This window comes from Marinobacter sp. UBA3607, from assembly GCF_002375525.1.
GTDB lineage: Bacteria > Pseudomonadota > Gammaproteobacteria > Pseudomonadales > Oleiphilaceae > Marinobacter > Marinobacter vinifirmus.
Genome location: NZ_DFLY01000007.1, coordinates 1 through 48,608 on the forward strand (window position 1 = coordinate 1; position 48,608 = coordinate 48,608).

Below are 48,608 nucleotides of genomic sequence, written 5' to 3' on the forward strand. Positions count from 1 at the left end.
AGAGGCATTCCTACCGCAACTAGTGGGCTTGGCCAAGAGGGGTTTTAAGAAGATGCGGGTAAGCTATTGAAAATAATGGTGGGCCCAGCTTCCCCCGAAGTCCGGCTGTAACTGTCTGATAATTCTGCGGGTGGTTGTCTGGGGTGTTCGGAAATACCCCCATAAGTACCCCCAAAAATAACCGGCTACCCCCGGCAGTCTCCGGAACTCATACGGGCAAAATCCAGCGGCGTACCCCCTCGAAAAAAGTTTCCTTATTTCTCCCGCGCAAAAATCTGGCTAGGGCACGCGGTCGAGCCCTTGGGAGCGTCAGGGATTTGACCGCCCCCCGGTATCAACAACAACCGGCCCGGCTCCGGTTCCGTATGTAGCGCGGTTCCGGGCTCTGCGCTACCCACTGCGGCCCTAGTCTGGGAGTACCTTTTCTGTCCAGGCAAACCGGCAGCATCGTCAGCAGTGAATCCAGTAATGGCGCGGGTTTGTGTGCGGTGCTGGTGGCGGCCCAGTGGCCCCGAAAAACTGACAGAAACCGCGTGGTTGCCCCGTCCCGGCGGTTGGCGGTAGGTGCCGGGGGCCCCGGCAATCAGACACCAACAACCGCTATATGCTGTAAAAAACTCTCGAAATCTGCGGTTCTGCGCCCCCGTACAGCTCTGGCCCGCCGGAGTACCTTGGGGTTTGTCCGCCAGCAGGGTGCGGCTGTGTGGTTCGCCACGTTCGCCAGTGCTTCAGGCAGGCAGGGCGGGGCTTTGTGGTCTGTGGTGGTGAAGGCCATGGGCCCCGGATAATTTGCCAGAAAGTGCGGTTCTGCGCCCCCGTGGCGGGTTGCCCGCTTACAGTACCTTGGGGTTATCCGCCAGCAGGGCCCGGCTTGTTGTGGGTGATCCGCTGGCGGTAGCGCTTACCCCTTGGTGTGCCCGGCTTGGGATAGCAGGGCTTGCAGGGTTTCGTGAATGTATCCGGCACACAACCAGGCGTCAGGGTTGGTCATGGGGTCGTGCCAGCAGTCCCGGTGCTCCTCCAGGTCTTGCAGCAGGGCGGCCAATACTTGGCGGGTGGTGGTGTCGATCTGGGGTTGATAGCCGGGCGGTGTCGCCAGCAGCAGCGGGGCGGCCCTCATGTCCTCCATTGAATAGGGGCAGGGGGTAGGCTTGGCCCGGCTGCGTAAGGTTTCTTGTGCGCTCCGTAGCCGGTGGGCAGGGTGTAGCGGGGTTACGTTGGTCATGGTCATTGCTCCGGCTGGTCTGTGTTCTGGTATGCCTGAAGGTAAGCCCGGCGAAGTGCCGCACCGGTGTAACAGTAGCGGCCTTGTGGTGCGTTGCAGGCAGGGCAGGCCATGGCGTGATTCAGAAATGATTCATGCGCGGCCCGCCATGCCTGTTCAAGCTCTTTGCCTTGCCGGGCCTTCTGGCGGTTTCTGGCGGTGCCCTGGCGTACCAGTTGGGTAAGGTGGTGCTCTACGTCGTGTAGGGGCTTGCCGTGGGCCTCCATCAGCCTGAAGTAATCCGCCAGCCGGGCCCGGTCATAACCGGGGCAGTTCTCGGCTATGGCCTGCATATCGTCATCAGACAGAAGGGCCCGCAACATATGGGCGTCAGCCTTCAAGGTTGTGGCTATCTCCATAAGAACGGTATCGGGGTTCTGTCCATTCTTCCCCGCAAGGGTCTGCGGATTTTGCGGATTTGCGGAAAACTCCCGGCAGCCCTTTGTTTCCGGGGGTTCGCTGGCTTTTGGCGTTTGCGGATTTTTGCGGAGAGTTGCGGAAAAAATCCCGGGCCCGCAGTTATCCGCAGTTTTCCGCAAACCTTCCGCAAGCTCTCCGGCCCGTGGTTGTGGGCTTTCCGCAGTTTCCGCAGAATCCGCAAGGGGTGGCGTTTGGGCTTTCCGCCGTTGCCTTATCGCTCCCATCAGATCAAACATTGTCCGGGCCCTCCCTCAGCTTCCAGGCGCGGGGTTTGTTGTTGGGGCCAGTGACGGAAACAAAGGCGTGGCCATAGTCCACCAGAAGGCTCAGCAGCTCCCGTGCTTTGGTGGCTTTTCGGTAGGCAGCCGGTAGTTTCTTGAAGCCATCGGCGCTCAGCTCTCCCCCGTTCTGCCTGATCCAGTCCGCCAGCTCTCGGGCTTCATGCTCGGTCGTGCTGTGTGCGGCTTCCTGCGTTCGCTGGATCATGGTTAGCAGGTAGTACTGCATCAGCTCGGCGGCCCGGTCGATATGCTCCGGGGTTGGTGCTGACCGGGTTTCAACGTAGGACAGGACAGCAGCGATCCGGGCGGCGTTGTCGGCAGCTTTGGCGGCAAACTCCCGTATTACGGACAGCTCCCCATGCGGTGACAGCTGTTCCTCTATGGAATCGTGCACAGTTACCCAGGCATCAAAGGCGGGCCCGGCAATGGACAGGGTTTCCGGCTCCAGCTCCCCGGCTTCATCAGTGGGCAGGGGCTGGCGGATAAGCTCCCCCAGGGCGTCCCAGAAACGGGTAATAGCCGGGTCACTGGCGGCGCTTTCATCGTTGGCGCGGCCTGATAAGAAGCGACTACCCACCAATGACCGGTCACTGCATACCAGGAAGCGGGCAAGAAAGCCTTGCCCCATCATCAGGCGGTCTGACAATACTTTGTCAGCGATAACCGGCTGTATCATCAGGTGGGCAGCCAGGCGGCGGCCTGCCAGTACGCCAGACTCCCCGGCCCCTGCTCTGGTGCGGGTGATGGGCTTCCCGTCCCATAGTTGGGAGAGCATGGTAATAATCCGGCCCTTGGCCTCGTCTGCCATGCCGTGCCCGCTGAAAAATGCCCCGCCTTCATCCGAAAACAGGCCAGCGGTAGCCAAGGCATCAAGGAAGTGTTTATAGATTCCCTCTGCGGTGGGTTCTTCCATCAGGATATGGGGGCGCGGTGGCGGGGTTGGCCGGTTCTTTTCCAGCTCCGCCAGGTCAGCCGATAGGGCTTGCTGCTCGTCATGGGTTAGCGGGCGGGGTTTCTTGCCGCTTCCCTTGTAGCTCCCCACTATGCTCTTGTAGCGCATTTCGTGGGCTTCCAGATCGGCCCGGTATTCCGCCATCAGGGTTTCATATTCTGCCCGGCGCTCTGCCTGATATTCATAGATGGGCTTCATAGCCTGGCTATCGAGAGAACTCTTACGCTCCCCGCTGGCGGCTATGGTCAGACAGTACAAAGTTGTGGGGCTTGTCCCTACGTTGCCCTTCTTTACGTTGGCGTGGCCCTGTACCGCCAGCGAAGTAACCGCCAGGACAGATTGGGCGGCCATGCCTAGCGGGGTTTGAACGTAATAGGCCAGGGCCTTTGCCGCGTTGCCCAGCAGCTCCCCCAGGGCGTCCACGGGGTAGGGTGGCGGCGGGGTTCTTCCTGCCAGTGGAATAGGGGCTGTATCAATACCCGGCAGCGGGGCGCTTAGGTTGGTTCTGGGGTCTGTCGCTGTGATGGGCGGCTGTTTGGTCATTACCGCCCCCCTTGCCAGTTGTGCAGATCATTGAAGTCTGACAAGTGCAGCGGTGCAGCTGGCGGCCATTCCGGCAGGGCGAACCGTGCCCCGGCAGCCAGCGCGGCGGCCCTTGCGGCTGCGGCTCCGGGGTTGCCCGGTGTCTGCCGGTCATCATCTCCGCACACAATCAGGTCAGCATCAGGCCAGCGGTTACGGGCTCCAGTGGTAACGGTCTGAAGGTTGCCGCAATCCACGGCGGCCAGTACCAGGGCGGCGGGGTCTATCTCTGCCAGGGTGCAGCCGGTGGCCCAGCCTTCACAGATCAATACGCGGGCGGGATAGTCGGGGCCATCCACTACGATGAAATTACCGGCCTTCTTACCGCCAGCCATCAGCCGTTTATCCCCGGCCTCGTCTATCGTTTGCAGGCTCCATGCTTTGCCGTTGAAGTCCGCCAGCAGTAACACAAGCTCCCGGCCTAGCTGGCGGGCTCTGTGGGGCTGTATGCCTTTGCGTTGCAGATACGGGTGCAACGGGTCTGCCGGGGTGCAGGAATGCCAGTGGCGGGCGGCTGCGGCTGCTCTGGCTTCCCATTGCCGGGCCTGTTCTTCCTCCCTGGCCCGTTTGGCTTCCGCCATCCGGCGCTTCAGTTCCCGGCGCTCGGCAGGGTTCAGGGTATCCCCGGTTCCGGCTACCCACTTTGTTTCAGCTCCGGTGCTCCAGTCTCCGGCGATAACGACAAAGGGCAGGCCCCGGTCATGGTAGGCAATCAGCCAGCCGTTTTTACTGCGGGGCTTGCTGGCGGTGCCAAACCGTACCGGCTTGCCTTCAGCATCAGCCAGCCGGGACAGCAGGGCGTCAGGGTTGGCCGGTTCTATGCCCGCTTCCAGCAGGGCGGCGCGGATTGAATCCAGGCGCTCGGCATATCCGCCAGCAGTGGCGTTGCTATACTGGGTTTGGGTCTGGTGCCTTGCCCCTTCGGGGGCGGGTGCCGTTTTCATGCCTGGCCCCCTTCCATGCGCTCAGCAATCCAAGCCCTAATTAACGGCTCCGGCCAGGCCACGGCGCGGGCCCCGATTTTTACGTTTTTTGGGAAGGTGCCAGCGGCCATGCCTTCATAGATTGCGCTGCGTCCAAGGCCGGTAATAGCCTCCACTTCCTTACGGCGCAACATGCGGTCAATGTGCTGGCGGGTGGTGTCTACGGTTTGCGGTTGTGCGGTCATGTCGGATTACCCCTTGGTTCCGGTTAGGTTCGGGGCAATCCTCTAATTGCTGGCGGTGCTGAAACAGGTGGAAGGGGTGCAGGGGTTTTGCTCAAAAACTGGCGGGCCGCCAGTAAAATCAGGCGGTTTAAGGGTGTAGGGGTTCTATTTTCTTCCTCCTTTTCGGGCCCAGTCCGGGGTAATCATGGTGGCCCCGGCGTCTGCTAACTTACCGCTCATCCCGTGGCCCTCCAGCCATGCCACAACCTGGCCCCGGTCTGGTCTGGTGCTTCGATCCCTTGGGGTGGCGTTTGTCCAAAACAAGCGCCAGGCATCAAGCAACAAGCCTATATCCTCCGGGGTGTTGTCAGGGAATGCGGGCATAGGTTCGCCAGCGTGTTCAGCGGCGTTGCCGGGTAGCAGGGCCTCTAATTGCTCGGCGGTAATGCCTAACAAAGCATCATTCGGCAGGGCGGCAAGAGGGGTTCTAAAAAAATACTCACGTTCTTCATGGGTTTCTACAAAGTAAATCCAGCGGGCCATTAATTGGGGTTCGTCAGATTTTGCAGCGGCTATAAGTTGCGAGGGGTCGAAGGTGTCCGCCTTCAGCGATAACCGCCACCAAAACCGGAATAGGGCCCGGTTTGTAACCATGTAAGACAATGTCGATTGTCCGCTTTCGACTATTACGCGTTCTCCGGGTTGCCAGGCCAGGAAGGGCGGCCCATTGTCATTCAGGGGGCATACCCGCAATTTACGGCCCCGGCTTTCTTCGGCATCGTAAAATTCAACGCGTGCCCCGGCGGGCGCAAGTTCCGGGGCGGTAGGCGACGGGAAATCGTGGGCGTAGGCAACAAGTTCGCCGGTTTCTCCGGGGGTATCGGCAAACGTTTGAAGGGTTAGGGTAACGGCTCCTTCTTCAGCCATTTGCAGCAGATTGGCAACGGATACCGGGCGGCGGCCCTTTGTGCCTTCGGTAAGGTAGTCGGCAGCTTCCGTCAGGGTGTACCAGGATTTTCTAATCAGTGGTTTCATTGCGCCCCCTTCAGCGCCCCTATGTGGGAAGGCCGCGCCAGGCGGGTAGGGTGCCCGCTTTTCTCCTGGCCGGGATAGGCGCGGCCCAAACTGGTTTTATGCTGCGGCTGTAATGGCTGCGTAGTGCTGGCGGATTGAAGCGGCGGCGGCTTCCGGTGTGCTGGCGATATGCTCCCCGGCTACCGGGAAAGCTCCGCCCCCATCGGTAACGGCTGCATACTGTCCGCCAGCCCGGCGAACCACGGTAAAGCATGGGCCCGGCAGATCCGCCAGCGCGGCCCAGGCATCAGGGGCGGTCACTGTCCTGCGCTCTCCGGTGGTGAAGCTTTCGACTGTGTAACGCTGCGTTGTGGTCATTGCTGGCGGGCCTCTGTCAGTGCTTTCAGGGTGGCGGTGGTCTCTGTGATTCCGTCCTGAAGGTCTCCCATGTTGATTTGGGCTTGCCAGACTAAGGCGGCCACCTTATCAGCGGTTATACCGTCTATGCCTTCACCTTGGGCGGTTTCCAGGTATAGCGACAAGGCGTCAAGAATGGCGGTTGTTCGGGTGTGTGCGCTGGTCATCATATCTATGCCGGTGGTGTCGAGCATGGTGGTTCCCCCTTGGTTTATTTGCTGGCGGTCTGGTGGATCGGTGTCACGTTGTTGTCTGGCTTCTTCAGGTTGTCCAGGTAATCGGCCCATTGCTGCATCATGGCCTGGCGTTCAGGTAGCCAGGTTGTCCGGTTGTAGGCTCTGCCGTGTACGTCCCTTACCCGGTGGGCCATCTGCATTTCTATGATTTCCGTTCGGAAGCCCAGGCGCTCGGTAAGTACCGTTTTCGCCATGGCCCGGAAGCCGTGGGCAGACATGATGCCCTGAAGCTCCAGCCGGTTAAGGGCCCCTGTAATGGCGTTCTCACTCATGGGGCGGCCCTTGCCTGCTCCGCTCGGGAATACCCATTCACGCTTGCCGTTAAGCTCTTGTAGCTCTTTCAGCAGGGTGATTGCCTGGCGGGCCAGTGGAACAACCAAGGGTTCCCCGTTTTTCGTGGTGTCCGTTGTCCAGGTGGCGGCGGGCCAGTCGATTTCATCCCAGCGCATTTGGCGAAGGTTGCCGGGCCTCAGAAACAGGTACGGTGATAACTTCAGGGCCAGGCATACCGTAGGGCTCCCCCAGTAGGTATCAATCTTTTTGAGCATGTCCGCGATTTCGTCAGGGGTGGTCACTGCGGCGTGGTGCTTTACGTTTGGCGCGGGAAGAATGCCCCGAAGGTCTGCGGTAACGTCCCGCGTTGCCCGGCCTGTACTCACGGCGTAACGGAAAACCTGGCCTATCAGGGTTTTCAGCCGGTGGGCGTTGTCTACGTGGCCCTTGCCTTCAATCTCTCGGAGTATCGCCAGAACGTCCGGCGGCTCAATCTCAGCCATGGGGCGGCGGCCTAGTTTGGGGTAGGCGTACATTTCAAGGCGGCGTTTGTTTTTGGGGTATGTGGTGGCCCCTACGTTTTTCTTGTGTACGTGCTCCAGCCATTCCAGGGCAATGCCCTTGAAGGTGGTAACGGTTGCCTCTACCCGTTCGGCTTTCTCTCGCTGGCGGTGGGTCACTGGGTCGATATTGTCCGCCAGCAGGCGCTTTGCCTCGTCGCGTTTGGCGCGGGCTTCCTTCAGGGAAACGTCAGGATATACCCCCAGGGCTAACAGCTTTTCTTTTCCGCCATAGCGGTATTTCAGCCGCCAGTACCGGCCCGCTTTCTGAATGTCCAGATACAGCCCGGCCCCGTCCGCCAGCTTGGTGCGCTTGCCGTATTTGCTGAATGTGGCGTGTTTTACAGCCGTTTCCGTCAGCTTGTTGGCCGCTCTGGTCATGGGTTTGGCCTCCATGTTGGGGGTATTTTTGGGGTCAAAATCCGGGGCCCGGCCCAGATACCCCCAACGATACCCCCACCTATCGGCGGTTTCTAGCGGTAGTCTGTGGAACAATTCAGAACAAAGGGCGGGGCTTTGTGGCTGGCCTTTCAGGCTGTAGGCCAGTAACGGCGGGGCTTTGCGGGGTGTTTTGTGTTCCGGTGAAGTCCGGTAAAAGCGGGGTAAAGATTACAGAAATTTAAGAAATGGTGGGCCCAGCTGGACTCGAACCAGCGACCAAGGGATTATGAGTCCCCTGCTCTAACCAACTGAGCTATAGGCCCGGAAAGCAAAACGGGCGCCATTATACCCGCGAGGGGTGGCGCCCGCTACTGTGTTGCGGATTAACCGTTGCCCTGATCGTCAATAAAGCCGCGCAGGTGATCGGAGCGGGAAGGATGGCGCAGTTTGCGCAGGGCCTTGGCTTCGATCTGACGGATACGCTCACGGGTTACGTCGAACTGCTTGCCGACTTCTTCCAGGGTGTGGTCGGTGTTCATTTCGATACCGAAGCGCATGCGCAGCACCTTGGATTCGCGAGCGGTCAGGCCGGCCAGCACGGAGCGGGTCGCTTCGCGCAGACCTTCGGCGGTGGCGGAATCCACCGGCGACAGGGCCTGGATATCTTCGATGAAATCGCCCAGATGGCTGTCTTCATCGTCACCGATTGGCGTTTCCATGGAGATCGGCTCTTTGGCGATCTTCAGTACCTTGCGGATCTTGTCTTCCGGCATTTCCATGCGCTCGCCAAGCTCTTCCGGTGTGGGCTCGCGGCCCATTTCCTGCAGCATCTGGCGGGAAATACGGTTCAGCTTGTTGATCGTCTCGATCATGTGCACCGGAATCCGGATAGTGCGGGCCTGGTCCGCGATAGAGCGGGTGATGGCCTGACGGATCCACCAGGTGGCGTAGGTAGAAAACTTGTAGCCACGACGGTATTCAAACTTGTCGACGGCCTTCATCAGGCCGATGTTGCCTTCCTGAATCAGGTCCAGGAACTGAAGGCCACGGTTGGTGTACTTCTTGGCAATGGAGATAACCAGACGCAGGTTGGCCTCGACCATTTCTTTCTTGGCACGGCGGGCCTTGGCTTCGCCGATAGAAACGCGACGGTTGATTTCCTTGATGTCGACCACGTCCAGGTCCACTTCGGTCTGCACGTTCTGGATGCGTTTCTGCAGGCGTACGATTTCGTCAATGCGCTCGCCGATGGCAGCGGCGTATGGCTTCTTGGTGGCGGCGATTTCTTTCGCCCACTCAAGGTCGATTTCGTTGCCCGGGAACCACTTGATGAAGTCTTTGCGGGGCATTTTGCAGTCGCGTACGCAGATCTGCATGATCGCCCGCTCGTTCTCGCGCACCAGGTCGTTGGTGGAGCGAACCACGTTCACCAGCTCGTCAAACGCCTTGTTGGCCAGTTTGAACGGGGCGAAAACCTGGCCCAGTTCGTTCAGGGCTTCCTGGGTTTTCTTGTGGCCGCGGCCGTGCTTGTCCAGGGCCTTGTTGGCGGCGTCGAGCTTTTCTTTCAGCAGTTCGAAGCGCAGGCGGGTCTCTTCCGGATCCGGGCCGTTGTCGTTGTCGTCATCGCTGGAGGTGTCGTCGTCATCGTCATCGCTGTCGGAATCGTCCGAAGAGGTATCTTCGGTGGTTTCTTCGCCCATGAACGGCTCGGCGTCGTCCGGGTCAAGGAAGCCGGTTACGATGTCGCTGATGCGGCCTTCGTTCTCGATGATGCGGTCGTAGGCCTGGATTACGGTGCCAGCTGTGCCCGGGAAGTGGGCAACGGCGGCCATGACGTCGCGGATGCCTTCTTCGATGCGCTTGGCGATAACGATTTCGCCTTCGCGGGTCAGCAGTTCAACAGTACCCATTTCGCGCATGTACATGCGCACCGGGTCGGTGGTGCGGCCGGCGTCGGTTTCCACGGCGGCAAGGGCTGCGGCGGCTTCTGCGGCAGCGGCTTCGTCTGCGGTGGAATCGCCTTCGGTCATCAGCAGGGTATCGGCGTCCGGTGTTTCTTCGCACACCTGGATACCCATGTCGTTGATCATCCGAATAATATCTTCAACCTGGTCCGGGTCTGCGATATCTTCCGGCAGGTGGTCGTTTACCTCGGCGTAAGTCAGGTAACCTTGTTCCTTGCCTCGTGCGATGAGGTCTTTCAAACGTGATTTCTGCGAATTGCCTGACATAGACACCCTGTGAACTCGCTTTTAAAAAGGAAAAAAGTTAAACAGCCATTATAGCTGTCGCTTGGTTTTGCTGCCACCAACCGGTTAGATGGTGATCAATTGCGATAGTTTCAAGTTTTACTCCCCGGCTTTCGGGTTTAACGTGCCCGCGCTGAGGGTTCTCAGCTCTTCCCGCTGTTCCGGGGTGAGCGTTGCCAGGTTCCGGAGCAGGGTTGCCAGTCTTTGCTGGCGCGCGGCTTCTTCGTTCGGGCTTAACAGCTCTCTGGCAGCAGCCAGTGTGCTTTCCCGTGCCGGTATGTGCTCCAGTCCGTCGAACAGGTTGTAGAACCTGTCGCGGGCCTGCTTATCGGTTGCCAGTCCCGCTACCAGTGCTTTGCGGGTCTGGATGTTGTTTTCCAGCAGCCAGCGGGCCAGTCGGCCGGCCTGCTCCAGTTGCCTTGTGCGGTCGGCCAGGGCTTTCACTTCCGTGGCCAGTTCCGGCGCCTCCAGCAGGGCCAGGCACAAGGTGCTGTCTTTGCTGAGCTTTACGTCAATGCGTTCTTCTGAAGGCCGGTTCTGGCCTTCGTTGCGCCAGCCCTGGGCCTTGTGGTTCTGGCCTTGCTGGCGGTTCTGCCACTGGTTGCGGCCGCCGCACAGTCGCAGCATTTCGTGCCACATGGCGTCCCGCAGCGTGCTGCGGGGCATTTTGTTCAGTAGCGGCTCGGCCCGGGCTCTCAGTTCGCCCCGGTGTTCCGGCAGTTGCAGGTCGAGCCCTTCGCTCTGGCGGTCAAACAGGTAGCGCGAGAGCGGAGTGGCGCCGTCTATGCGTTTCTGGAAGGCCTTGGCACCCTCTTTTCGGATCAGGGTGTCCGGGTCTTCGCCTTGCGGCAGCATCAGGAACTGCAGATGCAGGCCGTCTGCCATCAGTTCCAGGGCATTTTCCATGGCCCGGTCGGCAGCACGGAAGCCGGCCTGGTCGCCGTCAAAGCAGAATACGATGTGTCTTACCTGCCGCAGCAGGGCGTTTAGGCTGTCCTGGTTGGTCGCTGTGCCCAGGGTAGCAACGGCGTAGTGAATGCCGTGCTGGGCCAGGGCGATCACGTCCATATAGCCTTCCACCACCAGCAGTTTGTCCAGCTGGCGGATGGCTTGCCGGGCCTCGAACAGGCCGTAGATTTCACGGCTCTTGTGGAATACGTCCGATTCCGGCGAATTGATGTACTTGGCTTTGTCGTCGCCCAGTGTGCGACCACCGAAAGCGACGGTTTTGCCCCGGGTGTTCCGGATCGGGAACATTACCCGGTTGCGAAACAGGTCTCTGGGGCGGCCGTATTGATCGGAAACCGTCCGGGTTTCAATCAGCGGGCCCTTCAGATCTTTCGGGGCTGCGTCGTAAAGGGCGGTGCCTGTGCCCGGGGCGAAGCCGATCTGGTATTGCTGGATAATCGAATTATCCAGTCCGCGCTGTGTCAGGTAGTCCCTGGCGTAGGCGCCTTGCTGGCCGGCCAGGGCCGACTGGTAAAAGCGATTGGCAAAGTCCAGCGCGTCGGTCAGCGTCCGGGCTTGCTGCATTTCCTGCCTGGCGGCCTTGTCGTAAGGCACTTCAAGCCCTGCGCGCCTGGCCAGTTCTTCCACTGCTTCGGTAAACCCGAGGCCCTCGAACTCACGAACGAAGCTGATGGCATCGCCGTGGGCGCCGCATCCGAAACAGTGATAGAAGCCTTTGTCTGGCCGAACGTTGAACGAAGGTGTTTTTTCGTCGTGGAACGGGCAGCAGGCTTTGTAATTTGCGCCGGCTTTTTTCAGGGTAATGCGGGAACCGATCAGCTCCGCCAGGTCGATACGATCCAGCAGGTCTTCAACAAATCGTTGAGGGATCAGTCCGCTCATGGTGGCTCCACTTCAGCCTGGGTGCCGGGGTAAAACGCTATTCACCATAGCCAAAAATGCCGCCGAAGCCAGGCCTCGGCGGCATTTTCAGTTTGCCGGGTAGGGCGAAACGCCGTTCCGGCAATCAGTCTTGCTGTCGATGCGTTCTGAACTCAGTACAGACGCTCGAACTTACGCTGCTCACGCTGAAGCTTCTTGAGATGACGCTTAACGGCGGCAGCTGCTTTGCGCTTACGTACAGCGGTCGGCTTCTCGTAGTGCTCACGACGACGTACTTCAGACAGTACACCGGCCTTTTCGCAGGAACGCTTGAAGCGACGCAGTGCTACATCAAACGGCTCATTCTCTTTCACTTTAACAGCTGGCATTCGAAAATCACCTACCTGATAGATTCGGTTTCAATTGGTTCCGCCGGCCTTTGCCATGCGGGCTCGATCCCTGGTCAGATTGGCTAAAACTCGACCAGTGCTAATTTAGGGCGGCAATGATAACGGCTGGGCCTGCCGAGGTCAATCATTGTTCAACGAAACTGCCGGAGGCTTTCGGGTTTCTGCTAAAATGCCGCCAGCTTTCATTTCTCCTCCTGCGGATACGGCCTGACTATGCTGATTCTTGGTATTGAAACCTCCTGCGACGAAACCGGCGTTGCCCTGTTTGATGACGAGCAGGGGCTGCTGGCCCACGCCCTGTTCAGCCAGATTGACATGCACGCCGACTACGGCGGGGTAGTGCCGGAGCTGGCCTCGCGGGATCACGTGCGCAAATTGTTGCCCCTGTGCGACCAGGTGCTGGCCGAGGCCGGCAAAACCCGCAAGGATCTCGAGGGCATTGCCTACACCGCCGGCCCGGGCCTGATCGGCGCGTTGATGGTGGGCGGCTCGGTGGCCCACGCCCTGGGTTTTGCGCTGGATATTCCGGTACTGGGTGTGCACCACATGGAAGGCCATTTGCTGGCGCCCATGCTGGAAGAAAATCCCCCGGAATTTCCGTTTGTGGCGCTGCTGGTATCCGGCGGCCACACCCAGCTGGTGCGGGTAGACGGCATTGGCGAGTATGAAATGCTGGGCGAATCGGTAGACGACGCCGCCGGTGAGGCTTTCGATAAAACCGCCAAGATGCTGGGCCTGGATTACCCCGGCGGCCCCCGGGTGGCGGCGCTGGCCGAAAAGGGCCGCGATGGCATCTACCGGTTTCCGCGCCCGATGACCGATCGCCCCGGCCTGGACTTCAGTTTCAGTGGCCTGAAAACCTTTACCCTGAATACCGTGAATGCTGCCCGGGATAACGGCAACCTGGACGAGCAGGTAAAAGCCGATATCGCCCTGGCCTTCGAAGCGGCGGTGGTGGACACGCTGACCATCAAATGCAAGCGGGCACTGGAGCAAACCGGCTGCAAGCGGCTGGTGATTGCCGGTGGCGTGAGTGCCAACAAGCGGCTGCGGGCCGGGCTGGAGAAGATGGCCGCCAGGCTGCGCGGCTCAGTGTTCTATGCCCGCCCGGAATTCTGTACCGATAACGGGGCCATGATTGCCTACGCCGGTGCCCAGCGGCTGAGGGCCGGGCAACGTGACGGTGAGCGGATTGTGTCGGTGCCGCGCTGGCCGATGAACACCCTGCCGGCGGTGAATGAGCCCCGGGCTAACGGCCTTGTAGACTGAGTATTACAAACCGGTTTCCCGGCCCTGGGCCAGGCGGATCAGGTTATTGCGGTGGCGCACCACAATCAGCAGGGTAAGCAGGCCAAACAAGGGCAGGGTGTCCGGCTCCAGCAGGGCGCTGATGACCGGCCCGCTGGCAATGGCAATCAATGAAGCCAGCGCAGAGATACGCCAGCGCCACATGATCACCAGCCAGATGCCGGCCATGATCAGGGTTGTGACCGGTGCCAGCGCAAGGCCGGCCCCGAGGGCTGTTGCCACGCCCTTGCCGCCCTTGAACCGGTAGAACAGCGGAATCATATGGCCGGTTACCGCGCACAGGGCCACCATGGCCTGCACCAGGATGGACAGTCCCGCCAGGTGCGCCAGCCACACCGGTAGCCAGCCCTTGAAGGCATCCAGCGCTAGGGTGATCAGCGCCGGTTTCCAGCCGCCGGCCCGGTACACGTTGGTGGCTCCGGGGTTGCCGGAACCCAGCGCGCGCGGATCGGGCAACTGCCATGCGCGGCATACGGGCACGGCAAACAGCACCGAGCCGGCCAGGTAGGCGCCGAAGCAGAGCAGTACAATCACAATCGGGTTGCTGGTTACATCCATGGCTGCATCGCAGGTGCGCAGACGGCACCGGGTGTTCTGTGAGAAAATGCCGGCCCTTAAATCCGGCAGACAGGCGAACAGCCACAGTATCGCTTGCCTGTGCATTATTCAATCAGCCTTGAGTGGAACATCCTGGAGTCCGGTTTGGCAGATGCTTCAACAGACATCGTCTTCATCGAAGGCCTGGCGGTAGAGACCGTTATCGGCGTGTACGACTGGGAACGCGACGTCACCCAGCGGCTGCTGGTAGACCTTGAAATGGCATGGGACAACCGTCGCCCGGGTGCCAGTGACGATGTGGCCGATGCCCTGGACTATGCTGCGGTGAGCGAGCGGGTAACTGCCGTGCTGCAGGCGCTGCAGCCAAAGTTGCTGGAGCGGGCGGCGGAAGAGCTGGCCGGGGTGCTGCAGAATGAGTTCGGGGTACGCTGGTTGCGATTAACCCTGCGAAAGCCTGGCGCCGTGCCGGCGGCCAGGGCGGTGGGTGTAAAAATTGAAAGGGGAGAGCGGTGATGGCCAGGGTATATATCAGTATCGGCAGTAACATCGACCGCTACCGGCACGTAACGGCAGCACTGGATGCCTTGCAAGACTGGTTTGGTGAGCTGGTGATCTCGCCGGTTTACGAGAGCGAGTCTGTGGGCTTTGACGGTTCGGACTTTCTGAACCTGGTGGTGGGGGTGGAGACCGACTTGCCGGTTGGCGAGCTGTCTGCCCGTTTCAAGCAGCTGGAGCGGGAAAACGGGCGCAAGCCGGATGCTCCCAAGTTCAGCCCGCGAACCCTGGACCTGGATATCCTGACCTGGGGCAATGTTACCGGCGTAACCGATGGCGTTGAATTGCCCCGGGCCGAGATTCTGAAGAATGCCTTTGTGCTGCGTCCACTGGCGGATATCGCACCTGAAGATGTACATCCGGTGTGTAGCGAAAGCTATGGACGACTGTGGCAGGCCTATAGCACCGACCAGAAACTCTGGCCGGTGGATTTCACCTGGCAGGGGCGCCAGATTTCACAGGCCGTTGGCTGACCGGAACCGCTCAATCAGGTGATCGGTGGCGCTGTCGCCTGCCGTGCCGTCACTCTTTTCGCCCAGCAGGCGCGGCAGGATTTCGTTGCCAATCTGCTTGCCCAGCTCCACGCCCCACTGATCAAAGCAGTCCACGTCCCAGATAACGCTCTGCACGAAGGTGCGGTGCTCATACAGCGCAACCAGCGCACCCAGTGTCTCCGGGGTTAGCTGTTCCATCATCAGGATGTTGCTGGGCTGGTTGCCGGGGATTACCTTGTGCGGGGCCAGCGTCTGCGCTGCAGCCTCAGCCATGCCGCTATCCCGCAGCTCCTGAACGGCTTCCTCCCGGGTTTTCCCCGCCATCATGGCCCGTGCCTGGCTCAGGCAATTGGCAAACAGGGTGGCGTGGTGGTGTTCCACGGGGTTGTGGGACTTCAGCGGAATCACAAAGTCGGCGGGAATCAGCCGGGTGCCCTGGTGGATCAGCTGGTGATAGGCGTGCTGGCCGTTGGCGCCCACACCGCCCCAGAGAATCGGGCCGGTTGTGGAGTCCACGGGGGTGCCGTGCTGGGTTACCCGCTTGCCGTTACTTTCCATATCCAGCTGTTGCAGGTGTTCCGGCAGGTGTTTCAGGTACTCGTCGTAGGGCAGCACCGCGTGGCTACCAGCCCCCCAGAAGTTGTTGTACCACACGCTCAGCATGCCCATCACCACCGGCAGGTTTCGCTCGGCCGGGGTGTTGCGGAAATGGTAGTCCATGGCATGGGCGCCGGCCAGCAGGGAACGGAAGTGATCCATGCCCAGCGTCAGCGCGATGGGCAGGCCAATGGCCGACCACAGGGAATAACGGCCGCCCACCCAGTCCCACATGGGGAAGATGTTGTCAGCGGCAATGCCAAAGTCGGTGGCTGCTTCGATGTTGGTGGTGACCGCCATAAAGTGGCTGGCGATAGCCGTATCGGAGCCGCCATTGGCCAGGAACCATTGCCGGGCCACCAGGCTGTTATCGAGGGTTTCCTGGGTGCGGAAGGATTTGGACTGCACCAGGAACAGGGTGGTTTCCGGGTTGAGGGCCTTCAGGGTTTCGGAGATGTCGGTGCCGTCGATGTTGGCAACAAAGTGGCAGTTCAGGCCGCCCTGCCAGTAAGGCTTCAGGGCCTCAACCACCAGTTTCGGGCCCAGGAAGGAGCCGCCGATGCCAATGCTCACCACATCGGTCAAGCGTTTGCCGGTGTGGCCACGATGCTGGCCCCTGTGTATCGCTTCAACCAGCTGCTCCATGCGGGCCAGTGTGCTGTGCACTTCCGGCATGATGTTGCAGCCATCTACCTGTACGTCGGTATCGGCCGGCTGGCGCAGTGCCGTGTGCAGGGCCGGCCGGTTTTCGGTGATGTTGACGATGCCGCCGGTAAACAGGGCTTCTGTGCGCTGCTCCAGGCCACAGGCCCGGGCCAGGTCGGCCAGTGCGCTGAGGGTATCATCGGTCAGCCGGTTGCGGGAGAAGTCCAGGGTCAGGCCCGCAGCTTCGATCAGGTAGCGGGTGGCTCGCGTGGGATCGTCCCGGAACAGGTCTCGCATCGGGGTTTCGGCAAGCTTTTCTTGGTGCCGGATCAGCGCCTGCCACTCGGGCTTTTGGGTCAGTGCTGCCGTGTTGTCTGGCATCAGAGTGTCCTTTCTGTCTGCCGCCTTCCCCGTTCGGGCAGGCGGCAGTTCCGGGTTCAGCGGGTTACGGAAATATTGTCGATCAGCCTTGTGGTGCCCAGGAAGGCGGCGACCAGCAGGGTGAGCTCGCGGTCGGCTTCCGCTGCGGGTTTGAGGCTCAGGCTGTTCACGATATTAAAGTAATCCGGGCGCAGCCCGGCACCGGCCAGTGCCTCTTTGGCTTCCTGCTCCAGCGTGTTGAAGTCCGAACGGCCCTGCTCCAGCTGGCTGGCGACGCTGGTGAGTGTTTTGTACACCACCGGAGCGATGGCTCGCTCCTGGTCAGACAGGTAACCGTTGCGGGAGCTCTTGGCCAGGCCGTCGTCTTCGCGGATGGTCGGGGCGCCAATAATTTCGATGGGCATCATCAGGTCTCGCGCCATCTTGCGGATCACCGCCAGTTGCTGGAAATCCTTCTCGCCGAAGATGGCGATGTCAGGCTGTACCATGTTGAACAGCATGGTCACCACCGTGGCTACGCCTTCGAAATGCCCGGGGCGGCTGGCGCCGCAGTGGCCTTCGCTGACTTCCGGCACCAAAACCTTGGTCTGGTTGGCCAGGCCTTCCGGATAGATCTCGTCAACCGTGGGCGCAAACACCAGGGTGTTGCCGGCAGCTTCCAGCTGGGCCTGGTCTTCTGCCAGGGTGCGAGGGTACTTGTCCAGGTCTTCGCTGGCACCGAACTGCATCGGGTTCACGAAAATACTGGTGACCACGATATCAGCGGCTTCTGTGGCCTTGCGCACCAGGGAAATGTGGCCCTCATGCAGGTTGCCCATGGTGGGCACCAGCGCAATGGTTTTGTCCTGCTGACGGAACGCCTTCAGGATGCTGCGCAGTTCTTTCAGTGAATGTACGGTTCTCATGCCTTGAACGTATGCTCCTCGGCCGGGAATGAGCGGTCTTTAACGGCTTTTGCGTAGGCGGCAATGGCTTCCGGAATGGAGTCGGTCTCTGCCAGGAAGTTTTTCACAAAGCGCGGCTTACGGCCAGTGGTGACGCCGAGCATGTCGTGCAGCACCAGCACCTGACCGTCGGTGCCGTTGCCGGCGCCGATGCCGATGACCGGGGCTTTGACCGTCTGGGTGATGCGGGCAGCCAGCGGTGCGGGCACACATTCCAGCAGGATAACGTCGGCGCCAGCGGCTTCCAGTTCGCAGGCGTGTTCGATCATCGCCTCGGCGGCTTTGTCGTCACGGCCCTGTACCTTGTAGCCGCCGAACTTGTTGACGAACTGGGGGGTAAGGCCCAGGTGAGCACAGACCGGCACACCGCGTTCGCTCAGGGCCTCGATGGTGTCGCGCATCCAGTCGGTGCCTTCGAGTTTCACCATGTGGGCGCCGGCACGCATCAGTTCTGCGGCGTTGTTCAGGGCGTCGGCCACGGTGCCGTAAGACATGAAGGGCATGTCCGCCATGATCAGTGCGCCACGGTTGCCCCTGGCAACGCAGCTGGTGTGGTAGCCCATGTGCTCCATGGTTACCGGCAGGGTGCTGTCATTGCCCTGAAGAACCATGCCGAGCGAGTCACCAATCAGGATCACGTCTACGCCCGCTTCACTGACCACCTGTGCAAAGGTGGCGTCATAGGAGGTGAGGGCAGAAAAGGCTTCGCCCTTTTGCTTGTATTCCCGCAGGGTGTTGATGGTAACTGCCATAGAATCCTTGCCTTTGAATAGATGAATGCCGGGGTATACCTGTTACAAGAGTAGCACGGAGTTGCCAGCTGTTAATCAGTTGCTTCCGCCTGTGGGTGGCAGTTTGCGCAGCTGATTGTCCGGACACTCGGACCGCAGCTGGTCGACGCGGCGGCCATCGGGCAGGCTCAGTTCCGGGTTCAGGTCCAGCAGGGGTTGCAGCACGAAGTCCCGGTTTGCCAGCTCGGCGTGGGGTATCGTCAGCCGCTCATCTGCCAGCTGTTGGTCGCCATACAGAAGCAGGTCAAGATCCAGGGTGCGTGGCCCCCAGTGGCGCAGCCGCTCCCGGCCGTGGGCCTGTTCGATAGTTTGCAGGTGGTCCAGCAGCTGGTGTGGCGGCAGGGCCGTGCGCAGTTCGACAGCGCCATTCACAAAATCCGGTTGATCTTGCGGGCCCACGGGGCGGCTGGCGTAGAACGGCGACTGCGCCATCAGTGTGGTGTCCGGCAGGCTGGCCAGCTCGGCGACGGCGCGAGCAAGCTGGGCAGCGGGGTCCTGCAGGTTGCTGCCCAGGCCGACGTAAGCCAGCACCGTCATGACTGAGGCGGCCGTTTCACCGGGCTGCGCTTGCGCCGGCGTTTGCGGGGCGCCGTGGCCGAGCCAAGCTGGGACAGCATTCTTTCCTGGCCGCGCTCGTCCACTCTCTGGAATTCGGTCCACCACTGGCCGAGGCCGGGTTCAATCTCACCAGCAGATTCCCGTACTAACAGGAAGTCGTAGGCAGCCCGGAAGCGGGGGTGGGTGAGCGTGGCAAAGGCCCGCTTGCCCTGGCGCCGGGGCAGGCGCATCTGCATTTCCCAGATTTCTTTCATGGGGCCGGAGAAACGCTTGGGAATGGATGTGGCCTGAACCTGGCGGCCGATAACCTTGCCGATAGCACCGTGCAGCGCCGGTTGCACCGGGTCGCCGTTGTCCTGGCGGCGGCGCCATTCCACCTGCAGGGCAGGCCACAGCATGGCGGCAAACAGGAAATACGGTGTTACCGATTTGCCCTGAGCGATGCGGGCATCGGTGTTGCGCAGGGCCTGGAGGATCAGTTCGTCGGGTTCGCCGGCTTCAATAGCACGGGCGGTCTCCGGGAACAGCGGCTCCAGCAGGTTGTATTGCTGCAGCAGGTTATAGGTGGCTTCGCCATGGCCGGCGGAGAACAGTTTCAGCACTTCATCAAACAACCGGGCCGGCGGAATGTGGCTCAGCAGGGGCGCCAGCTCCCGGATCGGGGCCTCGGTTTCCGGTTCGATCTCGAACCCGAGCTTGGCGGCAAAGCGGATGGCCCGCAGCATGCGCACAGGGTCTTCCCGGTAGCGGGTTTCCGGATCACCGATCAGACGGATCTGGTGGTTTTTCAGGTCTTCCACGCCATTGGCGAAGTCGATAATGCTGAAGTCGCGGATGCAGTAGTACAGCGCGTTGATGGTGAAGTCGCGGCGCAGGGCGTCTTCTTCCTGGTTGCCGTATACGTTGTCCCGCAGCAGCAGGCCGTGCTCACTGGTGCGGTGCTCGTCGTCGGCAACATCGTCTTCTGCATCCCGGGCATTGCCCCGGAAGGTGGTGACTTCAATAACTTCGCGGCCAAACACCACGTGCACAATACGGAACCGGCGGCCGATCAGGCGGGAGTTCCGGAACAGGTCGTGGACCTCTTCAGGGGTGGCATTGGTGGCGATGTCGAAGTCTTTGGGTTTGCCGCCGAGCAGGATATCCCGCACGCCGCCACCCACTAGGTAGGCTTCGTAGCCAGCTTTGTTCAGGCGGTGCAGCACTTTCTTGGCCGGCTCGCTGATCATCGAGCGGGACACGTTGTGCTGATCCCTCGGGATCTCTTGCCGCTGGTAGTGTCTGGCTTTCTTTTTCCCGTTGCCGGGCATGAAAGAGCGGAGTTTTTCTACTAGTCGTCTAGGCATGGAATTCCGTGTTTGCGAGCCGCAAAAACGGGGATTTTAACGGTTTGCGCAGGAATTGCACACGTTTGGCGGGAATCGCTGGCAATAAAGTCGTTTCAGGGGGTGTTTCGGGAAGGTGTTCGGCTTTTGTGGAAGCCAGATAATCAAAAGGCGGGTTCGCGATTACGAACCCGCCCTGAAAGCGTTGACGATCTGCATTGTTCTTGTTGTTGTCGGGATTCTTTTTGATTTTTCTACCCCACCGTGTTGCCCCAAAGTCAGGGCTTATAAGCAACGCAAACGGAAAGCTTTGAATACATGAGCAGTCAGAAACATGGCGCGGGCTTTACAGCAGTTGCGGTGTCGCCTGGAAGACGATTCTTCTCCACTTCTACAACTCGCGCATGTTGTGGGACCACTAAAAAAGCAAAGTACCCAAAACACTCAGTTCGCTCGCGTCCTGTTTTTGTTTTTGTTACCGGACGCTCTTGCAGCTTTTTGTTTTTGTTTTGACGCCGCGTTGTCACTCTTGTTTTTGTTGTTGTGCGCTTAATAGGTTGCAGGGGGCGTGCCAGTTTTTGAAAAGTGTTTATTAACAGCGGGTTACGAAAAATGCAGATATAAGTGTTACCCCGTACCCGCTGGAAGTGTTACCTGTGTCACGTTATCTGGGGAGGGAGTGTTACCGTGAGGAACAGGGAGGTAACAAATGAACAGGGGCTCATTTGTTACCTTTCGGATGGTTAGCTGCCGGCGCCTTTTTTACGGGGGATGCCCAGCCGCTGGCGGCGTTCCCACAGCGATTTACGGCTGATGCCGAGTTTCTGGGCCAGCTCGGTTTCACTCATACGATCTTGATTTTCAAGCACAAAGTGCTGGAAGTAATCTTCCAGAGACAAGTCATTGGCAGAATCTGCGTCGCGGGTGGGCGTTTGTTCGTTGTCGCCTTCCACCAGGGTTTCCGGGATGTATTCGTCGCCGTAATCACTGTCCAGATCCAGCACAGAGGGGGTGATGACGTCGGTATCGGTCAGGATTGACGCCCGCTCGATGGCATTTTCCAGTTCCCGCACGTTACCAGGCCAGCGGTAACGCTCCAGGGCTTGCATGGCTTCCGGGCTCAGGCTGAGGTCCGGGCGTCCGAGTTTCTCTGCTTGCCGTTTCAGGAACCGGCTGGTCAGGCCCAGCACATCGCCCCGGCGTTCCCGCAGTGGCGGAATACGGATCTGCATCACGTTCAGGCGGTAATAAAGGTCTTCCCGGAACTCGCCGGTGCGGGTCATCGCTTTCAGGTTGCGGTGGGTAGCGGCGATCATCCGCACGTTTACTTTCTGGCTTTGGGTAGAGCCTACCCGGCGTATTTCGCTTTCCTGCAGTACCCGCAACAGGCGGGCCTGGGCTTCGGCGGGCAATTCGCCGATTTCGTCCAGGAACAGGCTGCCACCGTCGGCAGCTTCGATCAGGCCGGTACGGGCTGAAACCGCACCGGTAAAGGCGCCTTTTTCGTGGCCGAACAGTTCCGATTCAATCAGGCTCTCGGGGATGGCGGCGCAGTTTACCGAAATCAGGGGCTTGTTGGCCCGGGGGCTGAGCAGGTGCAGGGCCCGGGCGGCCAGTTCCTTACCGGTACCGGATTCGCCCTGGATAAGCACCGTGGTTTCTGTGGGGGCTACCTTGCGGATCAGGGTGAATACCCGCTGCATAGGCTCGCAGGTGCCAAACATGACGGTCGATGGATCACCCGATGGGGTGTCTGCGGTTCGGGCTGGGTCTTCATCGGCCCGGCTGCTGGCGGGCTCGTGGCCGCGGGCCAGGATGTTCTCCACGGCAGCCAGCATTTCGTCATGGTCGAAGGGCTTGGCAATGTAGTCCACAGCGCCCATTTTCATGGAGTCCACGGCGGAGCGCAGGCTGGCATAGCTGGTCATGATCAGCACCGGGGTGTCCGGCGCCCGGGTGATCATTTCGGTGCCGGGCGCGCCGGGCAGGCGCAGATCGGTGATGATCAGGTCAAAGCTGTCGGGGTCCAGCCCTTCGGCTTCTTCTACAGAGACGGCATCGGCCACTTCGTAGCCGGCGTGCTGCAGCAGTTTGCGGACTGCCGAGCGGATAATGTCTTCGTCTTCAACTATCAGAATACGGGGCATATTGCGTTCACGACCTTTCGTTCGGGCTGCTGTTGCCGGTATCGGTTTCTGGCTCGTAGGCGGGCAGGCGCAGCCTCATGCAGGTGCCGCGGCCGGCGGCTTTGTCGGCCGGGCTTTCTACCTGGATGTTGCCATAGTGTTCTTCAACAATACTGTACACCAGGGATAACCCCAGGCCCGTGCCTTTGTTGGGGGCCTTGGTGGTGTAAAAGGGCTCGAATATGTGGTCCAGCTGATCTGCCGGTATACCGGAGCCTTCATCAATCACCTCGATGATAGCGGAGTAGCCGTCGCCCTTACCATTGACCGTTATGGTACCTCCGTCTGGCGAGGCGTCCCTGGCGTTGGCCAACAGGTTAACAAATACCTGAACCAGCCGCTGCTCGTCGCCCAGCACCTGCATGGAGGGCGGGCAGTCGTTAACAAAGCGGATGCCCATGCCCCGTTCGCTGAGTGACAGCAGGTTGATGGATTCTTCCACGCAGCGGTGAATGTTGACCGGCTCATAGCGGTTTGCGTGGGCATGGTTGCCGGTACGGGCGAAGTTCATCAGGGATTGGAGGATGGCGGAAATGCGCCGGGTCTGCTGCTGTATCTGGTCTGCGGTTTCCAGGATGCCAGGGTCGTCGGTTTCCAGCTTCAGGTTCTGGGCCAGGGAGGAAATGCCGGTGACCGGGTTGCCGATTTCATGGGCCACGCCAGCGGCCAGGCGGCCAACAGAGGCCAGCCGTTCGCTGTGCATCAGTTCGTCTTCCAGCAGGCGGGTTTCGGTCTGGTCTTCCACCAGGATAATGGAACCGCCTTCGGTGTGGTCCGGGCCGCTCAGGGCCGCTTTGTGCAGGTTCAGCCAATGGGGCTTGCCCCGCAGGTCCAGCCGGTGCTTGTAGCGGTGTAGCTCCGAGCCACGGTTAAAGTCATCCAGCAGGGTGTGCCAGTGCTCGGGAAGGGCCATCAGCCGGGCGCCCACCACTTCGTCAGCGGAAATGCCGGTGAGTGCTTCGATGGCGTGGTTCCACATCAGGATTTCGCCGTCCTCGCCCACCGAGCAGGCCGGGATTGGCAGGTTCTGCAGGGTTTGCCGGTAATGCCGGCGCAGGTTGTCCAGTTCCCCGGCCAGGCCGGTCAGCTGGTTCTGGTAATCCCCCAGCGCCCGCTCCACATAGCGGATATCCTGGCCGGTGACGCCGTGGGTCAGAGGCTTGAAGCCCAGGTGCCGCTTTACAATATCCCGGGCCACCGAGGGCCCCAGCAGGCCGGACAGGTTGATTTCTATCTGGTCCCGCAGCCGGCGCAGCTGGTACGGCCGGAACTCCACATTGGGCAGTTTCAGCTGGGCCAGGGCCCGCTCCACTTCCCGCCGTGCCACGCTCTGGCCCAGCGGATCCGCCAGTTGCTGGATGAATTCCTTGGAGGATGCTGCCAGCAGTTCCCGGCGCTGGGGCCGGGACAGTGCGCCCATGGAACAGGCCTGGGCAGCGCTGGTTTCTTCCGCCGACGCGGGGCTGATGATCGAGACCAGGGCAAAGACCGAGATATTCGCCGTCAGGCTGATAAAGGTAAAGATGTGCCAGTTGTCGTAGCCCGGGTTGATGGGCAGGTCGAGCCAGTACAGCAGATCCGTGGCAGACGAGAACGGCAGTACCAGGGTAAACAGCCAGATGGTCAGGCCGGTAACCAGACCCGCGACCAGCCCCCGGCGATTGCCTTCCGGCCAGTAGATGACTCCGAGCGCGCCGGGCAGCAGTTGCAGGGTACCGGACAGGGAAATCGCGCCCAGAATGGACAGGTCCAGCTTCTGGCCGATGGTTTCGTGGAACAGCAGGGCCAGGAACAGGATAACGGCGATCAGCAGGCGCTTGACCCACTGCAGCCAGCGGTAGATGTCGCCCTGATCCCTCGGGGTTTTCAGGGGCAGCACAACGTGGTTCAGCACCATGCCGGCCAGGGCAAGGGTGCTGACAATCATCAGGCCGCTGGCGGCAGACAAACCGGCAATGTACATCAGCATGGTCAGGGCCGGGCTGCCCAGCGCCTGGGCAACGCCGATACTGAAGAAGGCGGGCGGCGAGGTGACGTCCAGTGCCTGTGCCCCCCAGACAATCAACGGAACCGGCAGGCCCACCAGCAGCAGGTAAAGCGGCAGGCCCCAGCTGGCCTTGGCCAGCGCCCGGGGTGACGGGTTTTCGCTGAAGGTCATGTGGTACATGTGTGGCAGCACAAGGGCGGCGGCGAAGGACATCAGCAGCAGGGCGCGCCAACTGCCGTCGTTGATCGCCATGGTCATGGCTGCTTCCGGGTGGGAATTCTGCGCCAGCCAGTCGTCCAGCCCGCGGGTGCCATCGAAGACACCGAACAGGATGACGCCGCCAAGCACCAGCAGGGCGATGACCTTCACCAGCGAGTCGAAGGCAATGGCCAGTACCAGGCCCTGATGGTTGCCGGAACTCTGATGCCGTCGTGCCCCGAACAGCATGGTGAACAACACCACGATCAGGGCAAACATCACGCTGATGGCTTCCGGTGAGGTGGCCGGCGCCAGCAGGCTGGCAGATACGGTAACCGCCTGTATCTGCATGCTCAGCAAGGACAGGATAGCGGCGGCGGAACAGAGGGTTACCAGGGTGCCCGCCCACTGGCTGCGATACCGGTAGGCGAACAGGTCGGCCAGGGATGTGAGCTGGTAGGCCCGGGCAATTCTCAGAATGGGGTTAAGCAGCACCGGTGCCAGCAAAAACGCACCACTGATGCCCAGGTAATAGGCCAGAAAGCCGTAGCCGGACTCCGCTGCCATGCCAATGGCGCCATACACGGCCCAGATGCCGGCATAGACCCCGAGGCTGAGGGTATACACCAGGGGGTGACGCACCCAGCGGCGCATCATTGTGCCCTGTTCGGTGCCCCAGGCAATACCGAACAGCAGGACAAGGTAAAGAAGGCTGGCCAGTAACAGGCCGGTGGCACTAAAACTCATTGGGATCCCGTCGCCATTCCAGCCAGACGCCGATGGCTATCAGCCCGCCCCAGGTCACATAGGGGCTGTACCAGACGTTATCCGGCGACGTCCACCAATCCAGGATGTTCGGGGAAAAAATATAGATGGCCAGTACCAGCAGAAAAACCAGACGGTAAATGTACATCGGCTCAGTGGTCCGAACGGGTGTGTGTACCGGGGGTTATACCACGGGCCTGCCGGGATGTCAGGGGAATAGCCTGTCGCTGCCAGTTTGCCCGGCCCCAGTCCAGTATCGCGTCCACACCGTGAGCGGCCAGTTCCGGTGGCGGATTTTGTCCCAGCGCCTGCAGTGCCTGTACCAGGTTCTCTGCCGGGCGGGTATCGTCCAGCGCCGGGGCATGGGTCTGTTTGCTCAGTTTCTGGCCCTGGTCGTTCAGGATCACCGGAATATGCAGCCAGTGGGGCGGCTGTGTGCCCAGCGCCCGGTAGATCTGTTGCTGCTGGGCGGTCATGTCCAGCAGGTCTGAGCCACGAACAATGTGGGTGATGCCCTGGTCGATGTCGTCCACCACCACCGCCAGCTGGTAGGCGTAGAAGCCTTCCTTGCGCAGGATGACCGGGTCGTCGAGTTCGGCATGTACCTGCTGTTGCCGCGGGCCCAGCAGCTGGTCATGCCAGTGGCTGGTTTCGTCATGCAGGGCAAAGCGGATGGCGAAAGGCTCGTTGCCGACACCGGCAGTGCCGTTGCGACAGTGGTTCGGGTGCCGGCCACCATGGGCTTGCAGTTGTTTGCGGGAACAGCGGCAGCGATAAGCCTTGCCGGATTCCAGCAGCTGGGCGATGGCGGCCTGGTAGGCGCCATGGCGCTTTGACTGAAAGCGTATCGGTTCGTCCGGGAACAGGCCGTGGCAGTCCAGGGAATGGAGGATTTGTCCGGTGGCTTCGGGTGGTTCCCGCAGGGGGTCCAGATCTTCGATTCGTACCAGCCAGTCACCGCCAGCGGTTCGGGCTTCCAGCCAGCTGGCCAGGGCCGTAACCAGTGAGCCGAAGTGCAGGGGGCCGGTTGGGGAAGGCGCAAAGCGCCCGCGGTAGCGGGGTTGCTTCATAGGGAGTCATCTGGCCGGCAGCGGGTGCTGCCGGCCATTGAGGCGTGATCAGATGCCAGTCTGGCGCTCGCGGATTTCTGCCAGGGTTTTACAGTCGATGCAGAGCGTGGCTGTCGGGCGGGCCTCCAGCCGGCGAATACCGATTTCCACACCGCACTGGTCGCAAAAACCGTAGTCGTCTTTGTCGATGCGGTCGATGGTCTGGTCAATCTTCTTGATCAGTTTACGCTCACGGTCCCGTGTGCGCAGTTCCAGGCTGAACTCTTCTTCCTGGGTTGCGCGATCGCTGGGATCCGCGTAGTTTGCGGCGTCTTCCTGCATATGGTGCATGGTGCGGTCCACTTCTTCCATCAGCTCCTGTTTCCATTGCAGGAGCAGATCTTTGAAGTGCTGCAGCATGTCAGCACTCATATACTCTTCACCCTTCTTCATTTCATAAGGGGTGAAGTTGGTAAAACGTTCGCGTGGTTGTTCTGCAGTGTTTGCCATTGAACCCGGCCTCTTGTTTGTACTTCACAAGAACGCTTTGCTTCCGCCGCGCCAGCGTGGCTGCGCGGTTTAACCCTGGATAAAGCATTCGTCCTGAATCGGGAGTTTGCGGAAAATAGCAGATAAGTTACGGGGGTGCCAGCCCTGTAACGCCGACTTTATGGGGAGATCACGTGAAGTTTCCTGAACCTTTGGTGGAAGGGCGCCTGATCCGGCGCTACAAACGCTTTCTGGCGGATGTCCGCCTGCCCGGTGGCGAGGAGGTAACCGCTCACTGTCCCAACACCGGTTCCATGCTGGGGTGCCAGCCGGAGAACGCCAGGGTGTGGCTCAGCCGCAGCGACAACCCCAAGCGCAAGCTGCAATACACCTGGGAGTTGGTGGAAACCTCACCCGGGGTGCTGGCCTGTGTGAATACGGCGCGGCCCAATGCCCAGGCCCGGCATGCCATTGAAAGCGGCGTGGTAGAGGAGTTGGCCGGGTACAGTACGGTCCGTAGCGAAGTGCGGTACGGTGAGGAAAAAAGCCGGATTGACCTGCTGCTCTCCGGCCATGCCAGCGAGCCGGATGCCTGGGTGGAGGTCAAGAATGTCACCCTGGCCGAAGGCGGGCGGGGCTATTTTCCGGATGCGGTCACCGAGCGGGGGCAGAAGCACTTGCGTGAGTTGATGGCGCAGGTGGCAAAGGGCGACCGTGGGGTGCTGTTCTTTCTGGTGAACCACACCGGTATCGAAGAAGTACGCCCGGCAGACCACATCGACGCCCGTTATGGCCAGTTACTGCGCCAGGCTTGTGAAGCGGGGGTGGAAGTGGTGGCTTATCGGCCTGCCCTGGCCGGTGACGATGGTAATCCCACCGGCCGGCTGGACCTGACAGAGGCGGTACCGGTCAACCTGGAGCCCTGACCGGTACCCTGAGGGCTTACTGGGCCGGAGCCAGGCCCAGGTGCTGGCGGATACGGTCTGCCACTGCCTCGGCCACATGCTCCTGCTCGGTGTGCAGGTGCACGGTGTGGGTTTTCTCTTCCGTGGTCAGGGGTTCGAACCAGCTTTGCTGGGCATCCAGCAGCTCTTCGGTAGCCTCGGAGGCATCCCCTTTGCGTTTGCGCACCCATTCCCGGCGCAGTTGTTCCGGTGCTTCGCAGTGCAGCAGGGCAAAGGGCACGCCCTGGTTTTCCGCGACACTGGCAAACAGGTTGCGTTCATGTTCCTTCAGGCAGGCGGCATCTACGATCACGGAGGCGCCGGAGGCCAGCAGGTCACCGGCCAGGTTCGCCAGGTGCTGATAGGTTTGCTCTGTCACTTCCGGGCTGTACAGGTCTTCACCCAGGCCTGACTTGCTGCTGTCCAGCGGCCCCAGGCCATGCAAGCGCTTGCGCTCGACATCCGAACGCAGGCGAATCAGCCCCAACTCGCCGGCCATGGCGGCACTCACACAGGTCTTGCCGCTGGCAGAAAGCCCGGTGGTGGCCAGCAGGTAGTGATTGGGAATGGCGCCGTAGTTTTCCGCCAGCTGGGCGTAGCCGCGATAGCGCTGCATCAGTTCTTCCCGCTCCTGCTCGTTCAGGCTCGGATTGCCCATGGTGAGCAGGGCAATCTTGGCCCGCACCATGGCGCGGTAGGCTTTGTACAGGGGCAGCAGTGCCAGCCCTTCGAAGTCGCCGCGGTATTCCAGGTAGGTGTTCAGAACCAGGTTGGCCAGCGCCGGCTCGTTCCGGGATTCCAGGTCCATCAGCAGGAAGGCCAGGTCGTTAATCACATCAATCCAGCGGAACGGCTCGTTGAATTCGATGCAGTCAAACACCGTTACCTTGTCGTTGAATACGGTGATATTGGCCAGGTGCAGGTCGCCATGGCACTCCCGCACCAGGCCGTTGGCCCGGCGGCTGGCGATCAGCTCGCGGTGGCGTTCAAAGGTGGTGCGGGTCCAGTCTTCCAGGGCGTCCAGCTGGGTCAGCAGGGCCTTGTCGGTCAGCAGGGGGCGGACCTGGTCAAAGTTCTCCTGCATGGCGGCGTAGACGGCTTCCGGTGTGCCCAGGGGCTTGTCATCGGTAATGGGGGGCAGGCTGTCGTGAAACTGTGCAGCCTGCCTTGCCACGCTGGCCAGCAGCTCGGCCGTCAGCTCGCCCCGTTCCTGGCGACGGTCGAACAGCTCGTCCTGATTGAACTGGCGCATGCGGATGGCGTATTCGAAGGGCTCGCCTGCACCGCCGATTTGCGGTTGCTCCGGGCTGCCGGTGATGGGCAGTACATCCAGGTAAAGCTCCGAGGCCAGCCGGCGGTTAAGCCGAAGCTCCTCTTCGCAGAAGTGTTTGCGGCGTTCGAGGGTTGAGAAATTGAGGAAGCCGAAATCCATGGGCTTCTTGATTTTGTAGGCGTAGTCGCCGGTCAGCAGAACCTGGGAAATATGGGTTTCGATAACCCGGAAATCCTTCACCGGGTGGTCGTACAATTCCGGGTTCTGCAGTGCCTTCACCAGTGTATCCGGGGCGTTCTCGCTCACATTGTTCTCCTGGGTTCCCTGAACTCGTTGATTTTTCTTGGCCTATCATAGCGGGCAGATTACAGAAATAACACATTACAGGCCTGCCGGTCGCCCATGTGGCTTCGTTATAATCGCGGCATGAGTAAATCATCTTCTTCCCGTAAAAAATCTCCCAAATCCCGCTCCGGAAACCAGAAATCCGGCTTCTGGCGTTTCATGCTCCGGGCCGGTGCCCTGGGGCTGGTGTTGCTTGCCGGCTGGATGGTGTACCTGGATGCGGTGGTCACCTCCCGTTTCGAAGGCCGGCGCTTTGAGGTGCCATCCCGGGTGTATGCCCGGCCACTGGAACTGTATGACGGCGCCAGCGTAAGCGCAGGGAGCCTGGTGCGTGAACTGGAGCTGTCCGGTTATCGGTCGGGTGATGGCGTGCGGGCCGGCACTTATCAGCGTAATGGTGGCCGTTTTGTCATCAGTACCCGTGGTTTCCTGTTCCCGGACGGTGAAGAAGCCCGGCGCCGGTTATCGCTGGTGGTGAGTGGCGACCGGGTCAGCTCGTTCTCAGTACTGGCGGGGCCATCGGCTGCGATTGTGCGGCTGGAACCGGCCCGCATTGGGGGTATCTACCCGGCCCATCGGGAAGACCGGGTACTGGTGCAACTGGAAGAGGTTCCGGAATTGCTGCCGCTGGGCCTGATGGCGGTGGAAGACCGCCGTTTCTACGATCACTTTGGCGTTGCGCCGCTGTCCATTGCCCGGGCCATGCTGGCCAATATCAAGGCGGGCGGGATTGTTCAGGGCGGCAGTACCCTGACCCAGCAGCTGGTGAAAAACTTCTTCCTGAGTCGGGAGCAGACACTGGTTCGTAAAGGCAACGAAGCCCTGATGTCGATTTTGCTGGAACTGCATTACGACAAAGACGACATCCTGGAAACCTACCTGAACGAAGTGTATCTGGGGCAGGCGGGCACCCGCAGCATTCATGGTTTCGGCCTGGCCAGCCAGTTCTATTTCGGTGAAAGCCTGAAAGACCTGGCCCCGCACCAGCTGGCACTGTTGATTGGTATGGTAAAGGGCCCCAGCTATTACAATCCTCGCCGACACCCGGAACGGGCCACGTCGCGCCGGAACCTGGTGCTGGATGAAATGGCCGAGGCCGGGCTGCTGGCCGAACCGGAGCTGGCGAAGCAGAAATCACGTCCGCTGGGTGTGAGCGCAAAGCCTTCGTTTACCGAGAACCGTTACCCTGCCTACATCGACCTGGTGCACCGGCACCTGGCCCGGGATTACCAGCAGGAAGACCTGCAGAGTGAGGGGCTGCGTATTTTCACTACACTTGACCCTGCGGTGCAGCATGCTTCGGAAACAGCGGTCAGCAAAACCCTGCCGAAACTGGCCAATGCGGATGAACTGGAAGCCGCACTGGTGGTTACCGCAAAGGATACCGGTGAGGTGCTGGCACTGGTGGGTGGCAAGGATCCGCAATTTGCCGGCTTTAACCGGGCGGTGGATGCCCACCGGCCGATGGGTTCTCTGATCAAGCCGTTTGTTTACCTGACCGCCCTGGAACAGCCGGATCGCTACACGCTGATCACGCCGGTGAAAGACCAGGCGTTCACCCTGGAATTCGATGACGGCCGGCTCTGGCAGCCGAAAAACTTTGATAAGGAAGAGCGCGGCGAAGTGCCTTTGCACCTGGCCCTGTCCAAATCCTATAACCTGCCTGCGGTGCGGGTGGGGCTGGATATCGGCATTCCGAATGTTCAGCAAACACTCCGGGATTTCGGGGTGACCACGCCGATATCCGATTACCCGTCGATGCTACTGGGTTCTGTGTCCCTGGCTCCGGTGGATGTGGCCCAGCTGTATCAGGGCCTGGCCACCGGCGGTTTCAACACCCCCTTGCGCACCATCCGGGAAGTGACCGATGCCGATAACGAGCCGTTGTCCCGCTACAACCTGAAAGTAGACCAGGTGGCAGACCCGGCCGCCGTGCACCTGGTGCAGTACGCCATGCAGGAAACCATGCAGGAAGGCACCGGCCGCTCTGCCTACTATACCTTGCCTGACCAGCTCACCCTGGCCGGTAAGACCGGCACCACCGATGATGGCCGGGATGCCTGGTTTGCCGGCTTCAGCGGCGACTTGCTGGCGGTGGCCTGGGTGGGCCGTGACGACAACGGGCCAACGGTTCTGACCGGCGCCTCTGGCGCGCTGCCGGTGTGGTCATCGATGATGTCGCAGATTCCCCAGCACGGGTTTTCACCGGTAATGCCGGACGGCGTGCAGTATCATTGGGTAGATGCCGAGGCCCAGGCCCTGACCGGTGAGGGCTGTGCCAATGCGCGGCTGGTGCCATTTATCACCGGCAGCGAGCCGGTAATGAGCACAGATTGCAACGGCAATATCGGCCGGCAAATTCGCAGTTGGTTTGAAGGATTGTTCCAATGATAAAAGTAACCAGTATCCGTTTCGCACCGCTTGCCCTGGCGCTGGCCCTGGCGGGTTGTGCCAGCGGCCCCGGTGGTGGCTCCATTTATGTGCCGATGGGCGGCGGCGAACCCTCCCGGGCACCCGAGCCGCCGAGAACTGCGGAGCCTGAGCAGAATTCTGAACAGGAGCCGGAGCCTCGCGTCTGGCGCAAAAGCGAAGAGCCCGCCGTGAGCGAGCCGGAACAGCCGTCCCGTACCCCTAGCTACCGGGAATCCGGGGACGCCCTGCCGGCAGCGGCGGTAACCCTGATTCGGGACGCCGACCAGCGTTTGCAACAAGGGGATTCTGCCGGAGCAATCTCCAGTCTGGAGCGGGCACAGCGAATCGCGCCCCGTTCGGCAGAGGTCTATTTCAAGCTGGCAGAAGCCTATGTGGCCGGTGACAACCTGGGAGCGGCGGAGCAGTTCACCCTGAAAGGGCTGTCTCTGGCGGGCAATAACTCAAGCCAGCAGCGTTCAGGCTGGCTGTTGCTGGCGGATATCCGTCGGGCGAGGGGAAATGTTGCGGGGGCCAGCCAGGCCGAGGATCGGGCCCGGGCGTTGTAACCGAGGCCATCCGTGGCCTCGGGTCTTTCTGCAGCGTAATCAGGGCTGCAGCGGAATGGGGTCGGCCACGGTGGTTTCTCCGGCAACCACTTCAAGGGTCTGGGTGCCTTCAAACTCGATGGTATCGTCCACCTGGTTATCATCGACCTGACAGCTGTAGCTGACGGTGTACAGTCCCTCAGTCAGGAATGCCGCAGTCCAGTCGTATAAAGTGCCTTCGTCCTGGGCTTTAACCGGTACTACCATCAGGGGGTTGGCTCCGTCACGCTCGACGTTCAGGTCAATCGGATCTACGTCAGCGCCTTCATAGACGTACACTGAACCTTCGTAGTCTGCACTGCAGGTCGCCAGATCAGCACCTTCCATTCGGACTGACTGGATCTGGGCGTAATCTACCTCGCCCTCAAGCGTGCCCACTTCCAGATTGTTTACCAGGCGCAGAACCGGCTTCAGCATAAAGTCGGCCAGCGCATTTCCTTTCGGATCTACGATAGATTTCCGCACATCAAAGTCGATGGTGAAACTGGTGCTGGTATCGGCTGCAACCACAAAGCCGCCTTTCAGTTTGAGGCCGCTCTGCTCACCGGACGGAACGGCCAGTGTGAACTGGGCATCACCTTCGGACTCCTTGGTCACCCAGGAGTTTTCGGTGTCTACAATCAAGCGGATTTCTTCATATTCGCCAGCAGGCACTTCTTCGTTAGTGATCAGCGGTTCGGTTACGCCGCCCTGAAGCGTCAGCAAGTCCAGGGTGCCTGTCTCTTCAAGGCTGAATTCCAACCAGTCACCATCAGCGGGTTTCAGGCGGATAGTGTTGAACGCGATATGCACGCTGCTCAGATCCATGGCGGGCGCATCCGTCAGCCCCACCGAAACTGTACCTGTTTGTCCGGTACTGCCTCCGTCGCTGCCACTGCCACCGCAGGCAGCCAGGGCGCCGGCGAGGGCGGAAACTGCGAATACCTTGGTTGAATTCTTCATAAATCCTCCGGTTTGTATTCTTTCCGTTGTAAGTCCGGCGTTGTGGTCGCCAGTATTGATCTCACGAAGCCGTTGCGGGTGGGGTTCCATTACTTTGATTAACATTTGCACATGCTTTGGCCATAATGCGTGGCAAGTGCATGGCGGGCGCAGCTGTTATAGACTGCGCGCTTCCCGAAACCGCAACCAGGCAGTCGTTTTTTGGCAATCCTTCCGTTTCGTCCCTCAGCCCAGAAGCGTTTTCAGCGTATGGTGCAGCCGCACCTGCAAGCTATGCACAGCTTCGCCTGGCGACTGACCGGCAACAGCCAGGATGCCGAAGACCTTGTGCAGGATGTGGTGGTCAAACTTTACCCCCGGCTTGATGAACTCGAATCCGTAGACCAGCTGCGCCCGTGGCTGAACCGGGTTCTGTACCGGCAGTTTATTGATGGCCTGCGCAAGAAGAGTCGCCAGGCGGATCAGCCGGTGAGTGACCTGATGGATGCCGACAGCCAGTCAGACTGGCTGGATTCACTGGAAGCGGACGACCATTCACCGGAACTGGCCCTGGGACAGGCGCAGCTGGGCCCGATGCTGGACAAGGCGTTGGCACGATTGTCACCGGATCAGCGCACGTTGTTGCTGCTGCACGATGTGGATGGCTGGCGCCAGGAAGATGTTGCCGAGGTGCTGGGTGTGCCGGTGGGAACGGTAAAATCCCGCTTGCACCGGTGCCGGGCCAACCTGCGAAAATTTCTTCAGGAATGCATGGAACCGGAACCCGGTTCCGGGCGTCAGGAACTGTGAGGTGATGACTATGTCCTGTTCGCAAATCCGATCACAATTGCCTGGCTTTGTCAGGAATCAGCTGGCTTCCGGGGAGGCGCAGCAGGTGCGCGCGCACCTGGAACACTGCCAGTCCTGTGCCCGGCAGGCAGAGATCGAAGCAGCCCTGAAGGATGAGCTGGCCAGTCGCTATGCGGTACCGGCTGCTTCGACGGATTTCGAAAGCCGGGTGTTGGCCGCGGCATCCGGTTCCGGTCAGGGCCGCAAGGTTCACCTGGCCTGGGGTGGTGCGGTAGCTGCCGCCCTGGTACTCGGGCTGATGCTGGGGCGTGGAATGCCGGAGCCGGACCCTGTGCCGCAACTGGCCAGTGAGCCGGCACCGGAGGAGCAGAGTGCTGGCCCGATGCCGGAGCCCGTGGACAGAACGGTACGGCTGGCCTTCACGGCCGGTGAGCCCCTGGATAATGTCACGCTTACCCTGGCGTTGCCGCCCCATGTGGAACTGTCCGGATTGCCGGGCCAGCACCGGGTTAGCTGGCAGGTCAGCCTTGAACAGGGCGATAACGTGCTGGCCCTGCCCCTGAAAATCCTGTTTCCCGGTGCCGGTGAGCTGATTGCAGAACTGGATGCCAACGGGCGACAGAAGGTGTTCCGGGCGGTTGTGCCCCAGCATCCCGGTAACAGTGTGCCCAATGAGCAGGAGGAACCGGCAACATGAGTGTTGGTAAAAATATAACGTTTGGCGGTTGGCTGCTGACCACCAGTTTGCTGGTTGTGGCGCCCTTAGCTGCGGCGAATGACCTGGATGTCACCATGCGTATGGTGGAAGACAGCGAAGACCTGACCAACTCGGTTACCCGCGAAATCCGCCTGCCGGAATTACCGGTGTTGCAGCGCAAGGCAGGCGACCAGGGACGGGCTCGTCCGGATGCTCCGGGGCGTGAAGTGTCAAAAGATGCCCGCGAGCGTGGCCGCGACTTTGGCCAGTCAGTATCTGAACGGGCCAGGGAAGCTCGGGAAAAAAAGCCGGAACCGGCAATTGACCGGCTGCCACAGCCGGCTCTGGATGCCCGCGAGCGCAAACCGGATATGCCGCCACAATCGTCACGTCCGTAATTTCTCACTTATGGTAACCTCAAAGCCCTGACAGCCCGGCCATACCCGGGCTTATCTGCTAATCACTAGCCTCGGGGTTTCCTGTTGTTCAGATTCCTGCTTGTTCTGAGCCTGCTGGCACTGGCCGGTGCTGCCTGTGCCAGTGGCGATACCTCTGCCGGGCAGGCGATGACCGCCGGTATCGAACAATTCCGCGAAGGCAATTACCCGCTGGCCCGGGAGCACTTTGAGCGCTCGCTGGCGCTGGGTGCCGACACGCCCGCACTCCGCTACAACCTGGGCGTGGTCTGCTACAAAACCGGAGACTATGCCGCGGCCCGTAATCATTTTTCGACGTTACTGAATGGCGACAGTCAGGCCCTGGCCCGTTATAACCTCGGATTGGTGGCACTGGCTGAGGGCCAGCCCGGACCGGCCCGCGACTGGTTTGGCCAGGCGGCAGCCGATGACGCACCGGATAAAGTGCGGCAGCTTGCGGAGCGCCAGCTTGCGGACCTTTCAGTTCAGGACAACGCTTCCCGGCAACAGTCCATGTTGGCCCGACAGGGCTATCTCTCTGCGGGTCTGGGCTACGACAGCAACATGGCCGGGGTGCCCGAGGATTCTCCCAGTAATCGCGGCAGCGCCTTTGCCGAGCTGGTGGCGGCTGGCAGCCTTGGCTACCAGGCCACGGAGCGTTGGCGACTGGTTTGGGATGGTGTGTTCTATGGCCAGGACTATCACCACGACAGCGACTATGACACCTCGGTACTGCAGGCGCGGATAACCGCTTTGCAGGTGGTCGATGTCTGGGAACTGGGAATGCGTGGGGGCGGCTCCAGAGCCTGGCTCGGCGGCGATGAACTGGAAACCCGGGCCGGCCTAGCGTTACTGGCCCGCACCGATGCCTGTACTGGGGCGGCCCTGTTGCACGGTTGTTCCTTTGAGCTGGCGGCAGAGCAGGTAAACGGCGGCCCCGGATACAGCGCCTACGATGGCCAGTGGTATCTGTTTGAAGCCCGGGCGGACCGGACCCTTGCGGGCTGGTTGCTTGAAGGTTTCTACCGCTGGGAGTCCAACAACCGGGACAATTTCAGCCAGGAAGGCTATGTGGTGAGTGTCTCGCCCCGCCACCATGAAATCGGCATCGAGGCGATATACCCGTTACACCCGGATGTGCTGGTAGGCGCAGAGAGCGCGCTGCGGCACAGCCGCTATGATTCACCACACCAGTGGCTGGAACAGGATGTGTTGGTGGAGCGCAGGCGGAAGGACACCCGTCTGGAGTTGGGGCTGATGGCGGAATACTGGCTGAACCGGCAGTGGCTGGTGCGCAACCAGTGGCTGTATCGCAACCAGGACAGTGGAATTGACCGGTATGACTACGACCGGCATACGCTGACGGTCTCGCTGGAAGGGGTATTCTGAAAGCAACAGGTTGCCCCGGCCCGATGATGACCCGGGCCGGGACTGATTGCTTACCCGTTACAGGGTAGCCATCACCTTGCGCGCAGCGGCGATGGTGAACTCGATGTCTTCTTCAGACAGCGCGGCACACACAAAACCTGCCTCGAACGCAGACGGTGCCAGGTACACGCCTTCGGCCAGCATGCCCTGGAAGAACTTCTTGAAGCGCTCTACGTCACACTCCATGACCTGGTCAAAGCGGGTAACGGAGTCTTCCTTGGTAAAGAAGAAACCGAACATGGCGCCGGCGGATTGAACCGCCAGCGGAATGCCTGCTTCGTCGGCTGCAGCTTTGAAGCCGTCCCGCACCTTGTTGGTTTTCTCGATCAGTTTGTCGTGGAAGCCGGGCTCGGAAATGGCATTCAGGGTGGTCAGGCCGGCGGTCATGGCCAGCGGGTTACCACTCAGGGTGCCTGCCTGGTAAACCGGGCCCAGCGGAGAGATGTGCTCCATGATTTCCCGCTTGCCGCCGAAGGCGCCGACTGGCAGGCCGCCACCGATCACTTTGCCCAGTGCGGTCAGGTCCGGGGTGATGCCGTAGTAACCCTGGGCTCCGCCGAGGGAAACTCGGAAACCGGTCATCACTTCGTCGAAAATCAGTACGGTGCCGTGCTCGTCACACACTTCCCGCAAACCTTCCAGGAAGCCCGGGACCGGCGGGATGCAGTTCATGTTGCCGGCCACCGGCTCCACGATGATCGCGGCAACCTGGTCGCCGATCTCCTTGAAGGTTTCCCGCACACTGTCGATGTCGTTGTAGGTAAGGGTAATGGTGTGCTCGGCCAGGCTGGCCGGGATGCCCGGGGAGTTGGGCACGCCCAGGGTCAGGGCGCCGGAACCGGCTTTCACCAGCAGCGAGTCCACGTGCCCGTGGTAGCAGCCTTCAAACTTCACAATCTTGTCGCGGCCGGTGTAGCCACGGGCCAGGCGGATGGCACTCATGGTGGCCTCGGTGCCGGAGTTGACCATGCGCACCAGTTCAATGGACGGCACCAGTTCGCACACCTTCTTGGCCATCTCGGTTTCGATGGCGGTAGGCGCGCCGTAGCCAACGCCAAGGTCGACCTGGGCGTGCAGTGCCGCTTTGATGCGCGGGTCAGAATGACCCAGGATCATCGGGCCCCAGGAGCCGATGTAATCGATGTAGCGCTTGCCGTCTTCATCGTAAAGGTAGGCGCCTTCGGCATGGTTGAAAAACACCGGGGTGCCGCCCACGCCACGGAATGCCCGCACCGGAGAGTTAACGCCGCCGGGAATGTATTTCTGGGCCTGTTCAAACAGATCTTCAGAATGAGTCACAGTGAGCTCCTGTCAGTCGGAATGTGTGTAAAGCGGATGGTGCCGGGCAAACAGCTGGCAGAATTGCTTTGCCCGGGTTTCAATCTCGGTTGGAGTGCCGCCGAACAGACCGCCGACCACGGCCAGCAGGTCTGCGCCGGCCAGAATCAGCGGCTCGGCGTTATCGGCGGTTATGCCCCCAATGGCGGTAATCGGCAAGGCCAGTGTTTTCGCTTCGGTCAACACGGTTGCTTCGGCCGCCGGCGCGCCGGGCTTGGTGCCCGAGTTGTAGAAGCGGCCAAAGGCCAGGTAATCGGCGCCGGCGGATTTTGCTGCCCGGGCCAGTTCAAGGCGATGATGGCAGGTGATGCCGATAATCGCCTCCGGGCCCAGCAGGCGCCGGGCTTCGTCCGGAGCACCGTCGTCCTGGCCCATGTGAACGCCTGCCGCGCCAACCCGGTGTGCCAGCTGCGGGTCGTCGTTGATCAACAGGGGTACGCCGGCGTTGCGGCACAGGCTGTTGAGGTCTGTAGCCTGGCGCAGCCGTTCTGCAGACGAGGATCCCTTGTCCCGGTATTGCACCAGCACGGCACCACCGCGCAGCGCGGCTTCAACGGAATCCAGCAGGGTTTCCGGGGGCGTCAGCCGGTTGTCGGTGATGGCATACAGCCCCGGTTGCAGCTTCTGGCTCAGCGTTCCCACAGGATGCCCCGATCCGGAATTCGCTGGCCCTGGCCCACGCTGAGGGCATGCAGCAGCGTGCGGTGTACATAGTTCTGGGCCTGGGAGATGGACGCCCGGGCTGATAACCCACTGGCCATCCCGGTGGCAATGGCGGCAGCCAGGGTGCAACCCGTACCGTGGTATTCGTTACTGCCAACCCGCTCGACTTCCCAGTGCATGGGTTCCGGGGAGTGGTTGTACAGGGTGTTGGTAATGTGAATGCCGGTGCCGTGGCCGCCGGTTGCCAGTACGGAACGGCAGCCAGCTTGCAGCAGGTTCAAGGCGGCCTGGTCGGCATCATCGCTGCCGCCGAGTTGTGTCAGCTCCTCGCCGTTCGGGGTGATCATTTCCGCGCGAGGGAACAGTTTGTCCTTCATGGCCTGGACCAGCTCGTCATCGGCCAGGTCGCCACCACCGGCGGCCTTGATGACCGGATCGACAATCAGGGGCAGTTCGTCATCCTGGCTGTCCAGGAAGTCCTTCAGTACAGCGACAATGGCGGCGTTGCCCAGGGCTCCGGTTTTTACCGCGTGGATGGTGATGTCCTTGTCCAGGCACTGCAATTGCTGGCGGATCAGCTGGGCGTCAACGGCTTCGGCGCCATACACGTTGTGGGTATCTTGTACCGTCAGGCAGGTAACAACCGGTAACGGGTGGCCGCCCAGTGAAGTAATGGCCTGGATGTCAGCCTGGATGCCGGCACCGCCGGAAGGATCCAGGCCAGACAGTACAAGAACGTGGGGGCGGGTGTAATTGTTAATGCTGTGCCTCCTCAGAAAGGTTTAACAACGGCCAGGATCACCACGGCCAGCAGGATAAATACCGGGATTTCGTTGAACCAGCGGTAGAACACATGGCTGCGGTGGTTTTTGTCATCACGGAACACCTTCACCAGGTGGCCGCAATAGAAGTGGTAGACAATCAGCAGGGTCACCAGTAACAGCTTTACGTGTAACCAGCCCTGGCTGAAATAACCGGATACGTTATAGCTGAGCAGCCATACACCGAAGATCACCGTGGCAATCATCGAGGGTGTGGTAATGCCGCGGTACAACTTGCGCTCCATGATCTTGAAGCGTTCCTGCCCGGGCTTGTCTTCGCAAGCTGCGTGATACACAAACAGCCTGGGCAAGTAGAAGATGCCGGCAAACCAGCACACCAGGGAAATTATGTGGAAGGCTTTAACCCACAGCATCGCTCAGCTCCGTCGGTATTGGTAATAACTTTCGATATCAGATTGAAGTACCACACCATAAACCCGCTGGATCATCGGAGCCACATGGCGTTGTACGTATAGCGCTTCGGCCTGGGAACTGTCGAACTCGTGCAGCGCCTCTTCCAGCGTGGCCTGGTATTGTACCGGGGCAACGTCCCGCCGGTTAGCCGGAATCTCCATCAGGTCAACCGTCTCCGGCGCCTCTATACCTTCTTCGGCCACCTGCTTGGCGGTGTCTTCAAGGTAGCGGGCCAGGTCTACCGCCGGCAGCAGTGCGGTGGGGCCGTTGCTTCCGTCGATCAACAGCCACTTGGGTTCGGACTTGAGCGCCTTCCTGGCTTCCTCAACCGTCAGTTCCCGTTCTGTGCGCAGAATGCTCCTGTCCATGATGGCGCCCACGGAAACCCGGCGCAGGGCCTGGATCACCGGGGAGTTCTGGTAGCTGAGCCCCTGGCTTTTCAGGATCGTCAGGAACAGCGATTTCTTGCCGAAGGCTTCACTGGTTACCAGGCTGGCGGTGGTAATGATCAGCATGCCCGGCAGTATGATATTCGGGTTACGGGTAAGTTCCATGAGCGCCATCAAGGCCGCCAGCGGAGCCTGCAGCACGGCTCCCATCATGGCGCCCATTCCCAGCATGGCGTAGAAACCCACAGATGATGCCTGCTCCGGAAAAATCTGGGCCCCGATCAGCCCCATGGCACCGCCGAGGGTGGCGCCCATAAACACCGTGGGGCCGATCACCCCGCTGGGCATGCCCAGGCCGATGGAAATGCCGGTAATGATCAGCTTGGCGGCACCCACTCCGAGCAGCAGCCAGAACGCCAGTTCGCCGTGAATGGTCTGGCTGACCGTGTCGTAGCCGATGCCCATGGTTTCCGGGATGAATACAGCAAAAGGCACCATCAGCAGGCCGGCCATGGCAATGCGCAACAGCACCGGCCGGTGATGGAAACGCCCCATGCTGTCCACCAGCTGGATAAACGCCGCTGCAGCAATGCCGATAATCACCGCAATGGCGATAATCCAGGGAATTTCCAGCATCGAGTTCATGGTCAGGGCAGGCACGCTGAACGCCGGTTCGGAACCGTAAACCACCTGGGTGACAATGGCGGCGCTCACAGCGGCCAGGATGATAGGGGTAAATCCGGCAATGGTGTATTCCATCATCACCACTTCCATGGCGAAGATAACGCCGGAAATGGGCGTGTTGAACGAGGCGGAAATGGCCGCTGCACAGCCACAGGCCACCAGGGTACGAATGCTGTTGTTGGGCAGGCGCATCCACTGGCCGAGCAGGCTGGAAAACGCAGCCCCCAGGTGCACCGCCGGGCCTTCCCGGCCGGCGGACTGGCCACTGACCACGGTCGCCACCCCGGCGACAAACTGCACCACGGCACTGCGGAATGAAATGTATCCCTGGTGGTAATTCAGGCGCTCCATGATGTGCACAATCCCGACCTTGCGATCGTGGATGGCGAGCCGGTGCAGCAGCAGCCCGAGCCCCAGCGCGCCGGCCAGGGGCAAAAGGCCCCGGGTAAGGATATCCAGTTGCTCGAAGTTCTCGGAACCGGTCCCCGGCAGGAAGTGCTCCAGCGGCCATTCGATGGCGAGGCGGAACAGCAGGATGACCACACCGGTGACAATGCCGGATAACAGGCCCAGAACTGCCAGTTGGGGCAGGGCATCCACACCGGACAGTCTCCGCCGGAAAACGGGGATCAGGTGTTCGGTAATCTGTTGCCTGATACTACGCATTGGCGCGGGATTCCGGTTGCTGACACGGCTTGGTCAATGGGTTTGGGCGGACATTGTAGCTCCGGGTCTGAAGGCTGCAATAAGTCCTTGGATTATCATGGTAGACTACAGGCAAATTCTGGCCAGAACACCTTGGAGATTAGTGTGATAAAGACAGGCATTGTGGGTGGTACCGGATACACAGGTGTGGAACTGCTGAGAATCCTCGCAGTTCATCCGGAAGCGGAAGTTACCTGCATCACGTCCCGTTCAGAAGCCGGCATGCCGGTGGCTGATATGTACCCCAACCTGCGTGGTCACTATGACCTGGCTTTCTCCGAGCCGGACCCCGCGGTACTGGCGGAGTGCGACCTGGTCTTCTTCGCCACGCCCCACGGTGTAGCCATGCGCGCAGTGCCAGAGCTGATGAAAGCCGGCGTGCGGGTGGTGGATCTTTCGGCGGATTTCCGCCTGAAAGACCTGGATGTCTGGGCCGACTGGTACGGCATGCCCCATGAAAGCCCGGAGTGGGCCGAGAAAGCCGTTTACGGCCTGCCGGAAGTGGTTCGTGATGAAATCCGCCAGGCGCAGCTGGTGGCCAATCCCGGTTGTTATCCGACAGCCGTGCAGCTTGGCTTCCTGCCCTTGCTGGAGTCCGGGCTGGTGGATCCGTCCCGGTTGATTGCCGATGCCAAGTCCGGTGCCAGCGGTGCCGGCCGGCAGGGCAAGATCGGCATGTTGCATGGTGAAGTCGGGGAAAGCTTCAAGGCCTACGGTGCTTCCGGGCACCGTCACCTGCCGGAAATCCGTCAGGGCCTGAGCCAGGCCGCAGGAACCGGCGTGGGTGTTACCTTTGTGCCCCACCTGGTGCCGATGATTCGCGGTATTGAAGCAACACTGTACGCCGAGTTGTCTGATGCCGCCGATTTCGACCGCCTGCAGGCGCTGTATGAAGAGCGGTACCGCAACGAGCCGTTCGTGGATGTCATGCCCTTCGGCAGCCACCCGGAAACCCGCAGTGTGCGCGGCGCCAACAGCTGCCGTATGGCCCTGCACCGCCAGGAACAGAGCAACATCGTGATTGTAACCTCGGTGATCGACAACCTGGTGAAGGGTGCCGCCGGGCAAGCGGTACAGAACATGAATATCATGTTTGGCCTGGATGAGACCCAGGGGCTGCAAGCACCGGCATTGCTGCCCTGAGGCTCTGAGTTGTGAGCGACACGCGTAAACCTTCCGAAGAATATGTTGTTATCCGCCACCGGCCGGGCCACCGCCTGCGCCGGACGGTGATTCTGCTCACCTTTACCGTGGTTGCTGCCGTGGCAGGCTACGTGGCCGGGCTGGCTCAGGGCGGCTTTCGGCTGTCTTCGGTCGAGGCATCCAGCGAGCAACTGGTGGAAGAAGTAGAGACGTTGCGGGGCCAATATCGTGAGGCCCGGCAGAACATGGTCAACCTGGAGCGGGGTCGGGCGATTGACGAGCACGCGCTCCGGGAAGCCCGGAACACCATGGTCAACCTGGAAACCCGGATTTCCGAGCTGGAAGCGGACCTGACCTTCTACCGCAACATCATGGCACCCTCAGAAACGGCCGAGGGCCTGCAGGTAGACCGCTTTACCCTGCTGCCCGGGCGGGACAACCGGGCCTTCGATTTCAAGCTGGTGCTGACCCAGGTGGGAGATAACAAAAGCTACATTTCCGGGGTTGTGGCGGTGAATGTTATCGGTAACCTTGACGGCGAAAAAGAAGTGATCGCGCTGCGGGACCTGTCCGATGAAATCGAAGACCTCGGCGTGGCATTCCGGTTCCGGTATTTTCAAGATGTGGAAGGTAGCCTGATGCTTCCTGAAAACTTTGAACCCCTTGAAATCCAGGTAGTGGCTCAGGCTGAAGGGCGCAAGGCGTCACAGGCTGAACGCACCTTCGACTGGCAACAGATAGCGGAGTACTGAATAGATGATGGGCAAGAAAAAACAGAAACCGCGCCGCGCGACCGGGCAGTTCGATACCCTGATCTCGTCCCGGACCACCATCGAAGGTGATGTGCACTTTTCCGGTGGCCTGCATGTGGACGGCAAGATTCGCGGCCGGGTCATTGCCGAGGAAGGCAGCGACGCGGTAGTCCGGGTATCGGAAGTTGGCGAGATTACCGGCGATGTGATTGCCCCGCACATCATCATCAATGGCGGGGTGAACGGCGACGTGCGTTCCTCTGCCCACCTTGAGCTGGCCGAAAAAGCGTCGATTACCGGTAATGTCTATTACAAGCTGGTCGAAATGGCCATGGGGGCTTCGGTAAACGGTAACCTGGTTCGGGAAACGGAAAACAGTGGCCTGCTGACTCATGACGGCGCAAAGGCCGAAGCCGATGAGGGTAAATCCGAATAGTTGATTGTTTTAGTCAGGAATACCATAATCGTGAGTCAGTCATACGTTGCCGGAGGCAGATCTTGAGTGTAGTCCAACAAATGGCCACCCCGTTGTTCTTCAGTGACAACGCCGTTGCCAAAGTGCGTGAGCTGATCGAGGAAGAAGAGAATCCTGGTCTCAAGCTGCGCGTATTTGTTACGGGCGGTGGTTGCTCCGGATTCCAGTATGGTTTCTCGTTTGATGAGAACCAGGAAGACGACGATACGGTGATCGAGCGGGACGGCGTGAAACTGCTGGTGGACTCCATGAGCTACCAGTACCTGGTTGGCGCAACCATCGATTACCAGGAAGGGCTGCAGGGCTCTCAGTTCGTGGTACAAAACCCGAACGCCAGTTCCACCTGCGGTTGTGGTAGTTCCTTCTCTATCTGAGAATTCAGGCCGGGTAAATCGCGCCCAGAATTCTTTCCCCTGAAGCGCCTGTTACCTCAGGCAGATTTCCCGGCAGGCCGGCTATGGTTTGCCGGGCCAGCCAGGCAAACGCTACCGGTTCCACCCATTGCGGATCCAGCCCCAGCTCTGCAGTTGTGGCCAGGTGTACCGACCCCAAACCCAGTCTCAACTCATTCATCAATACCGGATTGAAGGTGCCGCCGCCGCAGGCGAACACTGCCATATCGGCATTCTCCTGGGGCAGTTGCTGGAGGATGGTGGTTATGGTCAGTTGTAGCAGGGTTCTTTGCACGTCTTCCGGTGGCAAATCCGGAAAACGCTGGAGGTGGGTGTGAATCCAGTCCAGGTTGAAGCGTTCCTTGCCGGTGCTCTTGGGCGGAGCCTTGCTGAAATAGGCATCTGATAACAGGCTGGCCAGAAGGTCCGGGTTAGTGGCACCTTCATGGGCCCAGTGACCGTTCTCATCATAGTGGCGACCGGTCTGGTCCAGACACCAGGCATCGAGCAGTGCGTTCGCCGGCCCGGTATCAAAACCGATAACCGGTTTGCGTTGCCCGGCAGGGAGCCAGGTGATGTTCGCAATGCCCCCAAGATTCAAAATGCAGCGATCCTGCTGCGCCGAACCGAACAGCCAGCGATGAAAGGCCGGAACCAGGGGGGCACCCTGGCCATGGGCGGCCATGTCCCGCGAACGGAAATCGGCAACGGTAGTTACGCCGGTGGCCTCGGCAATCCAGGCGGCATTGCCAATCTGCATGGAGAAAGGCGCGGCGCCGGACGGTTGGTGGCGGATAGTCTGCCCGTGGCTGCCGATGGCGCGGATCTCTTGCGGGTTGACTCCGGACTGGTGGATAAGGTCGTTGGCGGCCTTGGCAAAGTGCTGGCCGGTGAGGGTGTCCAGTTCGCCAATTTCATCCGGGTCGGCCTGATTGCGCACCGCCTGCAGCAGGCGGTGGCGAAGTTGTTCAGGGTAAGGCAGGGAGAGCGTGTTGTGGATGTTTACGCCTGGCTCGCCGAAGGACACCAGCACAGCATCGACTGAGTCCATGCTGGTGCCTGACATCAGGCCGAGCCAGAATGTCATGATCAGTTATCCGAAGCGAATGCCAGTTGGCGGCCACTTTCGCGGAACACATTGAACTGCGCCAGGCGCTGTTCGGTAAACTGCTTGAAGCGGGCCATTTCGGTGCTGGGCACCGGCTGGGCGTCTGGCAGTTTTACGGTCCGGGAGTTCTTGGCTACGCCATTGATCCGGAACTCGTAGTGCAGGTGCGGGCCGGTAACCATGCCGGACGAGCCAACGTGGCCGATGGTCTGCCCCTGCTTTACCCGGGTTCCGTTCTTGATGCCTTTACCCAGCTTGCTCATGTGGGCGTACAGGGTAGAAATGTTGTCACCATGCTGGAGAACAACGGTGCGGCCATAGCCGCCTTTCCAGCCGGCAAACTGAACACGGCCGTTACCGGCGGCTTTGATCGGTGTACCCGGAGGCGCAGCATAGTCTGTGCCTTCATGGGGGCGAACCACGTCCAGAACCGGGTGCCGGCGCTGCAGGTTAAAGGGCGACGATAACCGGGCATTGATCGGTACCCGCAGGAACGCCTTGCGCATGCTCTGGCCTTCCGGCGTGTAATAGTCGCTGTCACCGTTGGTGTCGGTGTACAGCAGGGCAACGTTTTCTTTGCCCCGGTTGATAAAGCGGGCAGACAGAATGCGGCCGGTATTGAACTTTTCACCGTCTACATACAGCTCTTCGTAGACCACTTCAAAGCTGTCGCCTTTGCGAACATCGTAAACAAAATCGATATCCCAGCCGAAAATACCGGCCAGTTCCATGGTCAGGCGGTCATCAAGGCCGGCATCGCGGGCTGCCAGGTAAAGGGAGCCATCGATAACGCCGGATGCAAACGCCGGACGGGCTTCCGGTTCGCGGATGTCGGTTTCGCCAACAAAGCCGGAATCGGTCTTTTCAATCTTCAGGGTTTCCAGCAGGCTGCGTTGCAATTCGATAGCGGCCAGGCTGCCTTCGTCATCGATGCCGAAGCGGATATGCTCACCGGCGTACAGGCGCTGAAGCTTGTCGGCTTCGCCGTCACCGTGAATGACTGAAAGCATCACGCCATCGTTAAAGCCTGCCTTTTTGAACAGGGACGACAGCGTCTCTCCGGATTTGATATCAAACTCTTTCCAGTTCAGCGTTGGCTCGGCGTCAACAAGCGCGGGCACTTCGCTAGTGGCCGGCAGTTCTGCTGTCTCAGCTGCGGTTTCCGAGGCAGCTTCGGCAGGCTCCGGTTGTTTGATGGCTTGTTTGATGGGAACCGGGTTGCCCAGTGCGGCACCCTGTTCAAGGTCGATGGTGTAAGACATGCGCCGGGCTTCAACGTCGGCGCTTGGGCTCATGAGCGCAGCGGTGGTAACAACCACGGTGGCGGCTGCAGCCAGAGTAATATGTGTCTTGGGAAATTTTTTCAGCACGTGGCTCACCCGTTTTAATCGGTATTCCAGTAATTTGTGCCGGCTAATTAAAGCGCCAGTTCAAGTATAGACCATCAGATTACCGCATATGACATAAACAGGACAGTGCGCAACATTACAGTTCGCGCCTTTGGTTGGTCGTACAACCTGCTATGCCGCTGATATAATGCCAGCCTTATTATATACAGTCTGATCGATTTGTGATCAAAGGCTACTTTACCAAGGGAGCCGGTAACGCGCAGATTTCTTTTGTAGATCTCTGTAACTGGCAGGCCCTGTTGCACCTAAAAACTGGGGACAAAAGGTTCATGGCATCACTAGACGAAGCGTTGGCTATCATCAAGCGCGGTATTGACGAGCTGATTCCCGAAGAGGAACTGGTTGAAAAATTAAAGGAAGGTCGCCCTTTAAGGGTAAAGGCCGGCTTTGATCCCACTGCGCCGGACCTCCATTTTGGCCACACCGTGCTTATCAACAAGCTTCGTCAGTTCCAGGACCTGGGCCATGAGGTGATTTTCCTGATCGGCGACTTCACCGGCATGATCGGTGACCCGACCGGAAAAAGTGCTACCCGCCCGCCGCTCACCGAAGAGCAGGTGCGCCAGAATGCGATCACCTATAAAGAGCAGGTGTTCAAGATCCTGGACCCCGCCAGGACCCGGGTTGTGTTCAACTCCGAGTGGATGAGCAATATGTCTGCGGCTGACATGATCCGGCTGGCGGGGCAGTACACCGTTGCCAGGATGCTGGAGCGGGATGATTTCACCAAGCGTTACCGTTCCGAGCAGCCGATTGCGATCCACGAGTTCCTGTATCCGCTGATCCAGGGCTATGACTCGGTCGAGTTGAAGGCCGATATCGAGCTCGGCGGTACCGACCAGAAGTTCAACCTCCTTATGGGGCGGATTCTTCAGAAGCACTATGGCCAGAAACCGCAGGCGATTCTCACAGTACCTATTCTGGAAGGGCTTGATGGCGTCCAGAAGATGTCCAAGTCTCTGGGCAACTATATAGGTGTGAGTGATTCCCCGGGTGAGATGTACACCAAGCTGTTGTCCATGCCGGATGAATTGCTGTGGCGTTATTTCGAATTGCTCAGCTTCCGCCCGATGGCGGAAATTGAAGAATATCGTGCTGCTGTAGCGGCAGGGGCCAATCCCCAGGGCTACAAGAAGGTGTTGGCCGAAGAGTTGATCACTCGCTTCCACGATGAGGAAGCTGCAAAAACTGCGCATAAATCGGCGGGCAACCGGGTGGCGCTGGGTGAGATTCCGGAAAATGTTCCGGTAGTCGAAGTTTCGCTGGAAGGGCAGGAAGGTCTGCCAATGCCGGCGGTGCTGCGTTTGGCAGGGTTGGTCAAGAACGGCGCGGCCGCCCGGGATGTGTTGGGTCGCGGTGCTGTTTATATCGATGGTGCCCGGTTTGAAGGCGAGCGGATGTTTGCCGAAGGTGATGACTGCGTTATCCAGGCGGGCAAGAAGAAGATCGCGCGGGTGGTAATTGTTGCCTGAATAAGGAGGGTGAACGGCCAGTCTGAATTTTTTCAAATTGGCCGTTGACTCCTGCGGCCAGGTCTGTAGAATGCGCATCTCGCTTGAGGGGCAACGCCGGAAACGGAGCAAAACCTCAGCGATAACCGATTGAAAGTATTCGAAAA

47 protein-coding genes and 1 tRNA gene are annotated in these 48,608 nt (G+C 60.2%); 15 read left to right on the forward strand and 33 right to left on the reverse strand.

Going from position 1 to position 48,608, the window contains the following annotated elements; genetic code table 11:
• Window positions 1-901: 901 nt before the first annotated feature.
• The 13 genes from B2589_RS01445 to rpsU form a co-directional block, all read right to left on the reverse strand.
• On the reverse strand, window positions 902-1,225 hold the full coding sequence (locus B2589_RS01445; RefSeq protein ID WP_286815383.1) for a hypothetical protein: 324 nt from the start codon (window positions 1,223-1,225) through the stop codon (window positions 902-904).
• A gap of 2 nt (window positions 1,226-1,227) precedes the next feature.
• The gene (locus B2589_RS01450) at window positions 1,228-1,605 is read right to left on the reverse strand and encodes a hypothetical protein (RefSeq protein ID WP_286815384.1); all 378 of its coding nucleotides are present in this window, start codon (window positions 1,603-1,605) and stop codon (window positions 1,228-1,230) included.
• Between the two features lie 307 nt (window positions 1,606-1,912).
• Window positions 1,913-3,460 (reverse strand): YfjI family protein, encoded by a 1,548-nt coding sequence (locus tag B2589_RS01455; protein ID WP_286815385.1) that lies wholly within the window; start codon window positions 3,458-3,460, stop codon window positions 1,913-1,915.
• Entirely contained in the window at window positions 3,460-4,443 is a 984-nt protein-coding gene (locus tag B2589_RS01460; RefSeq protein ID WP_286815386.1) for a toprim domain-containing protein, read from the reverse strand. The genes B2589_RS01455 and B2589_RS01460 overlap by 1 nt, the downstream gene beginning before the upstream one ends.
• A complete protein-coding gene (locus B2589_RS01465) occupies window positions 4,440-4,667 on the reverse strand; it encodes a helix-turn-helix transcriptional regulator (protein ID WP_286815387.1) in 228 nt (75 codons plus the stop codon). Before B2589_RS01465 ends, B2589_RS01460 begins: the two co-directional genes overlap by 4 nt.
• Window positions 4,668-4,811: 144 nt before the next feature.
• Window positions 4,812-5,681, reverse strand: coding sequence for a hypothetical protein (locus tag B2589_RS01470; RefSeq protein ID WP_286815388.1), 870 nt, complete (start codon window positions 5,679-5,681; stop codon window positions 4,812-4,814).
• A gap of 96 nt (window positions 5,682-5,777) precedes the next feature.
• Entirely contained in the window at window positions 5,778-6,038 is a 261-nt protein-coding gene (locus tag B2589_RS01475) for a hypothetical protein (protein WP_286815389.1), read from the reverse strand.
• A complete protein-coding gene (locus B2589_RS01480; protein WP_286815390.1) occupies window positions 6,035-6,271 on the reverse strand; it encodes a hypothetical protein in 237 nt (78 codons plus the stop codon). The genes B2589_RS01475 and B2589_RS01480 overlap by 4 nt, the downstream gene beginning before the upstream one ends.
• 17 nt (window positions 6,272-6,288) lie before the next feature.
• Complete coding sequence (locus tag B2589_RS01485) at window positions 6,289-7,527, reverse strand: tyrosine-type recombinase/integrase (RefSeq protein WP_286815391.1); 1,239 nt, start codon at window positions 7,525-7,527, stop codon at window positions 6,289-6,291.
• Window positions 7,528-7,773: 246 nt separating this feature from the next.
• Window positions 7,774-7,850 (reverse strand) — tRNA-Ile (locus B2589_RS01490).
• A gap of 60 nt (window positions 7,851-7,910) precedes the next feature.
• Entirely contained in the window at window positions 7,911-9,758 is a 1,848-nt protein-coding gene (gene rpoD, locus B2589_RS01495) for an RNA polymerase sigma factor RpoD (RefSeq protein WP_058339905.1), read from the reverse strand.
• Between the two features lie 117 nt (window positions 9,759-9,875).
• The gene (dnaG, locus tag B2589_RS01500) at window positions 9,876-11,627 is read right to left on the reverse strand and encodes a DNA primase (RefSeq protein ID WP_286815392.1); all 1,752 of its coding nucleotides are present in this window, start codon (window positions 11,625-11,627) and stop codon (window positions 9,876-9,878) included.
• Window positions 11,628-11,779: 152 nt separating this feature from the next.
• Complete coding sequence (gene rpsU / locus B2589_RS01505; protein ID WP_007153483.1) at window positions 11,780-11,995, reverse strand: 30S ribosomal protein S21; 216 nt, start codon at window positions 11,993-11,995, stop codon at window positions 11,780-11,782.
• A 234-nt stretch (window positions 11,996-12,229) separates the two neighbouring features.
• Between rpsU and tsaD the strand changes: the two genes are divergently transcribed.
• Complete coding sequence (tsaD, locus tag B2589_RS01510; protein ID WP_286815393.1) at window positions 12,230-13,285, forward strand: tRNA (adenosine(37)-N6)-threonylcarbamoyltransferase complex transferase subunit TsaD; 1,056 nt, start codon at window positions 12,230-12,232, stop codon at window positions 13,283-13,285.
• Between the two features lie 3 nt (window positions 13,286-13,288).
• Here tsaD and plsY read toward each other — a convergent pair whose 3' ends face one another.
• Window positions 13,289-13,882, reverse strand: a complete 594-nt coding sequence (gene plsY, locus B2589_RS01515) for a glycerol-3-phosphate 1-O-acyltransferase PlsY (protein WP_058340009.1) — start codon at window positions 13,880-13,882, stop codon at window positions 13,289-13,291.
• A 144-nt stretch (window positions 13,883-14,026) separates the two neighbouring features.
• On the opposite strand from plsY, the gene folB reads away from it, so the two are divergent.
• Window positions 14,027-14,395 carry a dihydroneopterin aldolase gene (gene folB / locus B2589_RS01520; RefSeq protein WP_058340008.1) on the forward strand — a complete coding sequence of 123 codons (369 nt, stop codon included), beginning with the start codon at window positions 14,027-14,029 and terminating at the stop codon, window positions 14,393-14,395.
• Entirely contained in the window at window positions 14,395-14,910 is a 516-nt protein-coding gene (gene folK, locus B2589_RS01525; RefSeq protein WP_286815394.1) for a 2-amino-4-hydroxy-6-hydroxymethyldihydropteridine diphosphokinase, read from the forward strand. Before folB ends, folK (B2589_RS01525) begins: the two co-directional genes overlap by 1 nt.
• Here the strand turns inward: folK (B2589_RS01525) and pgi are convergent.
• The 10 genes from pgi to dksA form a co-directional block, all read right to left on the reverse strand.
• The gene (gene pgi / locus B2589_RS01530; RefSeq protein ID WP_286815395.1) at window positions 14,893-16,554 is read right to left on the reverse strand and encodes a glucose-6-phosphate isomerase; all 1,662 of its coding nucleotides are present in this window, start codon (window positions 16,552-16,554) and stop codon (window positions 14,893-14,895) included. The two genes, folK (B2589_RS01525) and pgi, sit on opposite strands and share 18 nt — an antisense overlap.
• A 56-nt stretch (window positions 16,555-16,610) precedes the next feature.
• Window positions 16,611-17,459, reverse strand: a complete 849-nt coding sequence (panC, locus tag B2589_RS01535) for a pantoate--beta-alanine ligase (protein WP_286815396.1) — start codon at window positions 17,457-17,459, stop codon at window positions 16,611-16,613.
• Window positions 17,456-18,250, reverse strand: a complete 795-nt coding sequence (panB, locus tag B2589_RS01540) for a 3-methyl-2-oxobutanoate hydroxymethyltransferase (RefSeq protein WP_286815397.1) — start codon at window positions 18,248-18,250, stop codon at window positions 17,456-17,458. Before panB ends, panC begins: the two co-directional genes overlap by 4 nt.
• Before the next feature lie 75 nt (window positions 18,251-18,325).
• Entirely contained in the window at window positions 18,326-18,826 is a 501-nt protein-coding gene (folK, locus tag B2589_RS01545) for a 2-amino-4-hydroxy-6-hydroxymethyldihydropteridine diphosphokinase (protein ID WP_273134453.1), read from the reverse strand.
• Entirely contained in the window at window positions 18,823-20,193 is a 1,371-nt protein-coding gene (pcnB, locus tag B2589_RS01550) for a polynucleotide adenylyltransferase PcnB (RefSeq protein WP_036220063.1), read from the reverse strand. Before pcnB ends, folK (B2589_RS01545) begins: the two co-directional genes overlap by 4 nt.
• Window positions 20,194-20,915: 722 nt before the next feature.
• Window positions 20,916-22,319 carry a sigma-54-dependent transcriptional regulator gene (locus B2589_RS01555; RefSeq protein WP_286815398.1) on the reverse strand — a complete coding sequence of 468 codons (1,404 nt, stop codon included), beginning with the start codon at window positions 22,317-22,319 and terminating at the stop codon, window positions 20,916-20,918.
• A 7-nt stretch (window positions 22,320-22,326) separates the two neighbouring features.
• Window positions 22,327-25,290, reverse strand: coding sequence for an ATP-binding protein (locus B2589_RS01560; protein WP_286815399.1), 2,964 nt, complete (start codon window positions 25,288-25,290; stop codon window positions 22,327-22,329).
• On the reverse strand, window positions 25,280-25,456 hold the full coding sequence (locus B2589_RS01565; RefSeq protein WP_286815400.1) for a hypothetical protein: 177 nt from the start codon (window positions 25,454-25,456) through the stop codon (window positions 25,280-25,282). Before B2589_RS01565 ends, B2589_RS01560 begins: the two co-directional genes overlap by 11 nt.
• 4 nt (window positions 25,457-25,460) lie before the next feature.
• The gene (gluQRS, locus tag B2589_RS01570) at window positions 25,461-26,378 is read right to left on the reverse strand and encodes a tRNA glutamyl-Q(34) synthetase GluQRS (RefSeq protein ID WP_286815401.1); all 918 of its coding nucleotides are present in this window, start codon (window positions 26,376-26,378) and stop codon (window positions 25,461-25,463) included.
• A gap of 48 nt (window positions 26,379-26,426) precedes the next feature.
• Complete coding sequence (gene dksA, locus B2589_RS01575; protein WP_022990237.1) at window positions 26,427-26,867, reverse strand: RNA polymerase-binding protein DksA; 441 nt, start codon at window positions 26,865-26,867, stop codon at window positions 26,427-26,429.
• 173 nt (window positions 26,868-27,040) lie between these two features.
• Here dksA and sfsA point away from each other — a divergent pair, with 173 nt between their 5' ends.
• Complete coding sequence (gene sfsA / locus B2589_RS01580) at window positions 27,041-27,772, forward strand: DNA/RNA nuclease SfsA (protein ID WP_286815402.1); 732 nt, start codon at window positions 27,041-27,043, stop codon at window positions 27,770-27,772.
• A 16-nt stretch (window positions 27,773-27,788) separates the two neighbouring features.
• On the opposite strand, the gene B2589_RS01585 is transcribed toward sfsA, so the two are convergent.
• Window positions 27,789-29,369, reverse strand: coding sequence for an AAA family ATPase (locus tag B2589_RS01585; RefSeq protein ID WP_286815403.1), 1,581 nt, complete (start codon window positions 29,367-29,369; stop codon window positions 27,789-27,791).
• Window positions 29,370-29,489: 120 nt separating this feature from the next.
• Here B2589_RS01585 and mrcB point away from each other — a divergent pair, with 120 nt between their 5' ends.
• Entirely contained in the window at window positions 29,490-31,799 is a 2,310-nt protein-coding gene (mrcB, locus tag B2589_RS01590) for a penicillin-binding protein 1B (protein ID WP_339649606.1), read from the forward strand.
• On the forward strand, window positions 31,796-32,386 hold the full coding sequence (locus B2589_RS01595; protein ID WP_286815405.1) for a tetratricopeptide repeat protein: 591 nt from the start codon (window positions 31,796-31,798) through the stop codon (window positions 32,384-32,386). Before mrcB ends, B2589_RS01595 begins: the two co-directional genes overlap by 4 nt.
• 39 nt (window positions 32,387-32,425) lie before the next feature.
• On the opposite strand, the gene B2589_RS01600 is transcribed toward B2589_RS01595, so the two are convergent.
• On the reverse strand, window positions 32,426-33,367 hold the full coding sequence (locus B2589_RS01600; protein ID WP_286815406.1) for a DUF4382 domain-containing protein: 942 nt from the start codon (window positions 33,365-33,367) through the stop codon (window positions 32,426-32,428).
• Window positions 33,368-33,616: 249 nt separating this feature from the next.
• Between B2589_RS01600 and B2589_RS01605 the strand changes: the two genes are divergently transcribed.
• The 4 genes from B2589_RS01605 to B2589_RS01620 all read left to right on the forward strand — a co-directional run bounded on the left by B2589_RS01605 (window position 33,617) and on the right by B2589_RS01620 (window position 36,658).
• Window positions 33,617-34,156, forward strand: coding sequence for an RNA polymerase sigma factor (locus tag B2589_RS01605; RefSeq protein WP_286815407.1), 540 nt, complete (start codon window positions 33,617-33,619; stop codon window positions 34,154-34,156).
• A gap of 4 nt (window positions 34,157-34,160) precedes the next feature.
• Window positions 34,161-34,853 (forward strand): anti-sigma factor family protein, encoded by a 693-nt coding sequence (locus tag B2589_RS01610; protein ID WP_286815408.1) that lies wholly within the window; start codon window positions 34,161-34,163, stop codon window positions 34,851-34,853.
• Complete coding sequence (locus B2589_RS01615; protein ID WP_022990245.1) at window positions 34,850-35,251, forward strand: hypothetical protein; 402 nt, start codon at window positions 34,850-34,852, stop codon at window positions 35,249-35,251. The genes B2589_RS01610 and B2589_RS01615 overlap by 4 nt, the downstream gene beginning before the upstream one ends.
• Before the next feature lie 84 nt (window positions 35,252-35,335).
• Window positions 35,336-36,658 (forward strand): tetratricopeptide repeat protein, encoded by a 1,323-nt coding sequence (locus tag B2589_RS01620; protein ID WP_286815409.1) that lies wholly within the window; start codon window positions 35,336-35,338, stop codon window positions 36,656-36,658.
• A gap of 57 nt (window positions 36,659-36,715) precedes the next feature.
• Here the strand turns inward: B2589_RS01620 and hemL are convergent, their stop codons facing one another.
• Genes hemL through B2589_RS01645 form a run of 5 tightly spaced genes read right to left on the reverse strand, consistent with a single transcriptional unit; the run spans window position 36,716 to window position 41,672 of the window.
• A complete protein-coding gene (gene hemL / locus B2589_RS01625; protein ID WP_286815410.1) occupies window positions 36,716-37,996 on the reverse strand; it encodes a glutamate-1-semialdehyde 2,1-aminomutase in 1,281 nt (426 codons plus the stop codon).
• Window positions 37,997-38,008: 12 nt separating this feature from the next.
• The gene (thiE, locus tag B2589_RS01630; protein ID WP_058340004.1) at window positions 38,009-38,668 is read right to left on the reverse strand and encodes a thiamine phosphate synthase; all 660 of its coding nucleotides are present in this window, start codon (window positions 38,666-38,668) and stop codon (window positions 38,009-38,011) included.
• Complete coding sequence (gene thiD / locus B2589_RS01635; RefSeq protein ID WP_167373025.1) at window positions 38,665-39,426, reverse strand: bifunctional hydroxymethylpyrimidine kinase/phosphomethylpyrimidine kinase; 762 nt, start codon at window positions 39,424-39,426, stop codon at window positions 38,665-38,667. The genes thiE and thiD overlap by 4 nt, the downstream gene beginning before the upstream one ends.
• 44 nt (window positions 39,427-39,470) lie before the next feature.
• Entirely contained in the window at window positions 39,471-39,893 is a 423-nt protein-coding gene (gene hemJ, locus B2589_RS01640; protein ID WP_058339886.1) for a protoporphyrinogen oxidase HemJ, read from the reverse strand.
• A gap of 3 nt (window positions 39,894-39,896) precedes the next feature.
• Complete coding sequence (locus B2589_RS01645) at window positions 39,897-41,672, reverse strand: chloride channel protein (protein ID WP_286815411.1); 1,776 nt, start codon at window positions 41,670-41,672, stop codon at window positions 39,897-39,899.
• Window positions 41,673-41,816: 144 nt separating this feature from the next.
• Between B2589_RS01645 and argC the strand changes: the two genes are divergently transcribed.
• The 4 genes from argC to erpA all read left to right on the forward strand — a co-directional run bounded on the left by argC (window position 41,817) and on the right by erpA (window position 44,455).
• Window positions 41,817-42,854 (forward strand): N-acetyl-gamma-glutamyl-phosphate reductase, encoded by a 1,038-nt coding sequence (gene argC, locus B2589_RS01650; protein ID WP_094625268.1) that lies wholly within the window; start codon window positions 41,817-41,819, stop codon window positions 42,852-42,854.
• 11 nt (window positions 42,855-42,865) lie between these two features.
• Window positions 42,866-43,606, forward strand: coding sequence for a DUF6776 family protein (locus B2589_RS01655; protein ID WP_022990253.1), 741 nt, complete (start codon window positions 42,866-42,868; stop codon window positions 43,604-43,606).
• A 4-nt stretch (window positions 43,607-43,610) separates the two neighbouring features.
• A complete protein-coding gene (locus B2589_RS01660) occupies window positions 43,611-44,042 on the forward strand; it encodes a bactofilin family protein (RefSeq protein WP_286815412.1) in 432 nt (143 codons plus the stop codon).
• 80 nt (window positions 44,043-44,122) lie between these two features.
• Complete coding sequence (gene erpA, locus B2589_RS01665; RefSeq protein WP_022990255.1) at window positions 44,123-44,455, forward strand: iron-sulfur cluster insertion protein ErpA; 333 nt, start codon at window positions 44,123-44,125, stop codon at window positions 44,453-44,455.
• A 4-nt stretch (window positions 44,456-44,459) separates the two neighbouring features.
• Here the strand turns inward: erpA and B2589_RS01670 are convergent, their stop codons facing one another.
• On the reverse strand, window positions 44,460-45,560 hold the full coding sequence (locus B2589_RS01670; protein ID WP_286815413.1) for an anhydro-N-acetylmuramic acid kinase: 1,101 nt from the start codon (window positions 45,558-45,560) through the stop codon (window positions 44,460-44,462).
• A 2-nt stretch (window positions 45,561-45,562) separates the two neighbouring features.
• Window positions 45,563-46,951 (reverse strand): peptidoglycan DD-metalloendopeptidase family protein, encoded by a 1,389-nt coding sequence (locus B2589_RS01675; RefSeq protein ID WP_286815414.1) that lies wholly within the window; start codon window positions 46,949-46,951, stop codon window positions 45,563-45,565.
• A 308-nt stretch (window positions 46,952-47,259) separates the two neighbouring features.
• On the opposite strand from B2589_RS01675, the gene tyrS reads away from it, so the two are divergent.
• Window positions 47,260-48,462 (forward strand): tyrosine--tRNA ligase, encoded by a 1,203-nt coding sequence (tyrS, locus tag B2589_RS01680; RefSeq protein ID WP_286815415.1) that lies wholly within the window; start codon window positions 47,260-47,262, stop codon window positions 48,460-48,462.
• Window positions 48,463-48,608: the final 146 nt, after the last annotated feature.

Excerpts from the sequence above, each read along its gene's own strand:
- pcnB (WP_036220063.1), bottom strand. The coding sequence starts at position 20,193 with ATGCCTAGACGACTAGTAGAAAAACTCCGCTCTTTCATGCCCGGCAAC.
- dksA (WP_022990237.1), bottom strand. The coding sequence starts at position 26,867 with ATGGCAAACACTGCAGAACAACCACGCGAACGTTTTACCAACTTCACC.
- panB (WP_286815397.1), bottom strand. The coding sequence starts at position 18,250 with ATGGCAGTTACCATCAACACCCTGCGGGAATACAAGCAAAAGGGCGAA.
- B2589_RS01480 (WP_286815390.1), bottom strand. The coding sequence starts at position 6,271 with ATGCTCGACACCACCGGCATAGATATGATGACCAGCGCACACACCCGA.
- B2589_RS01615 (WP_022990245.1), top strand. The coding sequence starts at position 34,850 with ATGAGTGTTGGTAAAAATATAACGTTTGGCGGTTGGCTGCTGACCACC.
- B2589_RS01485 (WP_286815391.1), bottom strand. The coding sequence starts at position 7,527 with ATGACCAGAGCGGCCAACAAGCTGACGGAAACGGCTGTAAAACACGCC.
- B2589_RS01460 (WP_286815386.1), bottom strand. The coding sequence starts at position 4,443 with ATGAAAACGGCACCCGCCCCCGAAGGGGCAAGGCACCAGACCCAAACC.
- erpA (WP_022990255.1), top strand. The coding sequence starts at position 44,123 with ATGGCCACCCCGTTGTTCTTCAGTGACAACGCCGTTGCCAAAGTGCGT.
- mrcB (WP_339649606.1), top strand. The coding sequence starts at position 29,490 with ATGAGTAAATCATCTTCTTCCCGTAAAAAATCTCCCAAATCCCGCTCC.
- B2589_RS01670 (WP_286815413.1), bottom strand. The coding sequence starts at position 45,560 with ATGACATTCTGGCTCGGCCTGATGTCAGGCACCAGCATGGACTCAGTC.
- B2589_RS01645 (WP_286815411.1), bottom strand. The coding sequence starts at position 41,672 with ATGCGTAGTATCAGGCAACAGATTACCGAACACCTGATCCCCGTTTTC.
- tsaD (WP_286815393.1), top strand. The coding sequence starts at position 12,230 with ATGCTGATTCTTGGTATTGAAACCTCCTGCGACGAAACCGGCGTTGCC.
- rpoD (WP_058339905.1), bottom strand. The coding sequence starts at position 9,758 with ATGTCAGGCAATTCGCAGAAATCACGTTTGAAAGACCTCATCGCACGA.
- panC (WP_286815396.1), bottom strand. The coding sequence starts at position 17,459 with ATGAGAACCGTACATTCACTGAAAGAACTGCGCAGCATCCTGAAGGCG.
- folK (WP_273134453.1), bottom strand. The coding sequence starts at position 18,826 with ATGACGGTGCTGGCTTACGTCGGCCTGGGCAGCAACCTGCAGGACCCC.
- B2589_RS01465 (WP_286815387.1), bottom strand. The coding sequence starts at position 4,667 with ATGACCGCACAACCGCAAACCGTAGACACCACCCGCCAGCACATTGAC.
- plsY (WP_058340009.1), bottom strand. The coding sequence starts at position 13,882 with ATGGATGTAACCAGCAACCCGATTGTGATTGTACTGCTCTGCTTCGGC.
- folK (WP_286815394.1), top strand. The coding sequence starts at position 14,395 with ATGGCCAGGGTATATATCAGTATCGGCAGTAACATCGACCGCTACCGG.
- dnaG (WP_286815392.1), bottom strand. The coding sequence starts at position 11,627 with ATGAGCGGACTGATCCCTCAACGATTTGTTGAAGACCTGCTGGATCGT.
- B2589_RS01660 (WP_286815412.1), top strand. The coding sequence starts at position 43,611 with ATGATGGGCAAGAAAAAACAGAAACCGCGCCGCGCGACCGGGCAGTTC.
- B2589_RS01610 (WP_286815408.1), top strand. The coding sequence starts at position 34,161 with ATGACTATGTCCTGTTCGCAAATCCGATCACAATTGCCTGGCTTTGTC.
- B2589_RS01600 (WP_286815406.1), bottom strand. The coding sequence starts at position 33,367 with ATGAAGAATTCAACCAAGGTATTCGCAGTTTCCGCCCTCGCCGGCGCC.
- B2589_RS01555 (WP_286815398.1), bottom strand. The coding sequence starts at position 22,319 with ATGCCCCGTATTCTGATAGTTGAAGACGAAGACATTATCCGCTCGGCA.
- B2589_RS01455 (WP_286815385.1), bottom strand. The coding sequence starts at position 3,460 with ATGACCAAACAGCCGCCCATCACAGCGACAGACCCCAGAACCAACCTA.
- gluQRS (WP_286815401.1), bottom strand. The coding sequence starts at position 26,378 with ATGAAGCAACCCCGCTACCGCGGGCGCTTTGCGCCTTCCCCAACCGGC.
- B2589_RS01475 (WP_286815389.1), bottom strand. The coding sequence starts at position 6,038 with ATGACCACAACGCAGCGTTACACAGTCGAAAGCTTCACCACCGGAGAG.
- B2589_RS01470 (WP_286815388.1), bottom strand. The coding sequence starts at position 5,681 with ATGAAACCACTGATTAGAAAATCCTGGTACACCCTGACGGAAGCTGCC.
- pgi (WP_286815395.1), bottom strand. The coding sequence starts at position 16,554 with ATGCCAGACAACACGGCAGCACTGACCCAAAAGCCCGAGTGGCAGGCG.
- B2589_RS01565 (WP_286815400.1), bottom strand. The coding sequence starts at position 25,456 with ATGTACATTTACCGTCTGGTTTTTCTGCTGGTACTGGCCATCTATATT.
- B2589_RS01445 (WP_286815383.1), bottom strand. The coding sequence starts at position 1,225 with ATGACCAACGTAACCCCGCTACACCCTGCCCACCGGCTACGGAGCGCA.
- B2589_RS01605 (WP_286815407.1), top strand. The coding sequence starts at position 33,617 with ATGGTGCAGCCGCACCTGCAAGCTATGCACAGCTTCGCCTGGCGACTG.
- B2589_RS01560 (WP_286815399.1), bottom strand. The coding sequence starts at position 25,290 with ATGAGTTTTAGTGCCACCGGCCTGTTACTGGCCAGCCTTCTTTACCTT.
- B2589_RS01595 (WP_286815405.1), top strand. The coding sequence starts at position 31,796 with ATGATAAAAGTAACCAGTATCCGTTTCGCACCGCTTGCCCTGGCGCTG.
- tyrS (WP_286815415.1), top strand. The coding sequence starts at position 47,260 with ATGGCATCACTAGACGAAGCGTTGGCTATCATCAAGCGCGGTATTGAC.
- rpsU (WP_007153483.1), bottom strand. The coding sequence starts at position 11,995 with ATGCCAGCTGTTAAAGTGAAAGAGAATGAGCCGTTTGATGTAGCACTG.
- hemJ (WP_058339886.1), bottom strand. The coding sequence starts at position 39,893 with ATGCTGTGGGTTAAAGCCTTCCACATAATTTCCCTGGTGTGCTGGTTT.